This is a genomic window from Paenibacillus cucumis (ex Kampfer et al. 2016) (genome assembly GCF_019748695.1).
Taxonomy (GTDB): Bacteria; Bacillota; Bacilli; order Paenibacillales; family Paenibacillaceae; genus Paenibacillus; species Paenibacillus polysaccharolyticus.
Window position 1 is genome coordinate 115,343 of the sequence record NZ_JACLIC010000014.1, and the last position, 57,671, is coordinate 173,013.

Genomic DNA, 57,671 nt, shown 5'->3' on the forward strand with positions numbered 1-57,671 from the left:
AATGTACCAAGCTGATCGACTGGCTTGTTCAGCAAGCGGGTACTTTCGAACCGAATCTGGTGTTCGGCCAGAGTGTTGATGCAATAACCCGGCGGGACGATGGAGTAATTGCATTACACACACTTACAGGTGAGGTGCATTATACGAGGAGTGTCATTGTTGCCATTGGTCGGGGGATCGCCGAGGTGCAGAAGCTTGAACTGGACAGTGCACATCATTATGAACGGAGTAACTTGCATTATACGGTACAGAATCTGAACTATTTTGCTGGAAAAAAAGTATTAATCTCGGGCGGTGGCAATAGCGCTGTGGATTGGGCACTTGAACTTGCAGACTTGGCTGACACGGTAACCGTAGTTCATAGACAGGATGCTTTCCGTGCATTGGAGCATAATGTGAAACAGATGAAAAGCAGGACGAAGGTACTCACACCCTTTAAAATTGATCGCTTGTATGGCAATGGAGAATGTATACACCAAGTTGCCATATCCAATGTGGCTACAGGTGAAAACATAAAACTAGAAGTCGATGAGATCATCGTAAGCCATGGTTATACGAGTCAAGCAAGCAATCTTGCCCGCTGCGGTCTGGATATGGATGAAGGGATGATTGCCATGAACCAACGGGGTGAAACCAATATACCTGGTATTTTTACAGCAGGAGACTGTGCGATACGCGAAGGCAAAGTGCGTTTGATTGCAGGGGCTTTTAATGACGCGATTGTTGCGGTCAACAGTGCCAAAACATACGTTGAACCAACGGCAGCTGGAATGGCCTACGTTTCGTCCCATAATGAACTGTTTCGGGAGAAAAATCGTGATTTGGAGAAAAGTGACTCATTAAAAGGATGAATTATAAAACAGGAAAAATTAGGTTGTATGCTTCTTTAATTTTTATATCCTTAAAAATGGGAGGAATGGAAAGAGTATCGAATCCAAGAATGTAATTTGTAAAATTTGATCGAAAAAACACAAAAAATCTTGTAAAATTCACAAGAAAAATAGGGAGTACTCTTGCAATCTTTAACCAAAACCCCGAAAATAGAGAGACAGATATAGAAGATTTCTCTTTGGGAGGATTGGAAAGAACATGTGGGGTGCTCCTTTTTCGGCTCAAGCCAAAAAAATGCTGCTGCTAGGCAGCGGAGAATTGGGTAAAGAGGTCGTGATTGAGGCTGCACGTCTCGGTGTGGAAACGATCGCTGTTGATCGTTATGAGAACGCACCGGCCATGCAGGTCGCACATCGATCTTACTGCATCGACATGTTAAATGGCGATGCATTGAAACAATTGATCCGTAAGGAACAACCGCATTACATCGTACCTGAGATTGAAGCCATTGCTACTGAGGCATTGCTGGAACTTGAGGAAGAAGGCTTTTGTGTCGTGCCAACCGCCCTTGCCGCTCGTTTGACTATGGATCGCGAAGGCATTCGTCGTCTGGCGGCCGAACAATTGAATCTCCCTACAGCCGCTTATCTCTTTGCGGATAGTTTAGAACAGTTGCAAGAGGCTGTTCGTGAACTAGGTACACCTTGTGTTATCAAACCATTGATGAGTTCATCTGGTAAAGGCCAGAGTGTATGCCGTATACCGGATGATGCAGCAAACTGCTGGGACATAGCTCTTTCGGGAGCGAGAGGCAAGTCTGTTCGTGTTATCGTGGAAAGCTTTGTGAAGTTTGAGAGTGAAATTACGCTACTTACCGTCAGATCGGCATCAGGCACTGTATTTTGTCCACCGATCGGTCATATTCAAAAAGATGGGGATTATGTCGAATCATGGCAACCTCATGCGATGACATCGGAGCAGTGGAAGCAAGCTTGTCACATCGCAAAAACGGTTACGGATGAGCTCGGCGGGTACGGCCTTTTTGGCGTTGAACTCTTTCTCACAGCTGATGGAGTGGTATTTAGTGAAATCTCGCCACGTCCACATGATACAGGTATGGTCACGATGGTTACACAGGATAATTCAGAGTTCGCGCTTCACGTGCGTGCTATTCTTGGATTTCCCGTCACAGAAGTACATTTGCTGACACCAGGAGCCTCAGCCACGCTGAAGGCCGATGTCGAAACATCTGATTTCACCATAGGTGGAATTGAAGATGCACTTGCATTACCTCGTACTCAGGTTCGTGTGTTTGGCAAACCTGAAACGAAACAAGGACGCCGAATGGCTGTAGCCCTTAGTGCTGGAACAGATGTGGAAGAAGCTCGTAAAACAGCGGTTCAAGCCGCAAATATGCTGAAAGTGGAGGTAAATCATGTCCAATAATGTGGAGGCCCCTGTACTGATGATCCGAGAGTGTGAACTGCGAGATGCTGAAGCGGTAACAGGATTGATGCGAGAGGTCAGCTATCCGACAACCACCAATGTAATGAAAGAACGCATTGAAGGTTTGGAGAGCAATCCGAACGCGTGCATGCTCGTTGCCGAAGTGGATGAACAGATTATTGGTGTGATTGGCTTGCAATGTGTTCAAAGTCATGCCTATCCGGAACCTGCTGCCCAGATTACTTCGTTGATCGTAGGTCAGGAACATCGCGGTAGCGGAATTGGTCGCCGTTTAATGGCTCGTGCTGAAGACTGGGGCAAAAAGCAAGGTGGTAAGCAATTGTTTGTCACTGGGGCGAATCGTGAAGTAACTTCAACGACGTATTCCTTCTATGAGCATATTGGCTTCCAGAAAAAAGGCTATCGTTTCAGTAAAGTTCTTTTATAATAGATGAAACGGCATTCAGCAAGTGAAAACTTGACTGAGTGCCTTTTTTTTATATGGTGTGTACATCATTTTATTGAAAAGACACACTAGGAACTCCGTTATTTGTGACTTATAAGGCCGAGCGTACAGCCTATATATATAAACTGTCCAAGGTTGCTTTGAAACAATCAATAATGACAAAAAAGTCATTTTTCCAGTATTTACGGGTTCACAATCTCCTAATGAATTGATATACTCCTAGAGTAGACATTACAAAGTTGTAATAATTAATTCTAAGGAGATGAATGAATTTGAAGAAGAACTGGATGAAAAAAGTTGTGACAGGCAGTCTGACAGCTGCACTCGCCGTAGGGATTATGCTTCCTGCCTCCGCGTCTGCTGCAGATTCAACATATAAAGCAACGACGGTTACAACGTATAAAGTGGTCAATGCGGATAGCTTGAAAGCTTATATTGAGCAATGGCTGAAACAAAATGGATACAAAGTCTCGGAAGGTCAAACAGCTGAGCAACCAACAACGCAGCCTGTAACCAAGCCTGAACAACCAAGCACACCTGCGAAACCAGTACAAGAAGAAAAACCAGCTACGACTACACCAGCTAAAGATCCTTCAAGCACAGGTAATAACGGTGGCACACAAAGCACACAATCCGATTTTGCTACACAAGTGGTGAAACTTGTGAACGCTGAACGTGCCAAAGCAGGTCTTGGTGCATTGACATCCGACGCTCTTTTGGACAAGGTCGCTATGGCAAAAGTAAAAGATATGAGCAACAACAACTATTTTGATCATCAGTCCCCAACGTACGGTTCTCCGTTTGATATGATGAAACAGTTCGGAGTAACGTACAGCTACGCTGGTGAAAATATCGCTAAAGGGCAAAAAACACCTCAGGAAGTTGTAACAGCCTGGATGAACAGTGCGGGTCACCGTGCAAACATCCTGAGCAAAAACTTTACGCAAATTGGTGTAGGCTACTATAACGGATATTGGGCTCAAGAGTTTATCGGTAAATAAGAGTTGGAAATGAATAATATATAACTTATTTTATAATAAAAGAAGTCATATGTGCACATAGCCGAAAAGCTGTGTGTACTATGGCTTTTTTCCATTTTTTGAGTTGTGGAAATGGCTGCTTTCCGAATATAACAGCAAAATTTGCAAATTAACGACAGAAGACTTATGTTATTTAGAATAAGCAATATCTTGATGTGAAAGCCATTATAAATTATTTGTAACTGACTGGAGATGTGATGGATGAAAAAGAACAAAAATCTTGATTCAGCGCCTTGGATCTGGAGAAGTGTAAGCACGATATCCATAGTAGCAACACTGCTATTGATATTTGGATTTGCTTACGCCATAAAAGATGTTATTTTTCCGCAAGGGGATTCAACGTTAAATGAGGGACAGAAGGCTGCGGCTCCAGCTAAAGATGCTCAAAATGGGGGCAATAAAGCGATTGTAGAAGACGGCAAAATCCGAATGGCTGTCATTGGCGATTCCCTTGCAAGAGGCACGGGGGATGATGAAGGACTTGGATTTGTTAGACGGGCGGCTAATTTGCTCAAAGATGAGGGTCATGATGTACAGGTACTTAACAATCTGGGTGTAAACGGTCTACGAACAGATGCGTTGTTAAAAAAGCTGGATGAACAAGGGGTTCAATATGTTTTGCAACAATCCAACTTTATTTTACTCTCTATCGGTGCGAATGACCTGTTTCAAGGTGGACAGGTTCTTCAAGGTGAAGACCCGCCAACAGCCGAGAAACTGGCTGCCGCCTTGCCGGAAACATCCAAACGTCTACAGGAAATTTTGAAGAAAGTGAAAGAAATCAATCCGAATGCTCAGATTGCATATATCGGATTATATAATCCGTTTGGTAATGTGAAGGAACTGGAGAAGCCGGGCAACGCAGTTGTTGCGGCCTGGAATGACGCGGCGCTGTCTATCTTGAACAATGAAAATAACATGACACTTGTGCCAACCTTTGATCTGTTTGAGAATCATCTGGACGAGTATCTTTCATCTGATCACTTCCATCCGAATGGACAAGGTTATCAGCAGATGGCCGTTCGCATTGCACAGGAATATAAAGGGAATAAACCGGCAGAAGGGAGCGCGAAATAAATGGCAGAGAAGCAGTATGATTCCGTCTTGTCCGTACAACACCTAAAGAAAAAAATTGGACGGAAATGGATTATTAAAGACGTCACTTTTGATGTCAAACCTGGTGAAATTTTCGGTTTTTTGGGGCCGAATGGTGCGGGGAAAACGACAACGATTCGTATGCTGGTTGATCTGATTAAACCAACAGAAGGAAAAATTTCGGTCTGTGGTTACGACGTGAATCGTGATCCCGAACGAGCGCTCAAATATGTCGGTTCCATCGTGGAAAATCCTGAGGTATATACATATTTGACCGGGTGGGAAAACCTGGAGCACTTTGCCCGGATGCAACCAGGCGTTGATCATGACCGTATTCAGGAAGTGGTCAATATTGTGCGTCTGGATCAACGTATTCATGATAAAGTTAGAACCTATTCACTGGGTATGCGCCAGCGGCTCGGAATTGCCCAGGCATTACTTGGAAGACCACGGTTGTTGATTCTGGATGAACCAACGAATGGACTTGATCCCAAAGGGATTAAGGAGTTACGTGAATTTATCAAACAGCTTGCCAGTGAGGGGATGGCAGTGTTCGTCAGCAGTCACTTGTTAAGTGAAATTCAACTTCTCTGTGATCGGGTAGCCATAATCAGTACCGGCCGTGTGCTTGCAGTTGGTGGTGTGAATGAACTGATCGAAGACCATTCCAAGGTGGCGATATGGCATCTTACACCTTTTGATGCAGGCCGTCAGATTTTACTTGATAAGGGGATTACGCTGGTTAGCCGCCCAGGTGATGTCATGGATGATACGATTGTAGCAGGGCTTGGTGCGAATGCTGTTGTTGCCGAGATGCATGAAGAACGGATACCGGAGCTGGTACAGCAGATGGTTGAGGCAGGCATTCAGGTTGAGGGCGTACAACGGATTCAGCCTACACTTGAACAACTATTCTTAAAAATGACAGAAGGTGAATCCATTGAATAATATCATGCCGCTCATTCGTAATGAGACCATTAAAATGGTCAAGAAGAAACGCCTTTATATTATTTTTATCGTTCTGGCCATCCTTGTTCCGATGTTCACGTATGCACAGATGAAATCAGCTCAAAATAATCAAGACAAGTTCGGTGGTGACTGGAGGCTTGAATTACAACAGGCTATTACCGATAATCAGAACTCGCTGGGCAGTGATCGGGTTCCCGAGGAATACAAAAAGTACAGAACTGTCTATATCCAGCAGATGCAATACTATCTGGAAAATAACATTAATCCCAAAGAACCAGGCGGTGTGACGTTTACAAGGGAATTTATGAACAATGCCGTTGGATTGTTTATCCCGCTTTTGATTATGGCAATTGCTTCAGACCTGGTGTCAGGAGAACGGACAACAGGCACGATCAAAATGTTGCTGACTCGCCCCGTTAGACGGTGGAAAGTGCTTCTAAGCAAACTGATCACATTGATCATGTTTGTTTCGATCATCGTCGTTTCTGCTTATGTGATCTGTTACGGGATATCCGGGGCCGTTTTTGGTTACAAAGGTTTCGGCATGCCTGTCTTCACTGGATTCAAAGTGGTTGGCACCGAAGTGGATATGTCTGCCGTACATGCGGTAAGTCAATGGCAGTACATGCTGATGCAAGCAGGTTTGATCTGGTTTGTAAGTATCATCGTGGCTATGCTGGCGTTTATGGTATCGGTTCTTGTTCGCAGCACAGCGGCAAGTATCGTAATTATGATGGCTGCGCTGATCGCTGGAACGATTCTAACCAACATGGCAGCTTCGTGGGAAACGGCGAAGTATTTGTTTATGGTAAACCTGGAACTGCCTGATTATTTGTCCGGCGGATTGCCACCAATTGAAGGCATGAACCTTGGATTTTCCCTTATTGTGCTTAGTGTTTGGGGCGTTGCATCACTCATTGTATCATTCCTTGTCTTTACGAAACGGGATATCTTGAATTAAAATGGACAAGGATAAGAAAACATCTGTTTGCATTTCAGGCATTTTTGTAGTTTCAAGTTAAGAAGGGGGAGCATGAATGGTCGAGCAAATCGATATGTCGGCAGGTTCGACAGGCGGAGGACAGGGCGCCTCGGGCTACGACGCGGACGACATTCAAGTACTTGAAGGACTGGTAGCGGTTCGGAAAAGGCCGGGGATGTACATCGGCAGCACCAGTACTTCAGGTCTACATCATTTGGTATGGGAGATCGTAGACAACGCTGTCGATGAGCACCTAGCCAAATTCTGCTCCAAAATCGATATCACGCTGCATAAGGACGGTTCTATTACAGTTCAGGATAACGGAAGGGGAATTCCGACAGGTATACATAAAACAGGGATTCCCACTCCCCAGGTCGTGTTTACGATTTTGCACGCAGGCGGTAAGTTCGGTGGATCAGGATATAAAAAATCAGGTGGTCTGCACGGTGTAGGGGCTTCGGTCACCAACGCATTGTCAGAGTGGCTTGAAGTCGAAATTTTCCGTGATGGTAAGATCCATCGTCAACGTTTTGAATATTGGCAGGACAAAAAAGGCGTCGAACATGTAGGAGAACCCGTGACTGGTCTTGAAGTATTGGGTAATACCAATCGCACAGGCACCAAAGTTACGTTTAAACCGGATATTCGCGTTTTTCAGAATGGAATTCAGTTGAATTATGATACACTGGCAGAACGCCTTCAGGAGATTGCTTTCCTGAACTCGGGTCTGAAAATTGTGCTTAAGGACGAACGTTCAGGCAACCAAGATGAGTATATGTACGAGGGCGGCGCGAGCCAGTTTGTTGAGTTTTTGAACGAAAATAAAGATGTACTTCATGACGTTATACACTTCTACGCAGATAAGGACGATATCGAGGTAGAAGTGGCAATCCAGTATAATGCGGGTTATACAGAAACACTTGCTTCCTTTGTCAATTCGATCCCGACCCGTGGTGGGGGAACGCATGAGACCGGATTCAGGGCAGCCTATACCCGTGTAATGAACGACTACGCTCGGCGTACCAGCATGATCAAGGAAAAAGATAAAAATCTGGAAGGTAATGATCTGCGTGAAGGCATGATGGCGGTAATTAGCGTCAAAATGTCTGAAGTGGAATTTGTCGGTCAGACCAAAGATCAGCTCGGAAGTGCTTCTGCTCGAAGTGCAGTTGATTCAGTGGTCTCCGAAAATATTCAACGTTTTCTGGAAGAGAACCCGCAGGTTGCACAGACCTTGATTCGCAAAGCAGTGCAGGCGTCCAAAGCGAGAGAAGCCGCGCGGAAAGCCCGTGACGAGATGCGAACAGGGAAAAAGCGCAGTGAAAGTTCTAACTTGAATGGCAAGCTGACGCCTGCGCAATCGAAAGATTTTACACGCAATGAATTGTTTATTGTGGAAGGTGACTCTGCAGGTGGTTCAGCCAAGCAAGGACGGGATTCCAAAATACAGGCGATTCTGCCGTTAAAGGGTAAACCGTTGAATCCGGAAAAATCAAAGCTTGCGGATATTCTGAAAAACGAAGAGTATCGTGCAATTACAGCAGCAATTGGCGCAGGAATCGGAACGGAGTTTGCCGTAGAGGACAGCAATTATTCCAAAATCATTATCATGACGGATGCAGATACGGATGGCGCACATATCCAGGTGTTGCTACTTACGTTCTTTTACCGTTACATGAAACCGTTAATTGATGCAGGGAAAGTATATATTGCGCAACCGCCTTTATATAAACTCACTCGTAAATCCGGCAAAATGGCAACGGTAAGATATGCCTGGACGGACGAAGAACTTGCGAATTATATGAAAGAGTTCGGAAATAATGTCGAATTACAGCGTTATAAAGGACTTGGTGAGATGAACCCGGATCAACTGTGGGAAACAACGATGAACCCGGAGACACGCGCTATGTTGAAAGTGGAGATTGTGGATGCAGCCAAAGCAGAGCGTCGTGTATCTACATTGATGGGTGACAAAGTGGATCCACGCAAACGCTGGATTGTAGAGAATGTCGACTTTACAGAGTACGAAGAATAGAAGGTGCTTGGAATGAGTCTATCAGAACAATTTATGCCGGCCTTTCTTGAAGAGGTCGTTGGTGACCGTTTTGGTCGCTACTCCAAATATATTATTCAGGATCGAGCGATTCCCGATGTGCGGGATGGATTAAAGCCAGTACAGCGGCGTATTCTTTACGCCATGTACGACTCGGGCAATACACCGGAGAAGCCATATCGTAAATCTGCCAAAACGGTAGGAGACGTTATGGGTAATTATCACCCTCATGGTGACTCCTCGATCTATGAAGGTATGGTACGAATGGCACAGCCATGGAAAATGGGCCATATGCTTGTAGACGGACACGGTAACTGGGGCTCACAAGATGATGATCCGGCTGCAGCTATGCGTTATACAGAGGCTCGTTTATCATCCATTGCGATGGAGATGCTTCGTGATATTGAGAAACGCACCGTGTTGTTTAAAGATAACTTTGATAATACAGCCAAGGAACCGGTTGTGTTACCTTCCCGTTATCCCAACCTGCTGGTCAATGGGGTAAGCGGAATTTCTTCCGGTTTTGCAACCGAGATTCCACCGCATAATTTGCGTGAAACGATTGATGCTTGTATTGCTGTAATGGAGAAACCATCCATTGAACTGGACGAAATCATGATGTTCATCAAGGGCCCTGATTTTCCAACAGGCGGCTTAATTATGGGCGGCGACGGTATCCTGGATGCATATCGTACAGGTAAAGGACGAATCTACATACGTTCCAAAACCGAGATCGAAAATATGCGTGGCGGCAAGCAGCAGATCGTTATTACGGAGATTCCTTATCAGGTGGTTAAATCCCGTCTTGTTACGGCGATGGAAAATATCCGCCTGGAGAAAAAGGTTGAAGGTATCGCAGAAGTTCGGGATGAAAGTGGACGCGAAGGATTACGGATTGTTGTTGAGCTGAAAAAAGATGCGGATGCACAAGGGATTTTGGCTTATTTGCTGAAAAAAACCGACCTGCAAGTCACATACAACTTCAATATGGTCGCGATTGTGAACAAAGCGCCGCAGCAACTTGGTCTAAAAGCGATTCTGGAAGCTTATATTGCCCACCAACGCGAAGTAGTAACTTTCCGAACCAAGTATGAGCTGGAGAAAGCGGAAGACCGTGCTCATGTCCTGGAGGGGCTGGTGAAAGCCCTTAACATTTTGGATGAAGTAATCGCAGCGATTAAAGCTTCGAAGAATCGTCAAGATGCTCAAAACAATCTGATCTGGATGTTTGGGTTCACGGAACGTCAAGCGGATTCTATTCTCACTTTGCAATTGTATCGTTTGACGAATCTGGAGATTAATTCGTTGCAAAAAGAGCTGGATGATCTCATGAAGAAAATCTCACAGCTACGCTCGATTCTCGATAGTGATCGGAAGCTGATCGGGGTCATTCGTAAAGAACTGCTGGAGATCAAAGAGAAGTACGGAATTGAGCGCCGCTCCGCCATTCAGGGTGAAGTAGAGGAACTTAAGGTTAATCTCGAAGTATTGGTCAACGCAGAAGATGTATTTGTGACATTGTCCAAAGAAGGATATGTTAAACGTTCGAGCATGCAGTCCTTCACACGTTCTGGCGGTGAGCGAAGTGCTAGCGGTGTAAAAGAAGGAGATTATATCTCCCAGGTGCTTGAAGTAAATACATTGGAGAATTTGCTTGTCTTCACACAAAAAGGGCAATATTTCCTCCTGCCTGTGCATCAGGTGCCGGAGTTTAAGTGGAAAGATCCGGGTACCGCCATCGTTAATGTAATTCCTCTGGCGAAGGATGATCGGATCACCAGTGTACTGGCGATCAAATCGTTCGAGGAACCAGATCACAGTCTGGTATTTGTAACCCGCAAGGGACAGGTCAAACGAACTGAACTTAAGGAATACATTACAAAGCGCTCGGGTGCCGTAGCGGCATGCAAGGTTGCTAAGGATGATGAAGTGCTGTCCGTACATCTAAGTACGGGCGGGAAAGATATCATGCTGATTACCAAAGAAGCGATGGCGATTCGTTTCCGTGAAGATGAAGTGAATCCGATGGGACGTGTCTCTGGTGGTGTTCGTGGTATTCAATTGAAAGATACGGATGAAGTAGTCTCTGTGTTATGGGTAGAGGGAGATGAGGGAGAGGTAGCTGTATTGAGTGACCTCGGTTATGGTAAACGATCCTTGCTTCTGGACTATGCCCCGCAGAGCCGTGGTGGTAAAGGCGTGGTTACCTTTGAATTCAAGGAAGGTAAACGTGTTAAACCGAATGGTAGCCGTATTGCAGGTGCATTCTACTGTAAAGAGCAACGTCAGTTGACGGTGATGACCAAAGAGGGACAAGCCCGTACGATCTCATCCGAGAGCGTTCCTCTCACAGAACGTAAACACATCGGTAAATTACTTGTTCCTGTGGACAAACAGGACGAAATTACCGAGCTTATTCAGGATTTTAATGAGAATCAACCGGGGACAACCTCCTAAAAAAGATAAAAGACTCTTCGCTGGCAGTGCTGATTCTGTCGGGTGAAGAGTCTTTTTTTGTTGTTCTTGGGCGGATGAGAAGTGCATCATCAAGCGAAGTTTAACAACCTTCGTCGATTACAGTCGATCGCTGGGAAATTGAAAAAATGCAGCAGGAATGCGGCTTTGAAGCGCGAAAACTTAAGCAAATGAAATGATTATCCGTTGCAGGAGGAGTGATGTTCGATGTATAATTCCGATTTTGCTAAATGCTGGTCCAGATTAACCAAAGATTATAAACTGCATATGGATCAGGAATTAGCCCCTTCGTTAACAGAGGCACAGCTTGCGGTACTTGAGGTGCTCGAAGATCATGCAAAGATGAAACCATCTGATTTGATTCCATTTCTTGCGACAACACCTGCTGCCGTAACGATGTTATTGGATCGAATGGAGAAAAATGGCCTCATATGCAGAGTTCGTGATGATCAGGACAGGCGGATTGTGTGGGTTTCATTATCCGATAAGGGCAGAATGGAAACCACGCGTGGTATCACGATCCGCAATGAGTTTATGAATTCCGTACTGAGCAACATCTCGATGCACAATCAACAATTGCTTGTATATCTGCTTGGGAAAATGACTGCACCCAAAACGAATGCGCAAGAGCCTGCCTTAACGAGTTCAGGTTAAACGAGCAAAATCTGATCGTGAAATGAGTTTAGTAAATAATCTGATGATGTTAAAAAACAAAACGAATAATGCAATGATCATAAATAAGCATACTTCTGGTCATTAGGGCCAGGTGTATGCTTTTGTCTTTTTATTTTTTCTTGTTATTTGACACTTTTCTTATGTACAGCCAATAAGACTGAAACTCAATTCGTTATTGAGTATGGTTTGTAAAGAATACACATTGACAATTAAATCACTATATCGTAATATTACGTTATAACGTTTGAGGAGGAATCATTTTGGAGTTGCCTGCGTTCGATCGGAATCAATTAAAACAGTTTGACGAGCCAGCAGAGTTTCTTAAGGCGCTGTCTCATCCTGTACGTTTATGTATCGTCCGTGGTTTGATGCGCAAAAAAAAATGTAATGTTTCATATATGCAGGAATGTCTGGATCTCCCGCAGTCGACGGTGTCACAGCATCTGCAGAAGCTTCGCAGTGCGGGTATTGTTGCTACAGAGCGAAATGGCCTTGAAGTCAATTACGTACTGGCTGACTCACGCGCGGAGCAGTTAGTCATGATTTTATTTAAAGAGGATGGTTGCGAAGATGAATAAACCTAAAAAAGTGTTAATCGTGGGGGGCGTAGCAGGCGGTGCATCTGCTGCTGCACGCCTCCGTCGTCTAGACGAACATGCCGAGATTATTATGTTTGAAAAAGGCCCATATATCTCATTTGCCAATTGCGGATTGCCTTATTACATTGGAGGTACGATTGAAGAACGGGGGCGACTGCTCGTACAGACACCGAAGGGGATGGAGGATCGTTTCAATATCGATGTTCGTACACAAAGTGAGGTTATCGCTGTTGATCCAAGTAAACGAACCGTGCAGGTACGTAGTGCCGAGCGTGGTTTATACGAGGAAAACTATGATGAATTAATTTTGTCACCTGGTGCTCGTCCACTTGTGCCCGATCTGCCCGGCAAAGAGAATCCATTGATATATACCGTGAGGAACATTCCTGATATTGATCGAATCAAAGAACAAATAAGTTCTGATAACAACTGTACTTCGATTGTCATTGGCGGTGGGTTTATCGGTGTAGAGATGGCTGAAAATTTGAAGGAAGCTGGGCTGGATGTAACTTTGATTGAGGGGAATGATCAGCTGTTAACCCCGTTTGATCCGGAATTGGCAGCTATGCTAGCTCAAGAGATGGAGCAAAATGGAGTAAATCTTTTATTTTCACAGCGGGTTCAAGGCTTCCGTACGTTAGATCAAGGTATTGGTGTGGAATTGTCCGATGGCAAGATATTATCTGCAGATATGGTCATTCTGGCCATTGGGGTTATACCCGACACCTCATTTTTGCAGGGCAGTGGTCTAGCTCTTGGTTCTCGCGGACACATCATAGTCAATGACAAAATGGAGAGCAGTGTTCCGCATATTTATGCCGTGGGCGATGCCATCGAAGTGAAGGATTACATTCATGGCACGCAGACAGCAATTCCCCTTGCCGGTCCTGCCAACAAACAGGGACGCATCGTAGCGGATCAGATTGCCGGTCTTCCCACCACCTATAAAGGCACTCAGGGTACATCGATTATCAAAGTGTTTGGTTTGACAGGGGCATCTACGGGCACTAATGAAAAAACGCTGAAACGAATGCAGAAAAACTATCGAAGTGTTATCGTACACCCTGCATCTCATGCTTCCTATTATCCTGGTTCCAGTGCAGTTACGTTGAAATTACTCTTTGCTCCGGATGGGAAGATTCTAGGTGCACAAGCTGTGGGCTACGAAGGTGTGGACAAACGAATTGATGATATTGCAGTGGCGATTCACTTCGGGGGAAATGTACGAGATCTTACGGAACTGGAACTCAGTTATGCACCGCCATACTCTTCTGCAAAAGACCCGGTTAATATGGTCGGATATGCTGCCGAGAACATCTTGGACGAACGAGTGCATTCCTACACGTATGATCAACTTGCAGAACGTGACCCTGCCCAGTCCGTATTAGTGGATGTTCGGAGTGATCTGGAACACCGTAACGGTAACATTCCCGGGTCTCTATCCATTCCGGTGGATGAGCTTCGTCAGCGGCTCGGAGAGCTGGATGTAACCAAAGAGATCTGGGTTTATTGTCAGGTTGGGCTTCGGGGTTATACCGCTACACAAATTCTACGTCAGCATGGCTATCAGGTGAAGAATTTAAGCGGGGGTTACAAGACGTATCGTCAGGCACAATTCAAACCTGCAGGCGTAGAACCCCAAAAAGAGCAAGGGAGAATTTTGATGAATGGGAATGCAAATGAAAACAAAGGATCAGGAGAAGATGCATCTAGGGAACTCCATATTGATAATGAACTGAATGTATGTGGTTTGAGTTGCCCTGGCCCGCTAATCGAGGTTAAACAAAAAATGGATCAGTTGGCAGACGGACAGACCCTACGGATCAAAGCTTCAGATCCGGGATTTTATGAGGATGTCAAGGCTTGGGCAACCATGTCGGGGTCTGACGTTCTCAAGCTGGAGCGGGATAAGGGTGGGGTGATTGAGGCCGTTTTAGCCAAAAATACTTCTCCTGTCACAAGCGGTTCACAGCAACTTGAAAAAGCAAGTACCATGGTTGTATTCAGTGGTGAACTCGATAAGGCCATCGCTTCTTTCATTATTGCTAATGGAGCAGCAGCCAGTGGGCGGAAAGTTACGATGTTTTTCACCTTCTGGGGCTTAAACATGATTCGTAAACAAGAGATGCAGCAGGCACCTGTCAAAACAGGCATGGCCCGTATGTTTGATCTGATGTTGCCGAGCAACAGTCTGAAGCTGGGACTTTCCAAGATGAATATGTTTGGTGCAGGACCGAAGATGATCCGAGGGTTAATGAAAAAAAATAATGTCGCTTCGCTTGAACAACTTATGCAATCGGCTATCGCTCAAGGGGTTGAGATCGTAGCTTGTCAGATGTCGATGGATCTGATGGGCATACAACGTGAGGAATTGATCGATCAGGCTGTCATTGGCGGTGTGGGTTATTATCTCGGACAAGCGGATCAGGCAAATCATAATTTGTTTATCTAGAAAGTATATTGATTAAAAACGTAACCCGATCTTATTTTCCAACTTTTAAATGAATCAACCTAATTCAACCTCTATTTCACCTCAAGTGAAATGGAGGTTTTTTAGTTTTCATAATGACAAAACAATATTAAAGATCAAGATTATAACTGCATAATCTCATCGCTCAGGGAAAAGCTACAACCAAACTGATTAGTCGCAATTAGGCTAGCTTATATATTGTATATATCAAATAATATGTCTCCATATTATTTTCATGAAATCATATGTAAAGAGTTGACTATGTAAATATTTTTGTTATAATAAGTAATTGTTCCCCTGATATTTCGTGTACGAAATATTATATTCCATAAGTAAAAGGGTGAAACAATGACGGATACGTACGAAGTGTTTTACATTATCAATTCATTTCGACAAGTGAATCAGATGCTTTTCCGGGCATTCTGGAATGAAAACAAGGAGATCGAGCTCACTTCGATCCAGTTTATGGTGTTATCCATCCTTAAGGAGCGACCTGCACTTGGCATTAACGAGATTGCTGATCTGTGCCATATGGGTAGTAGTTCGATGAGCGCTGTAGTAGAACGTCTCGTGAAAGGCGAGTACATCGTACGGACACGATCTGATACAGATCGCCGTTCTGTGGTACTACAGATTACAGCCAAAGGGGAAAAGGCTCAACAGGAGACACAACAGCTCTGGATGGAGCGTGTATCACCTATACTGGATATTTCGAAGGAAGATCTAGAGCACCTGCTTCGCATTCATAGTCTGATGATTGAAAAGTTACAAGGAAGAGAGATGAACAACTTATGAGCACAACAACTGCTACAGCTCCGTCCTCTGCGATGGACAACATCAAGAAAGGTCCCATTGTAGCGGCCTTGTTAATTGGTGCCTTTGTGGCATTTTTGAACCAGACCCTGATGAACGTGGCTCTTCCTAAAATTATGGAGGATCTCGGCATCGGGCCGAACAAAGCCCAGTGGCTTACGACGGGTTACATGCTTGTCAACGGGGTGTTAATCCCGGTTACGGCATACTTGATTGCCAAATTTTCAACACGGCAAATTTTTATAACAGCTATGACCTTATTTACGATCGGTACGCTAGTCTGCGGACTAAGTCCGAACTTCTCGATTCTTATGGTCGGCCGTGTTATTCAAGCTGCAGGTGCCGGTATTCTGATGCCGCTGATGACCGTTGTATTTCTGACGATTTTCCCGATTGAGAAGCGTGGACAGGCGATGGGTACGATGGGGATCGCGATGATCCTCGCACCAGCGATTGGGCCTACGTTATCCGGTTATATCGTCGAGCACTATTCCTGGAGATTGTTATTCTACATCATTCTGCCATTCTCCGTGATCGCGACAGCGATTGGTATTGCATTTGTCAAAAACGTAACACGTCAGTCCAAGCCGAAACTGGACTCTGTTGGCGTAATTCTATCCACACTCGGATTCGGTAGCTTGCTGTATGGTTTCAGTGATGCGGGTACAGACGGATGGGGAAGTGCTGTTGTCATCAGCTGCCTCGTCGTTGGCGCTATTTCCCTGATTCTGTTCGTTATTCGTCAGTTGACGACCGATCATCCGCTTTTGGAGTTCCGTATTTTCAAATACAACATGTATACCTTAACAACCATTATTAATATGCTTGTTACGATGGCTATGTTTGCAGGCATGATCTTGCTCCCAATCTTTCTGCAAAATATCCGTGGGTTCTCACCGATTGAATCCGGCTTGCTCATGATGCCAGGTGCCATCCTAATGGGAATTATGTCTCCGATTACAGGTCGCATCTTCGATAAAGTCGGTGCACGCTGGCTCTCCGTTACGGGTCTGGCTATTACAGCGGTTACCACATGGGGACTCAGCCGTTTGGCCATTGACACCACGTATGGATATATGATGTTTATCTACACTGCTCGTATGTTTGGTATGTCGATGCTGATGATGCCGATTCAGACGGCTGGTCTGAATCAGTTGCCTCAACGACTTAATGCACATGGTACAGCGATGTCGAACACACTGCGTACAGTGGCAGGTGCGATTGGTACAGCGATTCTCGTAACGATCATGAGTAGCAAGCTCAAGTCGCATCTGGCGGAAACGATGGCTACGGGTACAATTGACCCGAACAACAAAACAGCGGTGCTGGCTGCTACAGCAGATGCAACGATCTATGGTGTCAACTATGCCTTTACGGTAGCCACCTTTATGACAATTGCAGCGCTGATTATGGCTTTCTTCATTCAGAAAACCAAACCGGCTACCGAGCCGGTAAACGCAGAGAAAGAAAAAGCCAAAAAAGTAGCAACAGCTTAAAATTAGACTTGAAATCTATAACGAATAAATAAGAAAAAGAGAACTCTCAGGCTGCCAGTAGGACACATCTTCTACGGCAACGAGAGTTCTCTTTTTTTGTTTTACAGATGACATATCACTAAGCAAACGATAGAATATACTGTCATTCATTTTCATCTTTGATTGAAGTCACATCATGCAGCAGCCAATCTGGATCAGGTTCATAACCGAAACGTTGGAGATCAATGCTCCCATCCAGCTGGAATTCCACGCCTTCACTGACAAGCTCGGTTTCCTGCATCATGCGTGATTCTTCATCGGTTATGGCAATTTGTCCTTTCGCATTAACGACCCGGTGCCAGGGTAAGCGTTCCTTCCGGCTCATAGAGTGCAGAATACGAACGACCTGTCTTACCGCCCTTGGGCTCCCAGCGCAGGCTGCAATCTGTCCATACGTCATTACCTTTCCTTCAGGGATCGCAGCAATAATGGCGACAACCTGCTGTGTGAACGGGGTCATGAATATCGGCTCCTGTCTTAGAAGATTAAAATATTGAACGCAGATAGAAAGAGTTGTTATATGATTTTTCGATTAAAAAAGTGTCGCCCGGATGTAGCATCCGAACGACACGTTACAGGTGCAGAAAGCTACTGCTTCTAGTTGATCCAATCTGCTTATATGCAGTTTATATCTTCAATGTGAAAGCTTTTTCGTATATATCCATAGGCCATTCAGCCCAAGGAAATTCTCGTGCAGGCAGGGATTGCAGCACAACTTCCTCTTTGGTGACAGGATGGGGGAGAGCAGCAATGACAGACCATAACGCGATCTGTTGTCCCGGTTTGTTTATTTTGGCGCCATATTTCTGATCTCCGAATAGTGGACAGCCCGCTTCTTTCATCTGCACACGTATCTGATGGGAGCGACCCGTATGAAGCTCGATATGCACAAGGCTGTAACGATCAGTTTCTCCGACGACCTCGTAGTCTAGAACGGCATCTTTACCGCCAGGCGTACCTTTGGGTACAGCGGTTACGGTGTTTGTTTTGCTGTCTTTTAGCAGCGTGTGCTTCAACGTGCCCTGACGTGCTGGCAACTTGCCATGAACAACAGCTGCATAGATTTTACGGAAATGACGTCCACGCACGGTTTCGGACAATCGGGAAGCTGCTTTGGAGGTTTTGGCAAAGATCATGGCACCTCCAACCGGGCGATCCAGGCGATGCACCAGTCCCAGATATACATTGCCGGGTTTATTATAACGTTCTTTCAGATCCTGTTTGAGTAAAGTGAGCAGATCCGGATCACCGGAAGCATCTTCCTGCGTAAGGACATTCACTGGTTTTGTGATGCCTAACAGATGATTATCCTCATAAAGGATCTCGATATCTCCAGTTTTTTGCACATCATGAGACATAATCAGGACTCCCAGCGGCCCAAAATACCGCAAGGCAGATCAAGACCGCTGCGTGTAATCGGCAATCCGATTTCTCCGGCAGTAATCTCTCCACCATATTTGGCAGACATCGTCATCGTCAGCATGTTTCGTAATACCGTTGAAGAGATACCTGTGGTATAAGAGTTCACCAGCATAAACAACGGATTATCCGAAAGAATCGTCATACAGGATTTCAGGAAAGGATAGAGGTTTTCCTCCAGTTTCCATGTTTCACCGTTCGGGCCACGTCCATAAGAAGGAGGGTCCATAATAATCGCATCGTATTTGTTACCACGGCGCTGTTCGCGCTGTACAAATTTGAACACATCATCGGTGATGAAACGAACAGGTCGATCAGCAAGTCCGGACAATTGCACATTTTCTTTCGCCCATTGGACCATACCTTTCGCTGCATCACAGTGTACAACAGAAGCGCCAGCGTACGCGGCTGCTACGGTTGCTCCGCCAGTGTAGGCAAATAGATTCAAGACAGAGATGGGGCGTCCTGCATTCGAAATTTTATCCATCATCCAGCTCCAGTTGGCAGCTTGCTCCGGGAACAAGCCGGTGTGTTTGAAGCTTGTCGGTTTAATATGGAATTTCAGGTTTTCATATCCGATCGTCCAGCGTTCAGGAATGGGCTTTTTCATATCCCAGTTTCCGCCGCCAGAAGAGCTGCGGTGATAGTGACCGTGAGCTTGGCGCCATTCATGGGTTTCTTGTTCAAGTGGCCAGATGATCTGTGGGTCAGGTCTGCGCAAGATGACATCTCCCCAGCGTTCGAGCTTCTCGCCGCCTCCTGTATCAATTACTTCATAGTCTTTCCAGTTCTTAGCTACGTACATAGTGGTTTATCCATCCTTCAAAATTCATTTGGATACTATTGTACAACAAAAAAGGGGCTGTACGCCAGTTAGCCTCAGGGGATTAAGGCAATGTCCAGACGAATTTCGACATATCATAAAATGAAGATCTGAATAAAATTAATTTGACAATGATAATCATTATCACTTATGATTTTGATATTGCAATATGCAATCGACGCGAAACGTATTTTAAGGGAATTCAATCCATATAACGAAACCAAAGTGAGGGACAATAGATGGCTAAATGGTTAGTGGCGTACGCCAGTATGACAGGCAACACAGAAGAGATTGCGGAACTCATTGTGGAAGGCATTACAGCAAGTGGTCATGAAGCTGACTTGAAATCCGTAACCGACTTTAATGCCGCAGAAGTTTTGAATTATGAGGGCTTTATGATTGGTGTGTACACATGGGGAGATGGTGAACTGCCGGATGAATTTCTGGACTTCTATGAAGAACTGGATGAGCTTGATTTGCATGGAAAGAGAGCGGCTGTCTTCGGAAGCGGAGATACGTCCTATGAACAATTTTGCGGAGCAGTTGATCTAACAGCGGAGAAGCTGAAGGAACGTGGGGCGGAAGTATCACCAGAGATGTTGAAAATTGAATACAGTCCGCTGGAGCAGGAAAAAGAATCATGCCGGGATTTCGGCAGACGTTTTGTTACTGCTGGTGCGGAGATATCCTGATCGAAATGTTACAGCGTGATGCCTATACAGCAAAGGCTCAGGGGAGCGATGGGCTCCCTGAACGTTTGCTTGAGGACTATAAGCTGGAAGAGATGTTGCGTAGCCCGCACCGGTTTATCCGCCCTGAACCTTCGGCTGAGCAACGTCCAGCGCTACAATGGAGACATCGTGTGCAATATGCGGTGAGCCATGCCATTAATCATTTTTACAGTGTGGACCCTGACGTACGCAAAGAAATTCCGATTCAATATGTACTCGAAAAATGGTGGCCTAGAAAAGCGGACGGTTTTGATTCCGTTCTACATTACTGGGATGTAAAGCACAAAATGATTGATGAACTGTCCCTGGCCATTGCAGCGAATGATGACTTGAAGCGGCCTGCGATCTTGTTTGAACAATGGAAAACAGAAGTACCTTCTTTACAGATGTCTTTATCCGTCATCTTTCAGGCGGCTTGGCAGCCGGAAGGCTGGGATGCACTGCTTGTTCAGAAATATATGGTGGTCCATGATGCCAACGTTGTGGAAGCCTTTCAACATATGGTCAGTGTGTTTTGCTGGGAAGCATTTGGCAAGTTGCCAGGTATGATTGAAATTTACTGTCTGCTGGAAGGGCGGAAGATCAGGTACATACCAGGTCGCCAATCATTACAGCGTTCGATGGATTATATCCGTCTTGTTCGGGATAGCATTCCCAAAGCCGAGAAGCAAGAATCAGAGCACTTTACCTCAAAGGATAAGATCCGTGTGCATGAAGAAGTGGACCGTTGGAGAACGGAAGGGACGAAGCCACAAAAAACATGGTTGATGTGACACTCGAAGCTGTTGATAACACTTATTTCGGAGGAGGGAGTACAGGTGACGACGTTATTCAGGCAAGATATCGGTAATGGAAAAAGAAGAGCAGGAACATGTGAGTTCAGCTCCATGCCTGTACCTCAAGCTGTCATAAGAAAGTTGCTGGATGAAGCTGATCCATCATTATATGTTATGAGTTCAGCGCCCTGGCGTTTTATGCTGTTTTCCGGTGAAGGGCGACAGCTCTATATGGAAGCTGTAAGACAGAGCTATCCGCCTCATCTTGCAGATTCTCACGGGAGCTGGGCTGCGTATCAATACACGGAAGCGATCCCAGCTCATTTGGTGGTGGTTGCCCCCGGCAATTCTCCAGAGGATCATGTTTTGCCTGCGAAGGCATGGAGTAAACGATTCTCTATTCTGGCTGCTGAACAGGGGGTACACGCCGTCTGGAAGATGAATGATTATCAGCAACATCCCGTATTCATGAACTTGATGGGACTTACATCGAGCGAAAGGGTGCTCGGCGTATTTCACATCGGTTACGGTGAGCAGTGTGGATTACCCAGTGTGGCAACAGGTAGACCAGCTTCAGAACTCATGACGGTATATGACCATTTGGTGTGAAGGGCAACGAGCCTGACAGCTGCGTTGCCGGGGTGCGCTTACGGATATTTGATTCAGTGAATGTTACCGTGCAAGGTTTCCGAGGAACTGACGAACACGTTCTCGCTGAGAATGATCTTGAGAACTGGCTTTATATAAGCGATTTGAAACGGTAATGTTGTTACCAAAGAAAAATCGTTCAAACTGAGTCTGTCTGCCTCCAAATGAACCTGCACCAAGTTCCCAGATCAGGCGAAACAGTGCGTTTCGTTCTTTGGATTCCATGTCGGAGCCTTTGAGGTAGACGTTTAAAGAGTCAGCTGTTCCGGACTGGAAATCCTCTTCCTGTGGAACCATGATCATGCCGCTGGAACTGAGCAACTGCAATGTCTCGATCATTTCAGGATACAGTTTCGGATAGAGAAGATTGGCAGCCATAAGCGGTTTAGGCGCTGGCAGGATATATCCTCGTCCGTCCGGTATTGCGCCTGCCTCAGCAGCTAGAGCAAGTGCTTTTAAGGATTCAAGACCTGCGAGAACACGTGCAGTTTTTTCTAAAACATGCGCCTCGTTCGACAGATCAAGCGTATCGGTTAATAGTTGAATGGTGCCGAGCATAAATTCGGTTTTGGCAATATAACGACATAACACCTGATGCCCCGCATGGATATGGAAGTTACTGCCGCTGAAAAGAGTCGAAGACATCTGTTCATGACCTGCAAAAAAAATGCGGTTATGCGGCACAAGCACGTGGTCAAAGATGACGATATTGTCCATCTCCTCATATCTGGAGCTTAAGGGGTAATTGTAGTTGGATTCAGCTGCATACGTATCTCGGCAGATCAGAGTGATGCCAGGCAGATCATTAGGAACTGCAAACGAAAAAGCAAATGGATTTTCATCATCAAAAGGTGCAGGAGAAGGTGACGGATAGACAAAAATTTCATCTGAAGTAGCAGCCTGTGTGGCCATCATAAATGCACCGTTTATAATGAGTCCTTCATCAGTCCGATCAACAACCTTGGCAGCGATGGCATCTTCAGTAGCATCCATCTGTCCTGAAATTTTACTGGCATGTGGCTGAATAAAGGCATGGGATAGTGTGATGTCATGATCACGACAATAGGCGTAGTAATTTCTCAGATTTTCAGCATATTGTGGGGAAAGATCGTTCAACAAGTCGGCAGCGGTAAAAAACGCCATCATCGCTGTGTTCATGTAATCGGGTGAGCGTCCCAGAAAACCGTGATGAGTCTGAGCCCATATCGTCATCGCTTCACGGCGTTTGCGGAGATCGTTGACGCTGGTTGGAGGCAGGAAGGACATTCCTACAGGCTTTCCATCGGTAGGAGAAGGATACGTCATAAGTTCTGTAAGCTGAGGGTCATACTGCAGGTCATACATATTCATTTGAGTTTTCATCAAACCGGAGAAGGCGATGTGCTCGGAGCGTTTAGCAGTAAGCAGTTCTCCTTTATACCAGCAGGGTACGGTCTGGGCGTTAATTCGTTCACAATACTGCATGCCGGTTTTAGCGGGCATAGTTCTTCACCTCTTGGTCATGGTTCATGAGCACATTTATTTCTATCCTATACTACGTGAAGCTGTTGTCTAATGTGCTACGGACCATGGGGTGAAAAATTTGCATCGAGGGCTTGATAATAATTATCATTCTTGCTACAATAAACAAAGAAAAAGGAACCCGAGTGGGCTCCTTGGAATGAACTAGATCTTTTTATTTAACTTCAAACGTTTTGCAGTCTGTTTCAGCAGACTCGCTTGCTTCTTTGGAAGCGTGGCTCACGATGTAGATGGAAGAAGCATTACATTTGTTTTCTTGAGCCCAGTGACGACAGGAGTTTACTTCACACAATACGTCTTTTGCCATGATTGTTAACCTCACTTTTAGTTGGATTTACATTCGTTGGTATAAAGATCCGGATTCGCAAGTTGCCGCTTGAGAATCTGGAACAATTTTCACGCTCTCATGAATTTGGAGGGCTTTTTTGTGTTATACACAACGATGCACTTTCAGAATAGCAAATTTTGCTTTCCCATGCAACTGAATGGCGGCTCAGGAGACATACGGATGCAGATCAGGAGTCTAATCTTTGCAAAGAGGCATCTGTATGTTATTATTTAATAGTAAAAATTACGATTAATTAGCAAGCAGTCCGCAACAACAAAATCTTTAACAATAAATAACGACGATACGAATGACTATCTTTTTTGAAGGAGCTACATATACACATGAGTAAAATGAATCACGCAAACCGCATCCCTCGTGCAAAAGGAATCGATATGGCGGCATTCTACACGCCGAAGGAATGTAAACGAAAAGCACAACATATTGTCTTCTCGGAGGAAAATGAACGCATTGTCGAAGAGTTCATTACCATTCTGGGCATGAAAGAAAAGTTCAGGGAACATGATGTATCCATCCCTAATAAAATGGTCATGTTTGGCCCTCCCGGCACAGGAAAAACGTTAACCGCGTCATATCTGGCTCAGAGATTGGAACTGCCTCTTGTACTGGTCAGGCTGGATGCCCTTATTCACAGCCACTTGGGAGAAACGGGAAGTAACGTACGCAAGTTGTTTGAATATGCTCGCCTTAATCCTTGCGTATTGTTTCTTGATGAATTTGATGCCATTGGCCGGACAAGGGAAAGTAACGACGAGGTAAAAGAGATGGCCAGGGTGGTGAATACCCTTTTGCAATGTTTGGATGAATTCGAAGGGGACAGCATTCTGGTTGCTGCCACGAATCTGGAGACACAGCTTGATCATGCGATCTGGCGCCGATTTGATACCAAGATGACGTACGCGATGCCAGATGAAGATAGCCGCAGACTGTATATTAGCAAACTGGTTGGAACGTTTGAACAGGAGCACAAGCTGGAGGATTATATTTGTGAACGTCTGGCTGGCTGCAGCTATGCGGATGTGGAGCAGATTGTGTTAAAAGCAAAGCGTAAAGCTATTATTGGAAGCAGTGCTCTGCACAGGCAGTTGATCTCTGATGCGTACGAGGAATACAGACCCCGAGTGCTACAAGGGTAGAGGTGAAGTCAGTACCTGGGCGAATAACGAAAGCCCGGCTTCCTTTTTGTAAGGAATACCGGGCCTTTTTATTACAATGCTGATTTGGCTTTGACAGGTGAACGATAGGTTTTCTCTGGAATAGATGTTTCCTGCTGAGCAATCCAGCGTGGCAAGCTTAATCTAAACGTACTTCCATCTGGACTGCTGGAAACGAGGGTTAACGTACCACCTTGCTCCTGTGCAAGAAGACGGCTGTATGTTAAACCGAGACCCAAGCCACGATTACGGCGTTTTTTCAACTCTCCCCGATAGAATCGTTCGAATATGTTACGCTGATCCTCTATGGAAATTCCCGTGCCGTTGTCCTGCACATCGACATGTAACATGTCTTCCTCTACGCTTAAATGCATCTGGAAGAGGGCTTGTTGGCCAGGTATTGTGGCATGCAGTCCATTGTTAAGCAAATTTACAATAATCTGCTGGATCCGGAGTGCATCACCCATCACGTATAATGCGTCTGACGGCGCATGAAGCTGAACTTCTGGCATGTGTTCTTCATAGGCAATTTTCCATTGGTAAATGATCTCACCTACAAGCAACTTCAGGTTGGTACGTTCCTTACGAACAGCAACACTTCCGGCGGTCATGGCATTATAATCCAGCAGATCCGCAATCATTCGTTCCATGCGTTCTGATTCTTTCAGAGCAATATCCAGAAACTCTTTGCCTTCCTGCGGACTGACGACATCGTCGCGAACAGCCATCACCAATCCTTTGATCGAGGTGACAGGCGTTTTGAGCTCATGACTTACTCCCGCAAGAGAGAGTGCACGCCATTCTTCGAGTTGACGCAGACGGGTTGCCATATCCCCAAAAGAACCTACAAGTTCGTTCATTTCCCGTTCACGTGTTTTAATATCTAGGTTTACATCATAATTTCCACCGCGGATCTGTTCTGCCGCGTAAGCGACCTGACGAATCGGTCTAGATAGTTTGCTCGACAGGAGATAAATCGTGAACCAGCCGCAGAGAATAAGGCCTCCAAAAATCAATGCGACGAGCCAGACCGTTTCAGGACCGAAGGTGATAGATTGTTTGGATTGCATGACCCATACTTTTCCAATCGTTTGATTCCCGTCAGCAATATCTACCGTTACACCAGCATACTTGCTGTTACGCGGTTCAAGAAAATCATCGGACAGTCGGTAATAAACATCCTCTTGTTGCATTTTTGGCTGGGAGAAAATCAGTTTGTTGTTATTGTCGAGCACCATGACGCAAAAATAGTTATCGGTATTAAACAGCTTCTCCCGACTGCTTACGATCGTATTCAGATCAGGTGGTACCTGAAGCTTATGATCTTTCACGGTTACTCGATCAGCGATCTCCCATCCGAGTAGCTCAGCCGTTTTCAAACTTTTCTCAATCGATGTTGTTCGTATCCAGTACAGCGCACCCGCAGCAATTACAGAGAAGCCGATACATAAAATCAGAAAGTAACGTAGTGTCCAATGTGACAAAATAGATGTTGTTCGTTTGGGTTTGGTTGATGTCAGTTGGCGATCCAAAATTGATACCCCATTCCTCGCAACGTCCGGATTTCTCCTGTGTCTGTTGTCCAGTGAGAGAGTGCCTGACGCAGTCGTTTGATCGATAGATCTACAGCACGATCACTGCCCTCATAATCGAGTCCCCAGACTTGTTCAATCAGATGATCTCTAGTGAATGTGCGGTTGGGATACTCGGACAGAAAAATAAGAAGAGACAGGTCACGTGGTGTGAGTGCGACCTCCGCACCGTTAAGTAGCACTTGCTTAGCCGCAAGGTCAATGACCAGATTGCCAAAAGAACGCTTGTCCTGCCCTCCGGAAGTCCAGTGCGGGTTCCGCCGCAGTACAGCGTTCACACGTGCAACCACTTCTTCAGGTACAAACGGTTTGCTCATATAATCGTCAGCACCGGCATTCAGACCGTTAAGCCGATCTGTAATATCGTCCAGTGCAGTTAACATAATGACGGGACAAGCACTCTTTTCCCGAATAATTCGTAACAGATCCCATCCATCCATTCCGGGTAGCATAACATCGAGTAATACGATAGAAGGATTTTCGGAATCAAAAAGGGTTAAAGCAGTCTTGCCATCCGCTGCATGATGAACTTCAAATTCAGCTTTTCTCAGATAAGCAGCCAGAACGCGTGCGATTGCTTGCTCATCCTCTACGATGAGTACAGATTTCAAACAGGGTGTTCTCCTTTCACAGACAAGCTTGTGTACTGATTTTACATGAGGCGGGACATAAAGCCAATCCTGTTTTCACATTTTGAAAAAAAATGAAAAAGAATTTCATCTTGACTTCTTCCTGACACATTGGACTGTTACTATCCATATCAAGAGGTAACGAAACCATACTGTACTGGAGGAATAATAGAGATGAGTAAAAAGGCCAAAACGTGGATTATTACAGGGGTAGCAGCAGTAGCCATCATTGGTGGGGGCGGTTATTACTTTGCAAATAGTTACTTGGGTAACAATGTTGAGATTGAACAGGTGCTTCCGGCAAACGCGGCTGCATCCACTACAGCTGCAGATAGCGGCACGGGCAAAGCAGTGGAAAATAAAAAGGTTGGAGCAGACCAGCTGAACGGAGACTGGAATATCAGTCAGGGGTCGAAAGTATATTTCTCAGTAACCACTTCACAAGAAACCGTAAATTTTGTGGACGAGCAGGTTAGCGGGAAATGGACGATTAATGTGAATGACCCGGCCCAGTCGAAAGCAGAAGGAACAATCGAGGTAAACGGCATTGATTCCGGTAATGGCCAGCGGGACGAGCATGTGAAGAGTGCTGACTTCTTCGATATGGCTAAACATCCGCAAGCAACATTCAAAGCCACTTCATTTGAAGGTATGCCTTCCGAATGGACAGAAGGACAGACGGCTGATTTGAAAATGAAAGGCACACTTACCGTAAGAGGTATTGAAAAGGAAGTTACGTTTGATGCTAAAGCGGCTTATCAAAATAATGAAGTGCTGCTGTCCGGCACAACGATGGTTACATTTGAAGATTTTGGCATGAAAAATCCACACTCGGTTGTACTTTCTACTGAAAATGATATCCAGGTTCGTCTTGAATTGAAGCTGGCGAAATAATAGATGGATTTAAACTATTCTATTGAACTATTCTAGTAAACAATTCTATTAAACGATTTTAATATAGTAAGCCACTAAATCTGTTGTGTTCCGCCTCCGGGCGGGCAAGCAGATTTTTTGCTTTTGGTAAGCTTTTGCTGGAAAAAGAATACACCTGTTCATCTCCCTGACGCTGGAAAATAAGGATTACGCTAGGCTGGATTATGTTTAGAAAAGTCGACATTGTTAAAAAAACTGCTGTTTCCTTTGGATAATGCCGTGTTGCCGAGGATCATGAAGCGCTTACAATGAGGAAGATTCATGACATTCATTGATCCAAGCACAAATAAATACGAAAAGGGGAGATCAAGAGTGAATAAAAGGTACATAAGCGGCTGTCTTGTTTTGTTGTTGTTATTCTGTGATCTGGGTCTGATCGCAAGGCCCGCAGAGGCGGCAAAAAATAATGTGGCGCTGAACAAAACGGTAACGGTCAGTTCCGATGAAAAAAGATGGGGAGGCGATAAAACGCATCTGGTAGATGGGGATGCGAGCACCTATTGGAGTACAGAAACGGGAGTAACTGCTGAAAAACCGGAGTGGGTCATCATAGATCTGGGTGAAACGTACAATCTATCCGGAGCGGAAATAACATGGAGAGACAGTACGGTAGTGAAGTATACGGTTGAAACGTCTGCTGACCAGCAGCATTGGTCTACCGTTACGGATCAAAGTGATAATGCAGATGCGAAACAGATTGCTGATCTGACATTTCAACAAAATAATGTACGATACATTAAGCTCAACATAGCCTTTTATAAAGAGGGCGGAGCGTGGCCACAAATATTGGAGTTCAAAGTGTGGGGAGAATCCGAAGGGATGGAACCAGCTAATATTATCGGTTTTGATTCCGTTCATGTGAGTACATTTGCACGAAGTGCGCCGGTTCTGCCGGGGGAAGTCAAAGCCAATTTTACGAATAATAAGTCGGGTCTCGTTCCTGTCACATGGGACAGCATTGATCCAACGAAATATGAAAAATCAGGTTCATTCTCTGTAACGGGTGCGGTATATGGAACTGAGAAAAAGCCTGAAGCGACGGTTGTTGTACAAGGTTATCGTTCTGATTATGTCAGAGGCGTTGATATTTCGACTCTTACGGCGATTGAAGCTAAGGGTGGGAAGTATCTGGATAGCAACGGCACCGAGCGGGACTTGCTTGATATTCTCAAAGATCGAGGTGTCAATTATGTACGTCTGCGGTTGTGGAATGACCCACAAAAATCAGGCGGCTATAACGATAAAGCTGACGTCATCACCATGGCCGTACGCGCGAAGCAAAAAGGGTTAAAGGTGCTGCTGGATTTCCATTACTCCGATGAGTGGGCACACCCGGGTCAACAGCTCAGACCGAAAGCGTGGGAAAAGTTAAGTTTCGAAGTGCTTAAGCAAGCGGTGTATGATTATACGGTTGAAGTCGTTGGGGATCTGAAGAAGGCAGGAGCCATGCCGGATATGGTGCAGATTGGTAACGAGATCAACAGTGGTCTCCTCAATGGACTAAGCAGCGATGTGAATTTTGAGGAAAATGCAGCTTTGCTGAAGCAGGGAATCAACGGGGTTCGCGCAGTTGAAGGAAACGTTAATGCAGCTGATCGGGCGAAGATCATGATTCATCTGGCTGAAGGTGGCAAGGCAGAGACATTCAAATGGTATTTTGAGGAGTTGAAAAAACAAGGACTGGGCTCCGATTATGACATCATTGGACTATCCTATTATCCGTTCTGGCACGGGACATTTGCCGATGTGCAGAAAACGATGAACGAAGTTTCAGCAGCCTTTGGGAAAGATGTCATTATAGCTGAAACGTCTTATCCGTTCACTTATAAAAACGGGGACGCGCATGGAAATATTATCGGTTCGGATCAAGCGCTCTTTCATGGTGGAGCCACATTCCCGGCAACAGTGCAAGGTCAATACGATGCCATCGCTGGCATCATGGATTTGATTGCCAATGTACCGAATAATCGCGGTGCAGGTTTCTTTTACTGGGAGCCGGCATGGATTCCGGCAGATGTAGGCTGGATTGCATCCGAAGGCGATGCGTGGGAGAACCAGGGCATGTTTGATTACGATGAGTATCCAGCGAATGGCGGGCATTCTTATGAAGGAAGAGCGTTATGGTCACTCGATGTGTACAAAAGAGGAATGGAACAGATGCCGACAGATCGGCAGCAGCTCGCAGCGGCACTGACACGAGCAAACTCGCTTGTAGAAAGTGATTTTACACCAGAAAGCTGGGGCAGTCTGGCTCCTGCAATTGTTGAAGCTAAAGGGGTATACGCCAAAGCGTATACGTCAGGTGGTGTGAGTCAAGAGGAAACCGATGCTGCATCAGCATCTTTGGAAAATGTGATGTTACAGCTCGGCGTGATTACACCAGAACTGGAGCCACTTCAAGCGGCAATTGCAGAAGCAGAGAAGATTCAACGGAATAACTGGTCGGATGCAACATGGAGCGTATTCAGTAAAGCACTGGAACATGCAAAATCCGTTGTGGCTAACTCACGAGCTACTCAGACTGATGCAAATAAAGCGGTAGAGCGTCTCGAAGCAGCCATTAAGGGCTTGTCTGACGTGGATAAAACAGAACTGCACCAGTACATTCAGCTCATGCAGCTGGAAAATGAATCTTCATATACACACCGCAGCTGGTCAGTTCTACAGCAAGCTTTACAGGCTGCTATTCAGGTGAGAGACCAAGCAGATGCGATGCAATCTCAGGTAAATGCAGCACTGGATACATTAAAACAAGCTTTTACAAATCTGGTTAAACTAAAAGCCTTGACCACGGGTAAAACCACTACTGCATATAGTAGTGCTGGAAATGGAGGCGGTAAAGACAACGCCCCGTCAGGTGCAATTGATGATAATCCAAATACGTCATGGGGAACGGATCAGGGCCCGGGTAACGATACTTGGTGGAAGGTGGACTTGGGACAGGTTGCCAATCTTCGGAAAATTGAAATGTCGATGTGGAGCGGTGGGATCAAATACAGAATAGATGTCTCCGATGATAATGAGCATTTCAAGACCGTAGTGGATACAACCAGTGATGTTGTCGTATCGACATCCCCAAGTCATGTTCTCCCTGAGGGAACAGATGGGCGTTATATTCGTGTAACCATTACAGCTGGTCCGACATGGGTTGGATTCATGGAATTTGAGGCATATGGCACAATTCCGGGTGACAGGACCGTATTGAAATCAACCGTTGCATCTGCGGAAGCATTGAAACAAACGGATTACACGGCCTCAAGCTGGAGTGTGTTCAGTAAAGCGTTGGGGCAAGCGCAGCAGTTGGTTCTGGATGCGGAAGCTACAGAAGAAGAGCTCACCAGTGCGGAACAACTTCTGAAGGAAGCCAGGGCACAATTGGCACGTCAGACGACAAATCCGGGCACAGGACAGCCATCTCAGCCTAGTAATCCGTCCGGGTCATCGGCACCTTCAACAAGTACGGACAACCCATCAACTACTCCTCAGCCAACACCTGGTAGCGAAACTGCGAGCGGTTCTATTATTGTAAAAGGAACAGCAACTGGAGATGGCACATATGCGGTGCGTCCAAGTACAGCGGAGCTTGCTCAGGCCTTGAAATCAATGGACACAGGTAAACGTACATTGAAGCTGGTAGCCGATGTACCTGACAGTTCCAAAACAGTGAAGTTCCAAGTACCAGCAGGTCAGCTCTCTACATGGGTTCGTTCGGAGGAAGTGCAAGCCATTGAGGTGGTTATGGGCCAAACGACAGTCCGTATCCCGCTACAATCCCTGCCGCTCACGATTGCGGAGACCGCGGGTACGTTTGATGTCGTCATTGCACAAGGCTCCACAACGCAAGTGTCTGCTGCGAAGCGAGGTAATATTGGCAATCATCCTGTAGTTGATGTGCAGATGCTGCTCAATAATAAGTCAATCCAGTGGGCTGACAAAACGGTGGAAGTGCTTTTGGCCGATGTGCAACCAGTCAAAGCAGGTCACACGGTCATGGTTGTCAACTCCATCTCAACAAACGGTGAACTCCATCCTGTGACGTATACGAAGTATGAGCAGACCACAGCTACGATGGCATTCAAGCCGTCTAAGCCTGGAAGTTACGTTATAACCAATATTGAAGTGCCGTTAACCGACTTGCAGCAACATGCCTGGGCAATTCAAGAGGTTCAACATCTCTATAGCAAAGGCATCATCGCGGGAATGAGTGACACACGTTTTGAACCGCAGGGTGAACTCACCCGTGCCCAATTTTTACAGATGCTCGTTAAAGGGATTGGCAAAACAAATCTCACTGATTCTTCGGCTACCCAACTACCGACAGACGTCAAGTCAGATCAATGGTATGCGGATGCGGTTCGCGCAGGTCTTGCAATGAACATTATTCAGGGCAGAGCGGACGGAACATTCGGTGCGAATGATCTCATTTCCCGGCAGGATATGGGTGTTATGCTACATCGAGCGATGGAAGCAGCAGAACGTAATAACAACTCTGCTACTGTAAACACGGGTCAGATGAAGTTCAGAGATCAAGCAGATATTGCCGATTATGCCAAAGACGCCGTGGCATTCATGTCGCAACTGGGTGTGCTAAACGGCTTGCCTGATAACACATTTGCTCCCAAGCAAACCGCTAATCGTGCGCAAGGCGCCGTTGCAGTAGCGAGATTGATGGAACAGCTGTATTAGAAACGGTAACTTGATTTAATGGAAAGTAAATAACATGTAGACAAGAAAGAGGTCGAATCCAAGATTCGGTCTCTTTTTTCGTGCGGAATTTGTTAATGTCGTATTGACAATATCGAGATTGTTTGTTATCATTTCGATAATATCAAAACGACATTAATAAGAAATGAGGAATGAGCCATGTTTGGATTCCGATTTGTAAAGTTTCAGCCGAGTGAATATGTTATGAAAGTGAAGAACGGCAAGGTACAGCGCCAAGGCGTGGGCTTATCTTTTTATTATTATGAGCCGACGACTTCGGTTGTTGTATTGCCTGTTTCTTCGGTGGATGTGCCGTTTATGTTTGAAGAGATTACAGCGGATTATCAGACGGTTACCGTACAGGGACAGCTTAGCTATCGCATTATGGATTACAGCAAAATTACACAGAGCCTGAATTACACGTACAATTTGCGCAAAAATCAATATATGTCTGACGATCCTCACAAGCTGGATCAGCGGGTGATTACCATAGCAAAAGTGCTCACGAAGAAATATTTGGAGCAGTTGCCGTTAAAAGAAGCGATTCAATCCAGCGAACGGCTTGCCAGCAACATGAAACGAGAGGTCGCACAACATGAAGAGTTGGAAAAGCTGGGCGTAGAGCTGATGAATCTGTCCATTTTGGCTATTTTGCCTAATAAGGAAACGATGCGTGCGCTGGAAGCACAGGCGCGGGAAGAAATTCTGAAGCAGGCCGACGAAGCTTTATATGTGCGGCGCAATGCTTCCATTGAGCAGGAACGCCGTGTGAAAGAAAATGAACTGAATACCGAGATTGCGGTGGAGACGAAGAAACAACAGATTCGGGAAACCCAATTACAGGCCGAACGCTCGGTGAAACAGAAGCAGAACGAGATGGAACAGGAGCAGCTCCAGTTTAATACCGCGATGGAAGAGCGCAAGCAACAGTTAATCGAGCTCACCATTGCGAATCAGAATGCGGAAGCGGATGCCAAAGCGTATGAGATTGCAGCAGTCATGAATTCGCTTCAGCATGTACAGCCGAACGTATTACAGGCCATGGCCAATATGGGCATGAATTCGGATAAACTGATTGCACTTGCGTTCCAGGAACTGGCCGAGAATGCTGGCAAAATCGGACAGCTGAATATCTCACCAGATCTGCTACAGGGTCTGATGGCACCAGCAGAAGGAAGAGGTAAGGGAGGGGCAACACGATGATTGTTGGATGGGGGAAACAAACCAATCTATCCGCTTCCAGAACACGGTTTATACGATCCAGTCGAGTTAGTCAAAACGTGTCAGATAATCAAGTCAATCTGGTGAGTCGGGCAAGTCAGACAAGTGAGACAAATGAAACAAGTGAGACAAGTCGAAAAATTCAAAAAAACCAAAAAATTCAATAATGGTTTTCCTCAAGTCAAAGGGAAAGCGGGAGGTGGAATCACAGATGGTTAAGATAAATGAACCCATGAGTGAGCATAAATTAATTTTGGTTAAGCGCAGAACCCGGCTGGAGGAATTGATTGTACGTTACAACACTGTACAGCAGGCTCAGTTTTACATTGAACGTCTTGGTGCTGACTTTAGCGATTACGTCGAGGAAGATCGCCGTTACAAGCAATCGATACAGCTTGCTCAGCAACAACTGAGTCAACTTGGACGTGTTCAGATGATTGACCGGGAGCATGTGCCAAACTTTATTTTTGGAGAGCGAGATATTGTGGTAGTGGTCGGACAGGATGGTCTGGTTGCCAATACGTTGAAATATGTTACCGAGCAGCCGCTTATCGGCGTGAATCCAGATCCGATGCGGTGGGACGGGGTGCTGTTACCTTTTACAGTGGAGGATTTAAGCTTCATTGTTCCAGACGTGATACGTAGACAGCGCTCGCTTAAGGAAGTCACCCTTGCCAAAGTTGAGCTGAATGACGGGCAGGTGCTGTACGGTGTCAATGATCTCTTTATTGGTCGGAAGACACATGTATCTGCCCGTTATGAAGTGCGTTTGGGAGCCTCCACTGAAAATCAATCATCCAGCGGTATTATTGTATCTACAGGCATGGGATCAACCGGATGGTTTAAGAGTGTGCTGGCTGGTGCCTCAGGTATTGTCCGTTCAGCGGCTTGGCAACATGTGAGCAGGGGGAAGCACCAGCAATTGACTAGTGATGAAAGATCAGTTGATTTAAGAGGAACGGCTTCTGAGGGAGGATTGAACAAGAACGAGTTTTCGTGGGATTCCCCTTATTTATATTTTACGGTACGTGAACCGTTCCCGAGTCGAACCACGGCGGCAAATCTCGTGTTTGGACAGATTCATGCGAAGCAACCCCTTCACATTGTTTCACAAATGCCGGAGGATGGAGTTATTTTCAGTGACGGGGTGGAGCATGATTTTCTGGAATTTAACTCGGGTGTGCACGCAACGATTGGTTTGGCGGAAAAGAGAGGACAATTGGTAATATGAATGAGTTTCTTCTATTATAATATGGATATATATTATATTGGTATTTGTTCTTGTATTTACTGATATATAAAACAAGTGATATTTTAGAATGTAAATCCTGAATTCACGCCTGCATTTTCTTGATTTGAATCAAGGAGTTGCAGGTTTTTTTGCGTTAAGATGAATACATAACCAGAACAAATACAGGAGGATGATGATCATGAGTATCACGTCATTACAAGAAGTTAAAGCATACAGTACGGAACGTTTCACGAAACGGGTGTTGTTTCAACAAGGAGGCGGTGTAACCTTCATGCTTCATTTTCTGCCAGGACAACAGCTTCCCGTTCACAAACATCCTGGTGCAGACCTCACGTTGCTTGTTGTTGAAGGCAAGGGCACACTGATTCTGGACGGAGCAGAGCATGAGATTCAGGCAGAAGATGTGGTATCCTGCGGAGGAGAGACAGAATTCGCATTCCATAACACAAGTGATGCGGAAGTTCGTTTGTTCGTGGTATTGAATAAAGTGCCGGAAGCTTCTTACGCCAAGGATATCTAATATCCGATAGAGCCGGATGAATAATAGGGAATGGGGACTCCGCGAGGAGTTCTTTTTCTTTGGTGAAGTGCCTCTCCTTTCCGTGTGAAAAGGAACACATATAAAAACGTACCTTGGCCTGACTGGATCAGAGCATGGGTACGTTTTTTCGGGTATTGATGTTCATCAGACAGAGTTATTTGGACATATATCCTTGTGCCGACATCCTTAATTATAAACACCTGTTTAAAAATATCCGAGCATTTCTTTGGCTTCTCTGGACATCAGCTGCGGAGACCATTGCGGTTCCCATACCACCTGTACGTCAATATCGGTTTTGTCGGTATTTTCTTGTAAAACCCATTTCACCGCACCAACGATGGTGTCATGCAGTGGACATCCTGGCGTAGTCAGCGTCATTCGCACCTGAATGCGCTCAGGTTCTTCCTTTACTTCATACACAAGGCCGAGGTCAACGATGTTGACACCAAGCTCCGGGTCATATACTTCTTTTAAATACTCTAGTAACTGTGAGGTTTGTTCCATCTTTTCCACGCTCCAATCCATCTTGTTAACGTCTGAATACCAAGGCTATATTTGAAATATACACGATAGAGATCATAGACAGTAATGTTCCGCCAACCATCATCACTTCCGCCAAATTAATCAGAATACCGCTGACTAAGAGCAGACTGGCTGCGACCATCGCAAGTATTCCATGATTGATCCTTTTTTCACTTAACATGCCAGCCATGAGTGGAGTACCAGGACGTCCGGCAAGCTTACCATATTTATGGGTCCACCATAGAAAAGGCACGATTTTGGAAGCATACCCGAGAATCGTCAGAGATACCCAGCCTCCAAGGTATACCCAGCCAGTCAGAAGCACAACGCGTGAATCAAGGAGTAGCTCTACATCTTGCGCACTATAGATTAACAAAGCCATGGAATATACGGCCAAAGCGCGACTTACGTAAACCGTCCAGCGGATTCCGGGTCCAGGGTTGCTTTTATGCCGTTTCTCCTGAATTTGCTCCAGATGGTATACGTAACAGATCAGTGCTCCTGTCAAAAGCAAAAGCGCCAACCAGAGCAAGCCACCTTGGATACCAGTCAGGAATGCGATCACTCCTGTAATAACAGCAGCATTCCACAAGATTAGTACGATTTTTTGAAGTCGGATAGAGAAATCATGGGACAAATAAAACATCGGCAGCATTTTGTAACTGAATCCGGTAATTAACATGCCAAACCATCCAAGGGTTCCCATCCAGATATGTGCGCCAAACAATCGTTGATGCAGACCATTCCAGTCGCCAAAAGCGAAATTCAGTCCCATCAGCATGCCGGATAATCCGGTAAGTACAAGGTACAGACAGGCACATGCTGCACTGATCGTTACGGGATTCCAAATGGAAGCCCGGAAGAGGGTGACAGCCATGTTCAAGCCAAATAACAAGATGCCGGATAGTGCAAGCGTTGCTGAACCTGCAATCCAGATTACATCTGTGCGAATAAAACCAATCAACATGCCGGTAGCACCGAAAGTGAACAAGAAATAGTGACAGTAACCAAGCACTGTACTATATATATTCGTTTGTAAAATGACATGTATCAACTGATAAACGGCACCCATCGCCAGCATGGTGGCCCATCCGAGTACGAACAAATGCGCATGAAACCAGCCTTCGGGTCCCCTTAATTCATCACCTAGCCAGCCTGTCAATGAGAGCAAGGAGAAGGCGTGATACATTACAAATCCAACGATGCCCGTGATGATAAAAAGAAACGGCAACCTGGACATGGCTTTCGCCCCCTTACCCTTTTTCAATTCTGACTTTGGCTGTGCCATCCGTCTGGTCCTCAACGGTGTAGAGACAACCGAGCTGATTCAGTTCCTCGATCAAAAAAACGGGTACGCGGTCATTATGAATAAGTACAACTTCTCCCGGTTTGCAACGTTCAAGTGCAGCTAATGTGCGCATCATTGGCTGGGGCGGCTCCAGTCCGCGATTGTCCAGTACAATGGTTGGCTCTTTCAGTTCCTGTGTTATGGGCTCATCTGACAAGACCTCGGATGTCGAAGTTTCAGCTATTGCTGGAGGTTGCCCTTCACAGGAATTCATGGCATCCTCTGAACCCGAATCCTCAATCGACGATGAAGTTAATTCAGTTCGAGCCAACGTATTGGATTGAACCGCCGCAGAAATCTTCTCTGCAGCGGTTTTATTTTTTTTATGCACAAATGTGGTCACCCAATGATTGGATTCCAGACGCTCCGATGTACTGGAGTATCCTTTCATTTTCAGAATGCCAAGCAATGGAGTCGGCTTAAACGGCGCATGCAGGACCAATACATCTTCGTGTTTCAGTTCTTTAACGGTATCCATAATGAGCTGAAAAGGCTCCAGTTTTTTGCTCAGATGAGGGCGTACGTCTAGTTCAACAATATTAACGTCGGTTTCAAGCATGAACGTTCACATCCGTTTCGGTGCTGACTGCCGTAGCTGCTTGCGTCTGCTGAACCAGCTTGATCGAAGATTCATATAAAGCGGCCATGCCTCCGTACAGGGCATAGAAGAATGAATCAGGTGCATCCAGGGAGAAGGAGAGATAGGTTTTGGGGTCCATCTCAAGCACACGCTCAAACAGTTTCGCACTGTCATAGGCATAAAAGCAGAAATGAGTGAATTCGAACACGGGCATTTTCTCGTAAATCGTAATGATCTCCTGTGCAAAGGCTGCCTGCTCACGCTGAGCGATCTGAATCATGGATACAGCATCTTCGAGTCCCAGCGTCAGACGCAGTGTAGTCTCGTTAATGATTTCAACATGCGCCATTCCCGTTCAACTCCAATCTATCGTTTAGTGATTTTGACCTGAAACGTTATAGGACCTTGTTCGATATATTCCCAGTCAAAGCCGTCAGGATGTGTCGATTGAAACTGGAAGCGGAGCGGTTTTGGATCGTGATCGTTAACGAGTAACATCGCTTCCTCAGGCTGAAGAGCTTCAAACGTTTCAAAGATAATTTTATGTTTCAAATGAGGTGGATACTCTGTGGCATTAATGGTTGCAGCGTATGTGTTCATGGGTCATTCCTCCAAATTGGGATTAGTGTGGTGTTGCAACTTGATTATAGAAAAGCAGACAGCGAGGCTGTGTGAGCCTGCTCACACCTTTATTTTTGTCATAATCTCGCCTTATTTGGACTGAAATCCTGTTCGGAAAAGGCTTGCGGAGCTTTCATAAATGTGCAACTGTGCGTTATGTTTCAGTTCTTGTGATATTTTGCACAGTTAGCAAAGCCAGACATCATTATGCTTAGCCCATGATTGACAATACATGTGAGGAAGCGAGTGTTCTCCTTTAGCGATGTCATGACAGCACCCAAGAGAAAGGAGGTACGTGTATGGAATCAAAACTAATAGACCCTTTTGGACGTGTGCATGATTACTTGCGTATATCCGTTACGGATCGTTGCAATCTGCGGTGTGTGTACTGCATGCCGGAAGAAGGAATGCAGTTTGAACCGACAGAACGCATTTTGTCCTATGAAGAAATTACATCGATTGTCCAGGCACTTGCTCCGCTAGGCATACGGAAACTGCGATTGACTGGCGGAGAACCTCTCGTTCGCAAGGGGCTGGATCAACTGGTTGCGATGTTATCCGCTATTCCAGGGATTGAAGACATTGCATTGACAACCAATGGCATATTTTTGGCTGCTCATGCCGAGATGCTGAAAGCTGCAGGTCTGACACGCGTGAACATTAGTCTGGATTCGCTCAAGCCGGAGCGATTTGCGCGTATTACACGGGGCGGTAAGGTACATCGCGTGCTGGAGGGCATCAAAGCCAGTCAAAAGGCCGGATTCAAGCCCATCAAGCTAAACGTTGTACTGATGAAGGGTGTAAATGACGATGAGGTGGAGGATTTTCTACGCATGACGCTGGAAGCTCCAATTGATATTCGTTTTATTGAATACATGCCCATCGGAGACAGTGGAACCGGTTGGAAGTCGAGTTATTTGCCGCTTGAACATGTACTGAAGACTTGCGGAACCAAGTGGAACTACGAAAGTTGCGGTGATGTGTATGGCAATGGCCCAGCAGATAGTTACCGGATCGTTGGAGCCGCTGGAACATTCGGGCTGATTCATCCGGTCAGCAGCCATTTCTGCGGTAGCTGTAACAGGCTCCGGTTAACGGCCGACGGTAACATTAAGCCTTGTCTGTACTGGTCGGATGAGTACAATGTTCGCCCGCTCGTTGGTGACGACAAAGCGGTGCAGGATTTATTTTACAAGGCACTCGGCTCCAAACCCGAAACTCATGACATGGTAAAAGCCTTAAAAGGGCAAGAGATTAACGGAACACCTACGCTGCGGCATATGTCGCAGATTGGAGGATAGGAAGACCAGCATCAACAGGTCACAATTGTGGGAGGACAACAATGAGCAGCAAAAGCATGCCCTGGATGGGCAAACTGAAGTATTTTGCCAAACGTGAAAAAAACGCGGAAGGCTGGAGTGAGATGTCCCCGGTAAACCGGGACTGGGAAGATGTGTATCGCCGTCGTTGGCAGCATGATAAAGTGGTGCGTTCCACACACGGCGTGAACTGCACGGGTTCGTGCAGCTGGCAGATTTATGTGAAAGATGGCATCGTGACATGGGAAACACAGGCGACGGACTATCCATCAACCGGACCTGATATGCCTGATTTTGAACCGCGTGGATGTCCGCGTGGAGCAAGCTTCTCATGGTATCTCTATAGCCCATTACGTGTGAAATATCCTTACGTGCGTGGCGCGCTCTTGGAAATGTGGCGTGAGGCTCTGAAAAATCATGGTGATCCAGTAAAAGCATGGCAAAGTATCGCGAATGATCCGGTCAAAGTGAAGAGATACAAATCGGTACGCGGTAAAGGTGGACTGGTTCGTGCATCATGGGGCGAAGTAACACAGATTATTGCTGCTTCCATGATTCATACGATCAAAGATTACGGCCCTGACCGTATCATTGGTTTCTCGCCGATTCCAGCGATGTCCATGGTCAGTTACGCTGCTGGATCCCGTTTCTTGTCTCTGGTAGGTTCACCATTGCTCAGTTTCTATGACTGGTATGCGGATCTGCCCCCGGCATCCCCGCAAATCTGGGGAGATCAGACAGACGTGCCGGAGAGTAGCGACTGGTACAACTCAGGATACATTTTGGTCTGGGGTTCCAACCTGCCAATGACCCGTACACCGGATGCCCATTTCCTTGCTGAAGCACGTTACAAAGGAACCAAAGTGGTATCCATCAGTCCGGATTATGCGGAATATGTGAAGTTTGCAGACACATGGATGTCCGTAAAACAAGGTACAGATGGAGCTCTTGCCATGGCAATGGGGCACATCATCCTGAAAGAATTTTATCTGGATCATCCTACGGATTACTTCATGTCCTATGCGAAGCAATATACAGACTTCCCGAATTTGTTGATTGTCGAAGAGAAGGATGGCGTGAACACTGCAGGACGATTCCTGCTTGGGGAAGACCTGGGCATCCAGGGCAACAACATGGCATGGAAGACCCTCGTATATGACGAAAATACGGCATCCTATGCGATTCCAAAAGGCAGTATGGGCTTCCGCTGGGGTGAAGAAGGTACATGGAATCTTAAAATGGAACAGGTGGGTACCGGCGAGCCGATTGATCCAAGACTTTCCATGCTCGGTGTGCACCATGATCTCGTAACCGTGCAACTGCCTTACTTCGATGACGAAGGAAGTCACGTAATGGAACGTCAAATCCCGGTTCGCCGCATCTGGGTTGATGATCGCTGGATTACGGTTACTTCAGTTTACGATCTCGTGCTGGCGAAGTACGGGGTTGATCGTGAAATGACTCGTTCAGCAGACTCTACTGAAATCGTTGCAGGAGTCGTTCTGGAAGCGGAAGAGGATAAACCATTTACACCTGCTTGGCAGGAAAAAATCACCCGGGTTGACCGGGATACCGTCGTTCAGATCGCACGTGAGTTTGCACAAAATGCCGTGGATACACAAGGTCGCTCTATGATTATTATGGGTGCCGGCATCAACCACTGGTACAACTCTGACGTGATCTATCGTGCCATTATCAACCTGCTACTGATGACAGGTTGTCAGGGGGTTAACGGTGGTGGTTGGGCTCACTATGTAGGTCAGGAGAAACTGCGTCCAGCGGAAGGCTGGCAGACGATTGCGTTTGCGCGTGACTGGAGTGGACCTGCGCGTTTGCAAAATGGTACATCCTTCTTCTATTTTGCAACAGATCAATGGAGATATGAGGAGACTAAGGTCGGAGAGCTGACCTCGGCACTTGAGGGTGATCCGCGCTTCGAGCACGTTGCTGACTATAATGTTATGGCTGCACGCATGGGCTGGCTTCCGTCTTATCCGCAATTTAACCGGAACTCGATTGATTTGCATCAGGATGCACTGGATGCGGGAGCAAAAACGAATGAAGAGATCGGAGCTTACGTGGCATCCGAACTGCAAAATAAAAATCTGAAATTCTCCATTGAACAGCCTGATGACCCGGCGAACTTCCCGCGTGTGCTGTTTGTCTGGAGAGCAAACCTGATCTCAAGCTCAGGTAAGGGACATGAGTATTTCCTCAAGCATTTGCTCGGTGCCACGAACGGATTGCTGAATGATGATGATCTGGGACTTCGTCCAGAGCATGTGGAGTGGGTGGATAATGCTCCGGAAGGCAAGCTGGATCTTATGGTCAATATGGACTTCCGGATGGCGGGCACAGCAATGTATTCCGATATTGTATTGCCAGCAGCGACATGGTATGAAAAAAGCGATTTGAGCAGTACGGATATGCATCCGTTTGTACATCCGTTTAACCCGGCGGTAGCCACACAATGGGAATCCCGTTCAGACTGGGATACGTTCAAGGAGATTGCACGTGTGTTCTCCGAAATGGCTGCACAGCAGTTCGATGGTCCGTTGAAAGAGATTTTGACTACACCACTGCTGCATGATTCACCGGATGAACTCGCGCAGCCGTATGGTGAGATCAAAGACTGGAGTGCTGGAGAATGTGAAGCTATTCCGGGCAAAACGATGCCGCATATTCAGGTCGTAGAACGTGACTATGCTGCGGTCTACAACAAAATGATCAGCCTCGGGCCGAATGTGAAGGATAAACCGATTGGTACGAAGGGCATCGCATGGTCTGCGAGCGAAGAATACGAGAAGCTGAAAGGCATTTTGGGTGTGAATCGCAAAGACGGCATTGGACAAGGATGTCCTGATCTGAGTTCAGATCGCAACGTTGCTGAAGCGATTCTGACGCTGTCCACCACAACAAACGGCAAGATGGCTGTACGTGCTTGGGAGTCACTTGAGAAGAAAACGGCACTGCACTTGAAGGATCTGGCAGAAGAGCGCTCGGAGGAGTGTTTCACATTTGATGAGATTACGTCAAAACCGAAAACAGTCATCACATCACCAGCCTTCAGCGGATCGGAAAAAGGTGGACGACGGTATTCACCGTTTACAACCAACGTAGAACGTCTGATTCCATGGCGTACATTGACGGGCAGACAGCAGTTTTATATCGACCATGCGATGCTGCGTGAGTTCGGTGAGACGCTGGCGACCTTCAAACCGATTCTGAAACATACACCGTTCCATCCAAACAGTAAACGTCCGATCGAGGGCGGCAAAGAAATCGTGCTGAACTACATGACACCGCATAACAAATGGTCTATCCACAGTATGTACTATGATGCACAGCCGATGTTGACCTTGTTCCGTGGCGGCCCAACGATCTGGATGAATCATGAAGATGCTGAGGACGCCGGTCTGGTGGATAATGACTGGATCGAATGTTTCAACCGTAACGGGGTCGTTGTGGCAAGAGCAGTCGTTACACACCGTATTCCGCGCGGAGTAGCCTTTATGTATCACGCTCAGGACCGTCACATTAACGTTCCGGGTACGAAAATATCACAGACACGCGGTGGTACGCATAACAGTCCGACTCGTATTCACGTGAAACCAACACATATGATCGGTGGTTATGCCCAGTTAAGTTATGGTTTCAACTATTATGGCCCGACAGGCAACCAGCGTGACCTGAACGTCATCATTAGAAAACTGCAGGAGGTGGATTGGCTTGAAGATTAAAGCACAAGTCAGTATGGTCATGAACCTGGATAAATGTATCGGATGCCATACATGCAGCGTTACATGCAAGAACACCTGGACGAATCGTCCAGGTGCAGAGTACATGTATTTTAACAATGTCGAAACGAAACCAGGTGTCGGTTATCCGAAACAATGGGAAGATCAGGAGCGTTATCGCGGCGGCTGGGAGATGAAAAATGGCAAGCTGGAGCTGAAATCCGGTACACGTGCCAGACGTTTGCTTAACATTTTCCACAATCCGGATCAACCAACGATTGACGATTACTACGAGCCTTGGACTTATGATTATGAAAAATTGACCAACAGTCCAGAGAAAAAACACCAGCCGGTCGCAAGGCCGAAATCCCAAATCACAGGAGAGTACATGAACCTCGAATGGGGTCCAAACTGGGAAGATGACCTTGCCGGTGCTCATATCACGGGGATGCAAGACCCGAATATGAAAGGTGTCGAGGAATCGATCAAAATGGATTTTGAACAGGTATTTATGATGTACCTGCCGCGCATCTGTGAACACTGTCTGAACCCGTCTTGCGTGTCCTCTTGTCCATCAGGTGCCATGTACAAACGGGAAGAGGACGGTATCGTACTGGTTGACCAGAATGCCTGTCGTGCATGGAGGTTCTGTGTATCCAGTTGTCCTTACAAAAAAGTATATTTCAACTGGCAGACGAACAAAGCCGAAAAATGTACACTATGCTTCCCGCGGATTGAAGCGGGTCTGCCAACGATCTGCTCCGAAACTTGCGTAGGACGTATCCGTTATATCGGCCTGATGCTCTATGATGCAGACCGCATTGAAGCGGCAGCATCGGTTGAGAATGAAAAGGATCTGTATGAGTCACAAATGGATGTTTTCCTTGATCCGAATGATCCTGATGTCATCCGTGAAGCACGGGCAGCAGGCATTCCAGAGGACTGGATTATAGCAGCGCAGCAGTCCCCGATCTACAAAATGGTGATTGACTGGAAGATCGCACTTCCACTGCACCCTGAATACCGCACGATGCCAATGGTATGGTACATTCCGCCGCTGAGCCCGATCACGAACCGGGTAGAAGGCCAAGGAAGTTCGCTGGAAGCAAACGATATTTTCCCGGCGATTGATAACATGCGTATTCCGGTTGAATACCTGGCGAACCTGCTTACTGCTGGAGATACAGGACGTATTCGTGAAGTACTGCGCAAAATGGCTGTAATGCGGATTCATATGCGTAACCAGCAAACCGGCAAAACAAGTGAGTCCGACCTGCTGGATATGGTAGGCATGAGTGCGCAGGAAGTTGAAGATATGTATCGTCTGCTCGCTATCGCGAAATACGATGATCGTTTTGTGATCCCACCAGCTCACCGTGAGGAAGTGGCGGATCTCTTCAGCGAACAAGGCAGCTGCGGTCTTGACTTTGCAGGCGGCCCGGGTTCTTGCGGCGTATTCTCATAGGAGAGGAGACAACAACGATGACAATTGATATCGATCCAGAACCAATCGTTAAGCCGGTGTACGACACGGAAACAAGACGAATGGTCTGTAAACTGATCTCCTATCTGCTGCAATATCCGGATACCGAGTGGAGAGAGGGATTAAAAGGCGTACAGGAAGCCGTTCTTTCGATCTCTGATGAAGAAGTGAAGCAGACCGTGTTAACCTTCATCAGTAATGCACAGGCTTTAGATGCTATTCGGTGGCAGGATGCCTACGTACGTTCGTTTGACTTTGATAAAAAATCGAATCTATATCTGACATATGCTTTACATGGTGATGAGCGAGATCGCGGACCTGCACTGATTGATTTGAAGCGCAGATATGAAGCGGCTGGTTTCTATATGGAAGCTACCGAACTCCCGGATTACTTGCCCATGGTGCTTGAATTCATTGCCGAGGCTCCTGAGCAGGATGCCATTGGAGTTCTGGATAGTTGCCATAAAGCACTGGTATCGATGACCGAAAGTATTGCAGGACAAAACAGTCCATACGGGCCGCTCCTTACGCTGATGTTACAGGTGATGCCCGAGCCGTCTGTTTCGGACGTACCTGAACCAAGCAAAGAAGAAAAGAAACAACCGCTTGGCGGTCTGAACGAGATCGTTGAGCTGATGAGGAGGGGCAGTCGGTGAGTACACTGGAATTCATGTTATGGGGTGCTCTCCCGTATATGGTCATCGTGTTTTGTATCACGGCGACCATCTGGAGATATGTAACCAATCCGTTTAGTTGGACATCCAAATCAAGTGAGATGTTGGAGAAACGTATGCTGCGATGGGGAAGTTTACTCTTCCACATCGGCATTTTCGCCGTCATCTGCGGACATATTGCCGGTTTGCTTGTACCTATCGAATTTTACCACTGGATCGGTCTGAGTGACGAAGCCTATCATATGGGCGCTGTGTTCGGCGGATTACCGGCAGGAATTATTGCATTTGCTGGTTTGGTTATTCTGTTGGTACGCCGCTATACGGCTCGAAGAGTGCGCGCAACAAGCAGCGTTGGGGATTGGCTGGCTCTTGCCATGTTGATCATTGTTATTGTGACGGGTATTTTGGCAACTTCAGCCAATGCGGTAAATCACAGTGGGTTTGATTATCGTACAACGATTAATCCATGGCTGCGAGGACTGCTGGTCTTCCAACCTGATCCGGCTCTGATGCAAACTGTGCCCATGAACTTCAAAGTTCATATCTTACTTACATTTGTGCTGTACTGTGTGTTCCCATTCACACGTCTCGTTCACATGCTGAGCATGCCACTTGGATATCTCAGACGTAGCTACGTGCTGTATCGCAGAAGAGACGGGGCCGTGTATCCGAATCAGAATCAAGAACAACAAAAGGAAAGGGCGATGTAAATGCAGCAAAAAGGTAAAGTTCAACTGCCCTTGCAAACCGCAAGTCTGATTCTCGGTTTCATGGTATGGGTGATTCTGTCATCACTCATGCCTTTCATTAAAGAAGACATCGTACTTACGTCATCACAACTGGCTTGGGCAACGGCCATTCCGGTATTGATCGGTTCGATTGCCCGTATTCCGATTGGGTATTGGACGAACCGATACGGGGCACGTAACATTTTCATGATCAGCTTTGTATTGTTACTCGCTCCAGTATGGTGGGTAAGCCGCGCAACATCTTTCAGTGATCTGGTCATTGGGGGATTTTTTCTCGGGATCGGTGGAGCTGTGTTCTCTGTTGGAGTAACCTCGTTGCCGAAGTATTATCCCAAAGAGCGTCACGGTTTTGTTAACGGGATCTATGGTATTGGTAACCTGGGTACGGCGCTTTCGGCGTTTGGAGCTCCTTTGGTTGCTGCTCAGGTGGGTTGGTCCAAGACCGTATTATTTTACAGTATTCTTTTAATTGGTATGGCGGCACTCAACTTTGCTTTGGGAGACAAAAAAGAAACACGTGTCACCCTTCCTCTGATGCAGCAGCTAAAAGAAGTATCACGCAATAACAAGCTATGGCTCTTGTGTCTTTTTTATTTCCTAACGTTTGGTTCATTCGTGGCATTCACCGTCTACTTGCCGAACTTCCTCGTAACCAATTTTCAGATGGATAAGGTTGATGCCGGACTTCGCACCGCAGGATTCATCCTGGTCGCAACGATCATGCGTCCGGTTGGCGGATGGCTGGGTGATAAATTTAATCCGTTTAAAATATTAATGTTTGTATTTGGCGGATTGACGGTAGCGGCGATTGTGTTATCTTTCGCGCCATCCTTCTATATCTATACCGTGGGCTGTCTGACTGTAGCACTTTGCGCGGGGACAGGTAACGGTACGATTTTCAAATTGGTGCCAATGTATTTCGTCAAACAAGCGGGTATCGCTAATGGTATGATCTCAGCTATGGGTGGTTTGGGTGGTTTCTTCCCTCCATTGATGCTGACACTGTTGTACAGTATGACAGGGCATTATGCGATTGGATTCATGGCGTTATCCCAGATTGCACTGGTAAGTCTCGTGCTTGTCATCTGGATGTTCTATCAGGAGAAACTTCAACTGTCTGCCAGCATTTTGGAGAATACAATTGAAGCGATTCTGGTGACGGATACGAACAGTGTTATTCGTTCTGTGAATCCAGCCTTCACGGCAGTTACAGGTTATTCAGCTGAAGAAGCGGTAGGACAGAAGCCAAGCATGCTGAAATCAGGCAAGCAGGATAAAACGTTCTATGATCAGTTGTGGCAGGAACTGCGTGACAAAGGATACTGGCAGGGAGAGATCTGGAACCGGAAGAAAAACGGTGAGGTCTATCAGGAATGGCTTAGTATTACAGCGATTCGTAATGAAGCTGGGGAAGTCAAATATTACGCCGGTATGTTCAGTGACATGAGTAAACCCGATCTTACGATTGCCTGAGCGAATCACATAAACGGAACAGGTTTTGAAAAAGTGATCCAACATACAGCAAGAGACCTTAACTTGATTTACAGTAGTTAAGGTCTCTTTTTGCACAAGTGGCAGTCTCCGCACTCGGATAGAAGAAGAGGAAAGAAGAAAGAAGAAAGAATAAGCAAAATGCATGCAGCGCCTTATCGTTGCGTTATGCTCAGGCGTCTCGTTGTTCCTTTAAAGCTTGCAAGTTATGAATGATGATGCGACTACGATCAACCTCAAGCAACTCATCTTTCGCAAGCTGGTTCAGCAGCCGATTGGCTGTCTCCCTTGTCGTTCCTATGGAATTGGCAAATTCCTGGTGGGTCATGGGCAGATTGATGACAATCTTATCTGCTTGTTGCTGACCATGTTGCTCTGCCAGCATGAGAAGAAAGGAGAGCACACGATTACGCACATCCTGACCGGAAAGCACTTGTAACTTATCTTGTAATTCGCGTATTTTATCGCCAAGTACACGCATAATTTTGATGGCAATGGAAGGTGTGCTGAGCATGAGCCGTTCAAAATGGCGGACAGGGATCGCTAGCAGACTTGTCGGCGTAATCGCAACAGCGGTAGCGGGATATGGGTGCGCATTGAAAAATCCGGTATGTGGGAACATATCTCCTGTTTTGAGAAAGGAGACAATTTGTTCATGTCCATTCTCGTCTGTTTTGTACGCTTTGACAATGCCGGTACGGATGAAGAACACCGCTTCTTTTTCACTGCCTTCACTAAAGATCACTGTTTTTTTGCTGATGCTGCGGGATATGGCGATTTCTTCAACTTGTTTCAACTCTTCAGGGCTGAGATCCTGAAATATAGGGAATTGCTGCAGGAATTCTGCTGCGTTTTCTTTATTTACCCGAGTCATACGAGTTCATCCTCTCTAAAGCTCTAATTTTGTAATGGTAAATCGGATAGGAGGTTATGATTGAATATGAAAATCAATGCAAGTACGAACCTAAAACCAATCGTTATCCCTCATGAGCACGGTGGGTGGGCGATGGTTAGTGTGCCTTTCCTCGTCGGTGTGGCGGCTAGTAGCCCCCAGTGGCTTCATGTGCCATTGTTCATAGCCTGGCTTGGCCTATATCTGACCGCATATCCTTTGCTGCAATCGCTCAAACGAAACGCGAATCGGCATCGCTTGTACACATGGGCCGCCATATACGGCACGGTAGCTTTGATCTGTCTCATCCCAGCCGTCGTTGGGCAATCCTCGCTGTTATGGTTTGGTCCTATGCTCGTAGGATTGCTCCTGGTCAACATCTGGCATGTGAGACATAAGGCAGAGAGGTCATTGACCAATGACCTGTGTGCGATGTTAGTGTTCTCCCTTGGCGGAGCAGCAGCTTATTTAATTGGCAGTGGTGAATGGGATTATGGCATGCTGATTGTTGTATTATTTTCCTTTTTACATTTTACAGGAAGTACGTTCTTTGTGAAATCTGTCTTTCGGGAACGCAACAATCCTCGCTGGATCAGGTTGTCACGTCTTGTGCATGTTATACTGCTATTCATTCCGGCTATCGTTGGATATCCATGGATGGGGCTGGCCTTCGTCTATTCTGCTGCGAGAGCGTTTCGATATGCAGGTCAAACTCTACGTCCAATGAAGGTGGGTATCATTGAAATCATTGGAGCGGTGCAGTTCCTGCTCTGGTTCATCCTGCTATAAATCACATCATGTTATCATAACGTGATTTAAGTCCACATCAGGTGACATAGGTCACATCGTCATCGGATTGACATAGAATGATGCTGAACGTTTACTAACAATGAAGACATGCCCAGGGACAAGAATATATTCCCGTTGAAGTCGCTATTCAAAAAAACGTTACAGGACAGATCGTTTACAGCGATCAGTCCTCTAACGTCTTATGCCTACCACGACATATTGCCAAAGGTTGACGCCGGAATCAGCAATAAAGCATATATCCGTTTTTGCAGCCAACATCGACCAAAAAATGTTCACCAAGTAAGTAAAACGCGAGCAATAGGTGTTTATTTCCAGTATAATCGGATAGGGGGAATTGTACATTTTTTCGGGGGAAGATCTTAAGTATGAGTATAGAAAAAAACAAGCGGAGCTAGTACAATTACATTAGAAATTGTAAGCGCTTGCTTTTATTTCAGAGGGAGGTACGATGCATTCAATGAATTACCGTAATCCCGTAACCGCCGGATATTTGAGCGCTATTTCCGGACCGAGCAGGAAGGCCTACACGCTGGACGATGAGGGGCCTACCATGTTCGCGTGCCTCAGCAGTCCCATCTCATGATGGAGACGTTCTTAGTTCTGAACTTCACGCCTCGGGCAACGGTATAAAGAACGCTAGTCCTGCTTATTATGAAGGATTCTATTATTCCAATACCAAAGGAGATGCCTTATGAATCAACAACATTTACCTAAGCCCCACCAGCCGCTTGTAACCCACATCTTCACTGCGGACCCGTCCGCCCATGTCTACGAGGGCAAAATCTATATCTATCCTTCCCATGACCTTGATCATGACGAGCCGAGCAACGATAATGGTGACCAGTATAAAATGGAAGACTATCATGTGCTCTCGATGGACAACTTCGATTCCCCGGTAGTCGATCACGGCGAAGCGTTGCATCTGAGAGATATTCCGTGGGCTTCCAAGCAGCTCTGGGCTCCGGATGCTGCTTATAAGAACAATACCTATTACCTGTTCTTCCCGGCACGTGATCATGACGACATCTTCCGTCTGGGTGTGGCAACATCAGATTCTCCGGCAGGGCCGTTCACGCCGCAGCCGAATTACATGGAAGGCAGCTTCAGTATTGATCCGGCCGTACTGGTGGATGACGACAATCAGTCATACATCTATTTCGGCGGACTCTGGGGCGGCCAGCTGGAGAAATGGCAGACCGGAAGCTTCGTGCCAGATGCAGAAGGCCCGGCTCCTGACCAGCCGGCGCTTGGACCACAAGTTGCCCTGCTCAGCGACGACATGCTGTCCTTCCAGGATAAACCTGTCGAGATATCCATTGTCGATGAAGATGGGAATCCAATTCTGGCCGGGGATGAGGAACGGAGATATTTTGAAGGCCCATGGATGCATAAATATAACGGCTATTACTACCTGTCCTACTCTACAGGAAGCACACATAAGCTCGTATATGCGATCGGCAAGAACCCGATGGGGCCGTTCACGTTCAAGGGTGAGATTCTCTCTCCGGTTATCGGCTGGACAACCCACCATTCCATTGTGCAAGTCGAAGACAAGTGGTATCTGTTCTATCACGACAGCTCCCTGTCGGAAGGCGTCAACCACAAGCGCTGCGTTAAATATTCCGAGCTGAAATACAACGAAGACGGAACGATCCAGAAGATCAATCCTTATCCGGATGCCGAGTAAGCTGGCGGGTTAGCGGAAACAGATCAGATTACAAGATACGGCATGACATGAGGCAGCTCCTGATGGGGCTGCTTTCTTTAGCATACAGCGCAGTCTGAAAATAGAATCTATTGAAACAGGTGATTGTTTTTAATCTGTCACGCCGGGTTAATGGGAGATAAAACGATCTGGAAAAGGGAGGGCCTACCCGAATGTGGACTGCATTGATGTGGGGCGGCATCTCCGCCTCAGCGGTTGTAATTGGTGCTCTTGCCGCATTATTCATGAAGATTCCGAAAAGGGTTATCGGTTGGATTATGGCTTTTGGAACAGGCACGCTGATTGGTGCAGCAACGTTTGAGCTTCTTGGAGATGCATTGAATGATGGAGGAATGTTGCCAACTGCTGTCGGTTTTACCGCAGGAGCTGTGGTGTATACCCTGTTTGATTGGCTCATCTCGGCCAAAGGCGGGTCCAATCGGAAACGTTCCAGCAAAAAAGATTCAAGCCAGCAAAGTGGACTCGGCATATTTGCAGGCACAGTGATGGATGCCATTCCCGAATCGATCATGCTGGGTGCCAGTTTGCTAGCAGGAAAAGGTGTCAGTGTGGTGCTGGTGGTATCGATCTTTGTCAGCAATATTCCTGAAGGGTTATCGAGTACGGCAGGACTGAAAAATAGCAAATATAGCAAAGGCAAAATTCTACTGATGTGGCTTGGTGTATTGCTGATCTCTGCCCTTGCCGCAATGGGCGGGTATCTGTTTCTGGAACAGCTTCCGAAGGAGATCGGAGCAGCGATTGGAGCTTTTGCCGGAGGGGGTATCATAGCTATGCTCTGTTCAACGATGATGCCTGAGGCTTTTGAAGAAGGAGGGCCTGTGGTCGGGTTGATCGCATCGATGGGACTGCTGGTGTCCTTGCTGCTGGATATTTAGTTTGGGTGTACTCTGAAACATCATATAAAACTCTTATCGTATCAACCCGAAGTCTCACATCTATCAAAGCAAAAGAGTATCCTCATCAGTTCAATTCTGAATGGGATACTCTTTTCTTGTAGATTGATGGAGTTTCAAATTTAAATTGAAATTAATGACCCGAGCAGCTTCCGCCGCAGCCACAAGCTTCTTTACCCAGTTCTTTGGCTTCGGGCAGTCGATTTAATTCAACGGATTTTGTAAAATAGTTGCTGATCTGCTGATGTAATTGACTGAATTCACGCTGTGCATAAATAAATCTGCGAATCAACGGATGATCGTAAAGCGCTCGTTCTTCCTCTTCGTAGATTTTAATCTCGGATTCGAGCAACTCAATATTTTGACGTTCTTTTTCTTCAAGGGCCTGATGTTTCTCCATAAAGCGTTCATACTGCTCTGTCGCTTGTTCATCTGCGGCAAATTGGTCGATCATCTCACGCATCTCTTTGTAGCCTTCATCCTGTAACAATAGGGAGCATAGCTCCTGCATTTTATGCATAATGAGTTGTTTGTCCAATTTAACAACGGTAGTCGTCATAAGGTTAGCCTCCTGAAAATTCTATTCTTGTTATTCACTTTATACTGTAAATGAGACGTTCACTGTGACGATACTCACAACCTGGGTTAAATAGTTTACATATGCAAGCAGACGATGAATCAATCAGGAGATCATATCTTTCAACTCTTGTAGCTGCAGAATCCGAATTTCATTGCCGTTTACTTGAAGCAGCATTTGATGTTGCATCATGTTTAATTTCCGGCTTAACGTCTCTGGAGTAATTCCTAAGAGCAAGGCTATATCCTTTTTGAAAACAGGCAGTCGGATCTCAGGATTAGCATGATTCCGGGTATGGAAATCGAGAAGAAGCTTTGCAATTTTCTGCTCCGTCGTCATAGCGCTGAGGGAGCTATTCCACTCATCGGTCTCATTGAGTAGACGGGTGATGGCAAGCAGGAAATGGTAAGCAAGTTTGGGGTCTTGCTCAAGTAATTGGTCGAAATCCTCTTTGCGGATAGAGCATATCGACGAGGTCTCAAGAACCTCCGCATTCGATTGATGCGGTGTCTGATGTAGTAATGAATTCTGTCCGAAAAAATCACCGGAGAACAAAAAGCGAATAATATGTTCTTTACCATTCTCATTATACTTGGAGAGCTTTACACTGCCTTGATGTATCACAAAGAGGGTGTCTGAACGTTCGCCTTCTTGCACGATATATTCTCCTTTATGATATTTTTGGGTATGGAGAAGCGAGGTCAGCAATGTAGCGTCCGCAGGGTCCAGATGCTGAAAAAGCGAAACTTTGGTGAAACAGGCATCGTTTTTTCCATGGGTACAAATCATTTCTTAGTCACCTCTTTGTATATTAATGAGCCATGGTTTTACCACCGTGATTTTTACCATCTTTCGTGACACGGAGCACGGCAGAAGCACCTTTGTCTACATGTTTGAATTGGTGGGTTACGATGGGATAGTCACCTTCCTCGGTGACAGTAAATTCAACGACTGCGCCTCCGCTGGCAGGTAACATAACGGTCTGAATACCATACTCGATGTTTCTTGGATTGCCGTCCTTGTATACACGATCCATAATCGTCCCTACGACATGGAAGGAAGAGACTTCATTTGGACCAGCGTTACTGACATAAATGCGAACGGTATCTCCTACTTTGGCAAGTAGCGGATGTTCTTTCAGAGTATAGGTATTGCCATTAAAAACAACATACTCGGGTTCCCCGTTAACAAAAGAATTGTAATCGTGCTCTTTGTACCATTCGCTCTGCACAAGGGTATACGAACGATCAACGAGGTGATCCGAAGGATATCCTGCTTTGGGCTCAACAATGATCATGCCGTACATGCCATTGGCAATGTGAGCTAGGGTTGGTTTGCTACCGCAGTGATACATAAATACGCCGGGATTGGAGGCCGGATAAGTGAAAGTACCTTCTTCCCCCGGCATGACATCAATGAATTTACTGCTCGGAGAAGCATGAACGGCATGCATGTCCATCGAGTGATTCATGCGCGTATCTTTATTTTTCAACGTAAAAACGATCGTGTCGCCCTCCTTCACACGCAGGACTGGGCCAGGTGACGTTCCATTAAACGTCCAGGCGTTATAGATGACTCCTTTTGAAATTTCAATATCTGTCACTTGAGAGGTCATTTCGATATATACGGTGTGGCCATCTCTGCGTATAACCGGATCAACGGGCGGCTGGCTGGGTGCAGTGCTTGAAAAGGCTTCTTCATTTTGGCTCTGCTGAATTGGACTTGTCGAACTGCAATGAGAGAGTGCAGCAGTAAAGATGGTCAGGATCAGCGTGTATTTATAAATGTTGGGAAACGAGAGCATAGATTCACAACCTTTCAATTAGCAAGTGATGATTTTCACAAAAACGAACTTGTGCAAGTAATATTTCAGGAATCTCCTAAGTCCAGATTACGATATCGATGGGATCATCGGTGTGATGAAGCACACATTTGTGTAGGACTAAGGGCGTTATTTTTAGACAATGCGCCAGCATTTGTTGTGCTTGGGTAAAGAGTTTCATATAATTTTATTAACGGCTCATTTGGAACAATGTGGGATAAACGACTGTTTCAGCGTAAGGTTCAATGAAAGGAGAGGGTTATTGTGAAACGTTTCGAAGACGAGGGGGCATACAAATACAGCTTTTATTCTGTGCTTTACCGGGGAGAGCGAGTTGAAGTCAAATGTCCAGAATGCGGCGGGTACGCTTACATAGAACGCTCTAATGGAAAAGTGCAGTGGAGATGTAGTCAGTGCTACGCTCATGCAGTCAAAGAAGCTGACTACGAGTATGCAGCTAAGGGATATTGTACAGTATGTGAGCGGTGGTTTACGGTGCTGGTAACAGATGAGAAGATGACCCCTCATCCGCTAGTCCATATTACATGTCCACACTGCGGGGCGAACAATCGAGCTACACTGCACAAAAGGCAGGTCAGTCGAGGTTATTACAACGAAATTCAAAAGGGCAGGGACCCGCTTTTTGGTCTGGAACTCTATTTTCTGGACCACATTCGAGGCAAACAGATCTGGGCGGTCAATCGAAAACATCTCAATTATCTTCTGCAGTATGTATCGGCTGATTTACGTGTGAAATATGGAGGCAGATCTCAGAAGACTGCATCTCACAGTATTCCTGTCTACATCAAGGAGGCCAAGAACAGGGAAGCTGTAACCCGCGTGTTAACGAAGATGCAGCATAACTTCAGATAAATGATTATCATCAGGAACAGGGGAAAAAAGATGAATAAGCGAATTAAATTTAGTGTTTTTCTGTTTGTGTTTGCCATGATGTGCATACCTGCTTATTTTATTATGGAGACGTATGGTGTATTTCAAAAAGAAAAGGTGTTATCAGGCTACGCCGTTGCTGTGGATGTCGAAGGTAAATCTTATCAGACATGGCCGCTGATCAACGGATATACAGCAATGGACAAACGAGGAGACGACCGCCAGCTGTATTACCGTATTGACACGAGCGGTCTACAGTATTTGTTTCAATTGGCTTATAAGGAGTACGAAGTTCAACCGGGTGGAAACAACCCGTATTTAGCAGGTCAAATCGATTACTCGCAGAGCGACCATGTGTATGTGCAAAGCGAAAACAAATATACCAATGCAAATGACTTTGTTACGGTAATCACGCTGCTGGACCGTGAGGGAAAGATAATCTATACCTACGAACAAACGGGTAAAGGGGACGATAAGCTGGTGAAGTCTATCATTCATCAAGGCATGAGCCGGTCTAGCAATCGCGGCACGGAAGCCGCACGTGATCCTTACCTGAATATTACGGCGTTGTTTCGTGAAAAGCTGGGCATTGATGTAAAATTGACCGTGGATGATGAGCATAAGGTTGTCACAATTCGAATGAACAAAGTGGAGGCAAAATGATGAATATGTATGGTGTAGAGCATGGGCCTGTATATCTGCAAGGGCTGACAAAGAGCGTGGCGGCAGAAAAAACACATGAAGTGGAATGGCAAGGAAAATTACAAACCGGCGATGGACATGATCAGTTTCATATTTTTTATTATGGTGACCTGGATGAAGATGATCTGATTATGTGGCATGATATGACACCATTGTTGATTTATGCAGAACACGCGGTTACTGGGGAACGCTATCTGCTCATTGATGCAGCGAAGCATGGTTACGATGCGATGGTGTGTGAGACGTATCCCGAGGAAGAATTGAACAACAGGCCGCTTCGTCCTTATCTTGACGTTGAGGGTGAGGATACATTTGAAGTATTTTTGACGGCATATTACAACGTGCCATTGGATGAAGAGTTTGGCGAGGATGTGGAGGCAGATGGGACGTATGAGCTGATTACAGGTGAACGTGTGCATTTCAATGAGGTAAAGCGTAATGGTTATGATGCTTTTGCCATCCGCATTCGTAATCGCAAAGGCGTAGAGACTGAAATCGTACAGGAAGAGTTGGCCTAATGTGTTTTGTCTATCCATCATCTTATGAATTTGATGATTCTAATGTTAGGAGCTGATGCTGAATGTATATCGTGTCTCACATGTTAAAGCCTGTTTCTCATCAGGAGTTGCAACAAGTGGAGCAAGAACACGCCGTTCGTCTGCCTTTGGCTTATCAACGCTGGCTGCAACAATACGGAGAAGGAACTTATTCAGGCTGGATGAACATTCAGCGGCCGGATCCTGAAGTTTTAAAACCATTTGCAGCATATGATCTTTGGGAGCATACGGAAGCAACGGTCATCAGCCAGTCCCAATTGCAAGAGTGCATTAGCATTGGAAGTTCAGTAGACGGCGATTTCCTGGTTATTCATGCAGATGTGGAAGGTCTAATTTGGCTCCCGCGGCATGATGAACAGATTACGGTGTGGCCATCGAACGAGGCGTCTTTCGCTGATATTCTTGATCGTATCTACTGCGGATATTACAACAGGGACGAGCCGTTCAGACCAGCGTATTTCGAACCGTGGAACGAGGAGAAGCAACATATTTTTTATCATTTTACGGGAAAAGAGAACGGAACATCAATGAAAGA

Annotated in this window: 53 protein-coding genes (2 of these 53 running past the window's edge); 37 read left to right on the plus strand and 16 right to left on the minus strand. The window is 46.0% G+C overall.

Features of this window, described 5'->3' with window-relative positions; all coding sequences use genetic code 11:
- From H7T88_RS09375 to H7T88_RS09440, 14 genes are all read left to right on the plus strand, one after another.
- Positions 1 to 851 carry the 3' portion of an NAD(P)/FAD-dependent oxidoreductase gene (locus tag H7T88_RS09375; RefSeq protein ID WP_221788225.1) on the plus strand. The gene continues 187 nt to the left of window position 1, outside the view, so the window shows 851 of its 1,038 coding nt (coding positions 188-1,038); the start codon falls outside the window, past its left edge; the stop codon is at positions 849 to 851.
- 238 nt (positions 852 to 1,089) lie between these two features.
- Positions 1,090 to 2,277, plus strand: coding sequence for a formate-dependent phosphoribosylglycinamide formyltransferase (gene purT, locus H7T88_RS09380; RefSeq protein WP_221788227.1), 1,188 nt, complete (start codon positions 1,090 to 1,092; stop codon positions 2,275 to 2,277).
- A complete protein-coding gene (locus tag H7T88_RS09385; RefSeq protein WP_090917074.1) occupies positions 2,267 to 2,725 on the plus strand; it encodes a GNAT family N-acetyltransferase in 459 nt (152 codons plus the stop codon). The genes purT and H7T88_RS09385 overlap by 11 nt, the downstream gene beginning before the upstream one ends.
- A gap of 290 nt (positions 2,726 to 3,015) precedes the next feature.
- A complete protein-coding gene (locus H7T88_RS09390; protein ID WP_260510802.1) occupies positions 3,016 to 3,744 on the plus strand; it encodes a YkwD family sporulation-associated protein in 729 nt (242 codons plus the stop codon).
- A 240-nt stretch (positions 3,745 to 3,984) separates the two neighbouring features.
- The gene (locus H7T88_RS09395) at positions 3,985 to 4,860 is read left to right on the plus strand and encodes a GDSL-type esterase/lipase family protein (RefSeq protein WP_221788228.1); all 876 of its coding nucleotides are present in this window, start codon (positions 3,985 to 3,987) and stop codon (positions 4,858 to 4,860) included.
- Positions 4,861 to 5,826: an ABC transporter ATP-binding protein gene (locus tag H7T88_RS09400; RefSeq protein ID WP_221788229.1), complete on the plus strand. Its 966-nt coding sequence runs from the start codon at positions 4,861 to 4,863 to the stop codon at positions 5,824 to 5,826.
- Positions 5,819 to 6,808, plus strand: coding sequence for an ABC transporter permease (locus H7T88_RS09405; protein WP_090917066.1), 990 nt, complete (start codon positions 5,819 to 5,821; stop codon positions 6,806 to 6,808). The genes H7T88_RS09400 and H7T88_RS09405 overlap by 8 nt, the downstream gene beginning before the upstream one ends.
- Positions 6,809 to 6,884: 76 nt before the next feature.
- Positions 6,885 to 8,864: a DNA topoisomerase IV subunit B gene (gene parE / locus H7T88_RS09410; protein ID WP_090917064.1), complete on the plus strand. Its 1,980-nt coding sequence runs from the start codon at positions 6,885 to 6,887 to the stop codon at positions 8,862 to 8,864.
- A gap of 12 nt (positions 8,865 to 8,876) precedes the next feature.
- Positions 8,877 to 11,339, plus strand: coding sequence for a DNA gyrase subunit A (gene gyrA / locus H7T88_RS09415; RefSeq protein ID WP_221788230.1), 2,463 nt, complete (start codon positions 8,877 to 8,879; stop codon positions 11,337 to 11,339).
- Positions 11,340 to 11,564: 225 nt separating this feature from the next.
- Positions 11,565 to 12,011: a MarR family winged helix-turn-helix transcriptional regulator gene (locus H7T88_RS09420; protein WP_154890571.1), complete on the plus strand. Its 447-nt coding sequence runs from the start codon at positions 11,565 to 11,567 to the stop codon at positions 12,009 to 12,011.
- Between the two features lie 281 nt (positions 12,012 to 12,292).
- Complete coding sequence (locus H7T88_RS09425) at positions 12,293 to 12,610, plus strand: ArsR/SmtB family transcription factor (RefSeq protein ID WP_090917058.1); 318 nt, start codon at positions 12,293 to 12,295, stop codon at positions 12,608 to 12,610.
- Positions 12,603 to 15,083 (plus strand): FAD-dependent oxidoreductase, encoded by a 2,481-nt coding sequence (locus H7T88_RS09430; RefSeq protein WP_221788231.1) that lies wholly within the window; start codon positions 12,603 to 12,605, stop codon positions 15,081 to 15,083. Before H7T88_RS09425 ends, H7T88_RS09430 begins: the two co-directional genes overlap by 8 nt.
- Positions 15,084 to 15,449: 366 nt before the next feature.
- The gene (locus H7T88_RS09435) at positions 15,450 to 15,896 is read left to right on the plus strand and encodes a MarR family winged helix-turn-helix transcriptional regulator (RefSeq protein ID WP_221788232.1); all 447 of its coding nucleotides are present in this window, start codon (positions 15,450 to 15,452) and stop codon (positions 15,894 to 15,896) included.
- A complete protein-coding gene (locus tag H7T88_RS09440; protein WP_090917052.1) occupies positions 15,893 to 17,410 on the plus strand; it encodes a DHA2 family efflux MFS transporter permease subunit in 1,518 nt (505 codons plus the stop codon). Before H7T88_RS09435 ends, H7T88_RS09440 begins: the two co-directional genes overlap by 4 nt.
- Positions 17,411 to 17,552: 142 nt before the next feature.
- Here H7T88_RS09440 and H7T88_RS09445 read toward each other — a convergent pair whose 3' ends face one another.
- From H7T88_RS09445 to H7T88_RS09455, 3 genes are all read right to left on the minus strand, one after another.
- Entirely contained in the window at positions 17,553 to 17,909 is a 357-nt protein-coding gene (locus H7T88_RS09445) for an MGMT family protein (RefSeq protein WP_221788233.1), read from the minus strand.
- A gap of 166 nt (positions 17,910 to 18,075) precedes the next feature.
- The gene (locus H7T88_RS09450) at positions 18,076 to 18,807 is read right to left on the minus strand and encodes an RluA family pseudouridine synthase (protein WP_221788234.1); all 732 of its coding nucleotides are present in this window, start codon (positions 18,805 to 18,807) and stop codon (positions 18,076 to 18,078) included.
- Positions 18,808 to 18,809: 2 nt separating this feature from the next.
- Entirely contained in the window at positions 18,810 to 19,673 is an 864-nt protein-coding gene (locus H7T88_RS09455) for a class I SAM-dependent methyltransferase (RefSeq protein WP_090917045.1), read from the minus strand.
- Between the two features lie 257 nt (positions 19,674 to 19,930).
- Here H7T88_RS09455 and H7T88_RS09460 point away from each other — a divergent pair, with 257 nt between their 5' ends.
- From H7T88_RS09460 to H7T88_RS09470, 3 genes are read left to right on the plus strand one after another with little or no spacing between them, the layout of a single operon-like run.
- The gene (locus H7T88_RS09460) at positions 19,931 to 20,383 is read left to right on the plus strand and encodes a flavodoxin (RefSeq protein WP_221788235.1); all 453 of its coding nucleotides are present in this window, start codon (positions 19,931 to 19,933) and stop codon (positions 20,381 to 20,383) included.
- A complete protein-coding gene (locus tag H7T88_RS09465; protein WP_253493596.1) occupies positions 20,332 to 21,195 on the plus strand; it encodes a hypothetical protein in 864 nt (287 codons plus the stop codon). Before H7T88_RS09460 ends, H7T88_RS09465 begins: the two co-directional genes overlap by 52 nt.
- A 45-nt stretch (positions 21,196 to 21,240) precedes the next feature.
- A complete protein-coding gene (locus H7T88_RS09470; protein WP_154957536.1) occupies positions 21,241 to 21,807 on the plus strand; it encodes a nitroreductase family protein in 567 nt (188 codons plus the stop codon).
- 63 nt (positions 21,808 to 21,870) lie between these two features.
- Here H7T88_RS09470 and H7T88_RS09475 read toward each other — a convergent pair whose 3' ends face one another.
- A complete protein-coding gene (locus tag H7T88_RS09475) occupies positions 21,871 to 23,328 on the minus strand; it encodes a 4-hydroxyphenylacetate 3-hydroxylase family protein (RefSeq protein WP_154890567.1) in 1,458 nt (485 codons plus the stop codon).
- Positions 23,329 to 23,521: 193 nt separating this feature from the next.
- Positions 23,522 to 23,674, minus strand: a complete 153-nt coding sequence (locus tag H7T88_RS09480; RefSeq protein ID WP_090917035.1) for a DUF1540 domain-containing protein — start codon at positions 23,672 to 23,674, stop codon at positions 23,522 to 23,524.
- A gap of 362 nt (positions 23,675 to 24,036) precedes the next feature.
- On the opposite strand from H7T88_RS09480, the gene H7T88_RS09485 reads away from it, so the two are divergent.
- Positions 24,037 to 24,849, plus strand: coding sequence for an AAA family ATPase (locus H7T88_RS09485; protein ID WP_154890566.1), 813 nt, complete (start codon positions 24,037 to 24,039; stop codon positions 24,847 to 24,849).
- 71 nt (positions 24,850 to 24,920) lie between these two features.
- Here H7T88_RS09485 and H7T88_RS09490 read toward each other — a convergent pair whose 3' ends face one another.
- Both H7T88_RS09490 and H7T88_RS09495 read right to left on the minus strand, forming a co-directional pair.
- Complete coding sequence (locus H7T88_RS09490; protein ID WP_221788237.1) at positions 24,921 to 26,399, minus strand: HAMP domain-containing sensor histidine kinase; 1,479 nt, start codon at positions 26,397 to 26,399, stop codon at positions 24,921 to 24,923.
- Positions 26,384 to 27,070 carry a response regulator transcription factor gene (locus H7T88_RS09495; protein WP_090917028.1) on the minus strand — a complete coding sequence of 229 codons (687 nt, stop codon included), beginning with the start codon at positions 27,068 to 27,070 and terminating at the stop codon, positions 26,384 to 26,386. Before H7T88_RS09495 ends, H7T88_RS09490 begins: the two co-directional genes overlap by 16 nt.
- Before the next feature lie 192 nt (positions 27,071 to 27,262).
- Between H7T88_RS09495 and H7T88_RS09500 the strand changes: the two genes are divergently transcribed.
- From H7T88_RS09500 to H7T88_RS09525, 6 genes are all read left to right on the plus strand, one after another.
- A complete protein-coding gene (locus tag H7T88_RS09500; RefSeq protein ID WP_154890564.1) occupies positions 27,263 to 27,982 on the plus strand; it encodes a YceI family protein in 720 nt (239 codons plus the stop codon).
- A 351-nt stretch (positions 27,983 to 28,333) separates the two neighbouring features.
- A complete protein-coding gene (locus tag H7T88_RS09505) occupies positions 28,334 to 32,707 on the plus strand; it encodes a glycosyl hydrolase 53 family protein (protein WP_221788238.1) in 4,374 nt (1,457 codons plus the stop codon).
- Between the two features lie 177 nt (positions 32,708 to 32,884).
- Positions 32,885 to 33,928 (plus strand): SPFH domain-containing protein, encoded by a 1,044-nt coding sequence (locus H7T88_RS09510; RefSeq protein ID WP_154957531.1) that lies wholly within the window; start codon positions 32,885 to 32,887, stop codon positions 33,926 to 33,928.
- The gene (locus H7T88_RS09515) at positions 33,925 to 34,113 is read left to right on the plus strand and encodes a hypothetical protein (RefSeq protein WP_221788241.1); all 189 of its coding nucleotides are present in this window, start codon (positions 33,925 to 33,927) and stop codon (positions 34,111 to 34,113) included. The genes H7T88_RS09510 and H7T88_RS09515 overlap by 4 nt, the downstream gene beginning before the upstream one ends.
- A gap of 44 nt (positions 34,114 to 34,157) precedes the next feature.
- The gene (locus tag H7T88_RS09520; protein WP_260510804.1) at positions 34,158 to 35,177 is read left to right on the plus strand and encodes a diacylglycerol kinase catalytic domain-containing protein; all 1,020 of its coding nucleotides are present in this window, start codon (positions 34,158 to 34,160) and stop codon (positions 35,175 to 35,177) included.
- 199 nt (positions 35,178 to 35,376) lie between these two features.
- A complete protein-coding gene (locus H7T88_RS09525) occupies positions 35,377 to 35,718 on the plus strand; it encodes a cupin domain-containing protein (protein ID WP_090917019.1) in 342 nt (113 codons plus the stop codon).
- A gap of 225 nt (positions 35,719 to 35,943) precedes the next feature.
- Here H7T88_RS09525 and H7T88_RS09530 read toward each other — a convergent pair whose 3' ends face one another.
- Genes H7T88_RS09530 through H7T88_RS09550 form a run of 5 tightly spaced genes read right to left on the minus strand, consistent with a single transcriptional unit; the run spans position 35,944 to position 38,789 of the window.
- Positions 35,944 to 36,243: a metal-sulfur cluster assembly factor gene (locus H7T88_RS09530; protein WP_154890560.1), complete on the minus strand. Its 300-nt coding sequence runs from the start codon at positions 36,241 to 36,243 to the stop codon at positions 35,944 to 35,946.
- Positions 36,244 to 36,268: 25 nt separating this feature from the next.
- Entirely contained in the window at positions 36,269 to 37,501 is a 1,233-nt protein-coding gene (locus tag H7T88_RS09535; protein WP_221788243.1) for a hypothetical protein, read from the minus strand.
- Between the two features lie 13 nt (positions 37,502 to 37,514).
- Positions 37,515 to 38,168, minus strand: a complete 654-nt coding sequence (locus H7T88_RS09540) for a DUF2249 domain-containing protein (RefSeq protein ID WP_221788245.1) — start codon at positions 38,166 to 38,168, stop codon at positions 37,515 to 37,517.
- Positions 38,161 to 38,538, minus strand: coding sequence for a hypothetical protein (locus H7T88_RS09545; protein WP_221788246.1), 378 nt, complete (start codon positions 38,536 to 38,538; stop codon positions 38,161 to 38,163). Before H7T88_RS09545 ends, H7T88_RS09540 begins: the two co-directional genes overlap by 8 nt.
- A gap of 17 nt (positions 38,539 to 38,555) precedes the next feature.
- Complete coding sequence (locus H7T88_RS09550; protein WP_090917009.1) at positions 38,556 to 38,789, minus strand: DUF2249 domain-containing protein; 234 nt, start codon at positions 38,787 to 38,789, stop codon at positions 38,556 to 38,558.
- Positions 38,790 to 39,109: 320 nt separating this feature from the next.
- On the opposite strand from H7T88_RS09550, the gene moaA reads away from it, so the two are divergent.
- The 6 genes from moaA to H7T88_RS09580 are packed head-to-tail and all read left to right on the plus strand — an operon-like array spanning position 39,110 to position 48,245.
- The gene (gene moaA, locus H7T88_RS09555) at positions 39,110 to 40,111 is read left to right on the plus strand and encodes a GTP 3',8-cyclase MoaA (protein WP_090917008.1); all 1,002 of its coding nucleotides are present in this window, start codon (positions 39,110 to 39,112) and stop codon (positions 40,109 to 40,111) included.
- Between the two features lie 41 nt (positions 40,112 to 40,152).
- On the plus strand, positions 40,153 to 43,869 hold the full coding sequence (locus tag H7T88_RS09560; protein ID WP_312027599.1) for a nitrate reductase subunit alpha: 3,717 nt from the start codon (positions 40,153 to 40,155) through the stop codon (positions 43,867 to 43,869).
- Positions 43,859 to 45,331: a nitrate reductase subunit beta gene (gene narH, locus H7T88_RS09565; RefSeq protein WP_221788248.1), complete on the plus strand. Its 1,473-nt coding sequence runs from the start codon at positions 43,859 to 43,861 to the stop codon at positions 45,329 to 45,331. The genes H7T88_RS09560 and narH overlap by 11 nt, the downstream gene beginning before the upstream one ends.
- 17 nt (positions 45,332 to 45,348) lie before the next feature.
- Positions 45,349 to 46,005, plus strand: a complete 657-nt coding sequence (gene narJ / locus H7T88_RS09570) for a nitrate reductase molybdenum cofactor assembly chaperone (RefSeq protein WP_221788250.1) — start codon at positions 45,349 to 45,351, stop codon at positions 46,003 to 46,005.
- A gap of 14 nt (positions 46,006 to 46,019) precedes the next feature.
- Positions 46,020 to 46,733: a respiratory nitrate reductase subunit gamma gene (narI, locus tag H7T88_RS09575; RefSeq protein ID WP_221788286.1), complete on the plus strand. Its 714-nt coding sequence runs from the start codon at positions 46,020 to 46,022 to the stop codon at positions 46,731 to 46,733.
- A complete protein-coding gene (locus H7T88_RS09580; RefSeq protein WP_221788251.1) occupies positions 46,734 to 48,245 on the plus strand; it encodes a nitrate/nitrite transporter in 1,512 nt (503 codons plus the stop codon).
- 190 nt (positions 48,246 to 48,435) lie between these two features.
- Here the strand turns inward: H7T88_RS09580 and H7T88_RS09585 are convergent, their stop codons facing one another.
- Positions 48,436 to 49,137, minus strand: a complete 702-nt coding sequence (locus H7T88_RS09585; RefSeq protein WP_090916998.1) for a Crp/Fnr family transcriptional regulator — start codon at positions 49,135 to 49,137, stop codon at positions 48,436 to 48,438.
- 66 nt (positions 49,138 to 49,203) lie between these two features.
- Between H7T88_RS09585 and H7T88_RS09590 the strand changes: the two genes are divergently transcribed.
- From H7T88_RS09590 to H7T88_RS09600, 3 genes are all read left to right on the plus strand, one after another.
- Positions 49,204 to 49,944 (plus strand): YwiC-like family protein, encoded by a 741-nt coding sequence (locus tag H7T88_RS09590; protein WP_221788287.1) that lies wholly within the window; start codon positions 49,204 to 49,206, stop codon positions 49,942 to 49,944.
- Between the two features lie 712 nt (positions 49,945 to 50,656).
- Entirely contained in the window at positions 50,657 to 51,652 is a 996-nt protein-coding gene (locus H7T88_RS09595) for a glycoside hydrolase family 43 protein (RefSeq protein WP_154957525.1), read from the plus strand.
- Positions 51,653 to 51,843: 191 nt separating this feature from the next.
- Entirely contained in the window at positions 51,844 to 52,569 is a 726-nt protein-coding gene (locus H7T88_RS09600) for a ZIP family metal transporter (RefSeq protein ID WP_090916992.1), read from the plus strand.
- A 151-nt stretch (positions 52,570 to 52,720) separates the two neighbouring features.
- Here the strand turns inward: H7T88_RS09600 and H7T88_RS09605 are convergent, their stop codons facing one another.
- The 3 genes from H7T88_RS09605 to H7T88_RS09615 all read right to left on the minus strand — a co-directional run bounded on the left by H7T88_RS09605 (position 52,721) and on the right by H7T88_RS09615 (position 54,968).
- Positions 52,721 to 53,146, minus strand: coding sequence for a YlbF/YmcA family competence regulator (locus H7T88_RS09605; protein ID WP_154890551.1), 426 nt, complete (start codon positions 53,144 to 53,146; stop codon positions 52,721 to 52,723).
- Between the two features lie 123 nt (positions 53,147 to 53,269).
- Complete coding sequence (locus H7T88_RS09610; protein ID WP_145413236.1) at positions 53,270 to 53,953, minus strand: Crp/Fnr family transcriptional regulator; 684 nt, start codon at positions 53,951 to 53,953, stop codon at positions 53,270 to 53,272.
- Positions 53,954 to 53,975: 22 nt separating this feature from the next.
- Positions 53,976 to 54,968 carry a multicopper oxidase domain-containing protein gene (locus H7T88_RS09615; RefSeq protein ID WP_154957522.1) on the minus strand — a complete coding sequence of 331 codons (993 nt, stop codon included), beginning with the start codon at positions 54,966 to 54,968 and terminating at the stop codon, positions 53,976 to 53,978.
- 282 nt (positions 54,969 to 55,250) lie between these two features.
- Between H7T88_RS09615 and H7T88_RS09620 the strand changes: the two genes are divergently transcribed.
- From H7T88_RS09620 to H7T88_RS09635, 4 genes are all read left to right on the plus strand, one after another.
- Positions 55,251 to 55,859 carry an FmdB family zinc ribbon protein gene (locus tag H7T88_RS09620; protein WP_154890548.1) on the plus strand — a complete coding sequence of 203 codons (609 nt, stop codon included), beginning with the start codon at positions 55,251 to 55,253 and terminating at the stop codon, positions 55,857 to 55,859.
- Between the two features lie 30 nt (positions 55,860 to 55,889).
- Entirely contained in the window at positions 55,890 to 56,540 is a 651-nt protein-coding gene (locus tag H7T88_RS09625; protein WP_154983620.1) for a hypothetical protein, read from the plus strand.
- The gene (locus H7T88_RS09630; RefSeq protein ID WP_221788252.1) at positions 56,537 to 57,097 is read left to right on the plus strand and encodes a hypothetical protein; all 561 of its coding nucleotides are present in this window, start codon (positions 56,537 to 56,539) and stop codon (positions 57,095 to 57,097) included. The genes H7T88_RS09625 and H7T88_RS09630 overlap by 4 nt, the downstream gene beginning before the upstream one ends.
- An 80-nt stretch (positions 57,098 to 57,177) precedes the next feature.
- Positions 57,178 to 57,671: the 5' portion of an SMI1/KNR4 family protein gene (locus H7T88_RS09635; RefSeq protein ID WP_221788253.1), read on the plus strand. Its footprint extends 238 nt past the window's final position; 494 of the gene's 732 nt are visible here — the first part of the coding sequence; it begins with the start codon at positions 57,178 to 57,180; the stop codon falls past the right edge of the window.

Bases quoted from the DNA above. Each gene is read 5' to 3' on its own strand.
- H7T88_RS09485 (WP_154890566.1), top strand. From the start codon at position 24,037: ATGAGTAAAATGAATCACGCAAACCGCATCCCTCGTGCAAAAGGAATC.
- H7T88_RS09535 (WP_221788243.1), bottom strand. From the start codon at position 37,501: ATGTCCAGGTTGCCGTTTCTTTTTATCATCACGGGCATCGTTGGATTT.
- narJ (WP_221788250.1), top strand. From the start codon at position 45,349: ATGACAATTGATATCGATCCAGAACCAATCGTTAAGCCGGTGTACGAC.
- H7T88_RS09450 (WP_221788234.1), bottom strand. From the start codon at position 18,807: ATGTCTCATGATGTGCAAAAAACTGGAGATATCGAGATCCTTTATGAG.
- H7T88_RS09500 (WP_154890564.1), top strand. From the start codon at position 27,263: ATGAGTAAAAAGGCCAAAACGTGGATTATTACAGGGGTAGCAGCAGTA.
- H7T88_RS09625 (WP_154983620.1), top strand. From the start codon at position 55,890: ATGAATAAGCGAATTAAATTTAGTGTTTTTCTGTTTGTGTTTGCCATG.
- H7T88_RS09600 (WP_090916992.1), top strand. From the start codon at position 51,844: ATGTGGACTGCATTGATGTGGGGCGGCATCTCCGCCTCAGCGGTTGTA.
- H7T88_RS09475 (WP_154890567.1), bottom strand. From the start codon at position 23,328: ATGCCCGCTAAAACCGGCATGCAGTATTGTGAACGAATTAACGCCCAG.
- H7T88_RS09615 (WP_154957522.1), bottom strand. From the start codon at position 54,968: ATGCTCTCGTTTCCCAACATTTATAAATACACGCTGATCCTGACCATC.
- H7T88_RS09455 (WP_090917045.1), bottom strand. From the start codon at position 19,673: ATGTACGTAGCTAAGAACTGGAAAGACTATGAAGTAATTGATACAGGA.
- moaA (WP_090917008.1), top strand. From the start codon at position 39,110: ATGGAATCAAAACTAATAGACCCTTTTGGACGTGTGCATGATTACTTG.
- H7T88_RS09445 (WP_221788233.1), bottom strand. From the start codon at position 17,909: ATGACCCCGTTCACACAGCAGGTTGTCGCCATTATTGCTGCGATCCCT.
- H7T88_RS09440 (WP_090917052.1), top strand. From the start codon at position 15,893: ATGAGCACAACAACTGCTACAGCTCCGTCCTCTGCGATGGACAACATC.
- H7T88_RS09610 (WP_145413236.1), bottom strand. From the start codon at position 53,953: ATGATTTGTACCCATGGAAAAAACGATGCCTGTTTCACCAAAGTTTCG.
- H7T88_RS09465 (WP_253493596.1), top strand. From the start codon at position 20,332: ATGCCGGGATTTCGGCAGACGTTTTGTTACTGCTGGTGCGGAGATATC.
- H7T88_RS09515 (WP_221788241.1), top strand. From the start codon at position 33,925: ATGATTGTTGGATGGGGGAAACAAACCAATCTATCCGCTTCCAGAACA.
- H7T88_RS09460 (WP_221788235.1), top strand. From the start codon at position 19,931: ATGGCTAAATGGTTAGTGGCGTACGCCAGTATGACAGGCAACACAGAA.
- gyrA (WP_221788230.1), top strand. From the start codon at position 8,877: ATGAGTCTATCAGAACAATTTATGCCGGCCTTTCTTGAAGAGGTCGTT.
- H7T88_RS09420 (WP_154890571.1), top strand. From the start codon at position 11,565: ATGTATAATTCCGATTTTGCTAAATGCTGGTCCAGATTAACCAAAGAT.
- narI (WP_221788286.1), top strand. From the start codon at position 46,020: ATGTTATGGGGTGCTCTCCCGTATATGGTCATCGTGTTTTGTATCACG.
- H7T88_RS09530 (WP_154890560.1), bottom strand. From the start codon at position 36,243: ATGGAACAAACCTCACAGTTACTAGAGTATTTAAAAGAAGTATATGAC.
- H7T88_RS09605 (WP_154890551.1), bottom strand. From the start codon at position 53,146: ATGACGACTACCGTTGTTAAATTGGACAAACAACTCATTATGCATAAA.
- H7T88_RS09585 (WP_090916998.1), bottom strand. From the start codon at position 49,137: ATGACTCGGGTAAATAAAGAAAACGCAGCAGAATTCCTGCAGCAATTC.
- H7T88_RS09550 (WP_090917009.1), bottom strand. From the start codon at position 38,789: ATGAACACATACGCTGCAACCATTAATGCCACAGAGTATCCACCTCAT.
- purT (WP_221788227.1), top strand. From the start codon at position 1,090: ATGTGGGGTGCTCCTTTTTCGGCTCAAGCCAAAAAAATGCTGCTGCTA.
- H7T88_RS09540 (WP_221788245.1), bottom strand. From the start codon at position 38,168: ATGCTTGAAACCGACGTTAATATTGTTGAACTAGACGTACGCCCTCAT.
- H7T88_RS09435 (WP_221788232.1), top strand. From the start codon at position 15,450: ATGACGGATACGTACGAAGTGTTTTACATTATCAATTCATTTCGACAA.
- H7T88_RS09520 (WP_260510804.1), top strand. From the start codon at position 34,158: ATGGTTAAGATAAATGAACCCATGAGTGAGCATAAATTAATTTTGGTT.
- H7T88_RS09430 (WP_221788231.1), top strand. From the start codon at position 12,603: ATGAATAAACCTAAAAAAGTGTTAATCGTGGGGGGCGTAGCAGGCGGT.
- parE (WP_090917064.1), top strand. From the start codon at position 6,885: ATGGTCGAGCAAATCGATATGTCGGCAGGTTCGACAGGCGGAGGACAG.
- H7T88_RS09545 (WP_221788246.1), bottom strand. From the start codon at position 38,538: ATGGCGCATGTTGAAATCATTAACGAGACTACACTGCGTCTGACGCTG.
- H7T88_RS09595 (WP_154957525.1), top strand. From the start codon at position 50,657: ATGAATCAACAACATTTACCTAAGCCCCACCAGCCGCTTGTAACCCAC.
- H7T88_RS09590 (WP_221788287.1), top strand. From the start codon at position 49,204: ATGAAAATCAATGCAAGTACGAACCTAAAACCAATCGTTATCCCTCAT.
- H7T88_RS09525 (WP_090917019.1), top strand. From the start codon at position 35,377: ATGAGTATCACGTCATTACAAGAAGTTAAAGCATACAGTACGGAACGT.
- H7T88_RS09395 (WP_221788228.1), top strand. From the start codon at position 3,985: ATGAAAAAGAACAAAAATCTTGATTCAGCGCCTTGGATCTGGAGAAGT.
- H7T88_RS09630 (WP_221788252.1), top strand. From the start codon at position 56,537: ATGATGAATATGTATGGTGTAGAGCATGGGCCTGTATATCTGCAAGGG.
- H7T88_RS09480 (WP_090917035.1), bottom strand. From the start codon at position 23,674: ATGGCAAAAGACGTATTGTGTGAAGTAAACTCCTGTCGTCACTGGGCT.
- H7T88_RS09400 (WP_221788229.1), top strand. From the start codon at position 4,861: ATGGCAGAGAAGCAGTATGATTCCGTCTTGTCCGTACAACACCTAAAG.
- H7T88_RS09580 (WP_221788251.1), top strand. From the start codon at position 46,734: ATGCAGCAAAAAGGTAAAGTTCAACTGCCCTTGCAAACCGCAAGTCTG.
- H7T88_RS09560 (WP_312027599.1), top strand. From the start codon at position 40,153: ATGAGCAGCAAAAGCATGCCCTGGATGGGCAAACTGAAGTATTTTGCC.
- H7T88_RS09385 (WP_090917074.1), top strand. From the start codon at position 2,267: ATGTCCAATAATGTGGAGGCCCCTGTACTGATGATCCGAGAGTGTGAA.
- H7T88_RS09510 (WP_154957531.1), top strand. From the start codon at position 32,885: ATGTTTGGATTCCGATTTGTAAAGTTTCAGCCGAGTGAATATGTTATG.